General features: G+C 70.4%; 44 protein-coding genes, 10 tRNA genes, 1 other RNA gene and 1 pseudogene (2 of these 56 running past the window's edge). 24 read left to right on the top strand and 32 right to left on the bottom strand.

Annotated features, from left to right (window positions below; all coding sequences use genetic code 11):
* Positions 1-1,037 carry the 5' portion of a PP2C family protein-serine/threonine phosphatase gene (locus tag ACFC79_RS08025; RefSeq protein WP_376236629.1) on the bottom strand. 133 nt of this gene lie to the left of the window's left edge, so 1,037 of the gene's 1,170 nt are visible here — the first part of the coding sequence; its start codon is at positions 1,035-1,037; its stop codon lies off the left edge, out of view.
* Positions 1,038-1,246: 209 nt separating this feature from the next.
* A tRNA-Met gene (locus tag ACFC79_RS08020) sits at positions 1,247-1,320 on the bottom strand.
* A gap of 372 nt (positions 1,321-1,692) precedes the next feature.
* On the opposite strand from ACFC79_RS08020, the gene ACFC79_RS08015 reads away from it, so the two are divergent.
* Positions 1,693-2,100, top strand: a complete 408-nt coding sequence (locus ACFC79_RS08015) for an SHOCT domain-containing protein (protein WP_376236627.1) — start codon at positions 1,693-1,695, stop codon at positions 2,098-2,100.
* An 86-nt stretch (positions 2,101-2,186) separates the two neighbouring features.
* Here ACFC79_RS08015 and ACFC79_RS08010 read toward each other — a convergent pair whose 3' ends face one another.
* From ACFC79_RS08010 to ACFC79_RS07975, 8 genes are all read right to left on the bottom strand, one after another.
* A complete protein-coding gene (locus ACFC79_RS08010; RefSeq protein WP_376236625.1) occupies positions 2,187-2,447 on the bottom strand; it encodes a hypothetical protein in 261 nt (86 codons plus the stop codon).
* Positions 2,444-2,653 (bottom strand): hypothetical protein, encoded by a 210-nt coding sequence (locus tag ACFC79_RS08005; protein ID WP_376236622.1) that lies wholly within the window; start codon positions 2,651-2,653, stop codon positions 2,444-2,446. Before ACFC79_RS08005 ends, ACFC79_RS08010 begins: the two co-directional genes overlap by 4 nt.
* Before the next feature lie 163 nt (positions 2,654-2,816).
* The gene (locus ACFC79_RS08000; protein WP_376236620.1) at positions 2,817-3,206 is read right to left on the bottom strand and encodes an N-6 DNA methylase; all 390 of its coding nucleotides are present in this window, start codon (positions 3,204-3,206) and stop codon (positions 2,817-2,819) included.
* Positions 3,207-3,574: 368 nt separating this feature from the next.
* Positions 3,575-3,647: transfer RNA gene (locus ACFC79_RS07995), tRNA-Lys, on the bottom strand.
* Positions 3,648-3,727: 80 nt separating this feature from the next.
* On the bottom strand, positions 3,728-5,257 hold the full coding sequence (locus tag ACFC79_RS07990) for an amino acid permease (RefSeq protein WP_376236618.1): 1,530 nt from the start codon (positions 5,255-5,257) through the stop codon (positions 3,728-3,730).
* Between the two features lie 187 nt (positions 5,258-5,444).
* A complete protein-coding gene (locus tag ACFC79_RS07985; protein WP_376236616.1) occupies positions 5,445-7,499 on the bottom strand; it encodes a DEAD/DEAH box helicase in 2,055 nt (684 codons plus the stop codon).
* A gap of 247 nt (positions 7,500-7,746) precedes the next feature.
* Entirely contained in the window at positions 7,747-8,352 is a 606-nt protein-coding gene (locus ACFC79_RS07980; RefSeq protein ID WP_376236614.1) for a hypothetical protein, read from the bottom strand.
* A gap of 314 nt (positions 8,353-8,666) precedes the next feature.
* Positions 8,667-9,017, bottom strand: a complete 351-nt coding sequence (locus ACFC79_RS07975; RefSeq protein ID WP_376236611.1) for a metallopeptidase family protein — start codon at positions 9,015-9,017, stop codon at positions 8,667-8,669.
* Between the two features lie 158 nt (positions 9,018-9,175).
* Here ACFC79_RS07975 and ACFC79_RS07970 point away from each other — a divergent pair.
* The 3 genes from ACFC79_RS07970 to ACFC79_RS07960 all read left to right on the top strand — a co-directional run bounded on the left by ACFC79_RS07970 (position 9,176) and on the right by ACFC79_RS07960 (position 9,460).
* A tRNA-Glu gene (locus tag ACFC79_RS07970) sits at positions 9,176-9,248 on the top strand.
* Between the two features lie 38 nt (positions 9,249-9,286).
* Positions 9,287-9,361: transfer RNA gene (locus ACFC79_RS07965), tRNA-Asp, on the top strand.
* A 22-nt stretch (positions 9,362-9,383) separates the two neighbouring features.
* Positions 9,384-9,460: transfer RNA gene (locus ACFC79_RS07960), tRNA-Phe, on the top strand.
* Positions 9,461-9,499: 39 nt separating this feature from the next.
* Here the strand turns inward: ACFC79_RS07960 and ACFC79_RS07955 are convergent.
* The 3 genes from ACFC79_RS07955 to ACFC79_RS07945 all read right to left on the bottom strand — a co-directional run bounded on the left by ACFC79_RS07955 (position 9,500) and on the right by ACFC79_RS07945 (position 11,921).
* Positions 9,500-10,396: a cytochrome c biogenesis CcdA family protein gene (locus tag ACFC79_RS07955; protein ID WP_376236608.1), complete on the bottom strand. Its 897-nt coding sequence runs from the start codon at positions 10,394-10,396 to the stop codon at positions 9,500-9,502.
* Positions 10,386-11,261 carry a DsbA family protein gene (locus tag ACFC79_RS07950; RefSeq protein ID WP_376236605.1) on the bottom strand — a complete coding sequence of 292 codons (876 nt, stop codon included), beginning with the start codon at positions 11,259-11,261 and terminating at the stop codon, positions 10,386-10,388. The genes ACFC79_RS07955 and ACFC79_RS07950 overlap by 11 nt, the downstream gene beginning before the upstream one ends.
* Positions 11,262-11,327: 66 nt before the next feature.
* The gene (locus ACFC79_RS07945) at positions 11,328-11,921 is read right to left on the bottom strand and encodes a hypothetical protein (protein ID WP_376236602.1); all 594 of its coding nucleotides are present in this window, start codon (positions 11,919-11,921) and stop codon (positions 11,328-11,330) included.
* Between the two features lie 263 nt (positions 11,922-12,184).
* Between ACFC79_RS07945 and hrpA the strand changes: the two genes are divergently transcribed.
* Complete coding sequence (gene hrpA / locus ACFC79_RS07940; protein ID WP_376236599.1) at positions 12,185-16,252, top strand: ATP-dependent RNA helicase HrpA; 4,068 nt, start codon at positions 12,185-12,187, stop codon at positions 16,250-16,252.
* A gap of 126 nt (positions 16,253-16,378) precedes the next feature.
* Positions 16,379-16,453: transfer RNA gene (locus ACFC79_RS07935), tRNA-Asp, on the top strand.
* A 1,106-nt stretch (positions 16,454-17,559) separates the two neighbouring features.
* Here ACFC79_RS07935 and bldC read toward each other — a convergent pair.
* Together bldC and ACFC79_RS07925 are read right to left on the bottom strand one after the other, a co-directional pair.
* Positions 17,560-17,766, bottom strand: a complete 207-nt coding sequence (gene bldC, locus ACFC79_RS07930; RefSeq protein ID WP_003949541.1) for a developmental transcriptional regulator BldC — start codon at positions 17,764-17,766, stop codon at positions 17,560-17,562.
* A 525-nt stretch (positions 17,767-18,291) separates the two neighbouring features.
* Positions 18,292-19,137 carry a hypothetical protein gene (locus ACFC79_RS07925; protein WP_376236596.1) on the bottom strand — a complete coding sequence of 282 codons (846 nt, stop codon included), beginning with the start codon at positions 19,135-19,137 and terminating at the stop codon, positions 18,292-18,294.
* Between the two features lie 173 nt (positions 19,138-19,310).
* On the opposite strand from ACFC79_RS07925, the gene ACFC79_RS07920 reads away from it, so the two are divergent.
* Positions 19,311-20,393, top strand: coding sequence for a Leu/Phe/Val dehydrogenase (locus ACFC79_RS07920; RefSeq protein ID WP_376236594.1), 1,083 nt, complete (start codon positions 19,311-19,313; stop codon positions 20,391-20,393).
* A 312-nt stretch (positions 20,394-20,705) separates the two neighbouring features.
* A complete protein-coding gene (locus tag ACFC79_RS07915; protein ID WP_376236592.1) occupies positions 20,706-20,960 on the top strand; it encodes a DUF3073 domain-containing protein in 255 nt (84 codons plus the stop codon).
* A gap of 185 nt (positions 20,961-21,145) precedes the next feature.
* Here ACFC79_RS07915 and purM read toward each other — a convergent pair whose 3' ends face one another.
* The 7 genes from purM to purS form a co-directional block, all read right to left on the bottom strand.
* Positions 21,146-22,219 carry a phosphoribosylformylglycinamidine cyclo-ligase gene (purM, locus tag ACFC79_RS07910; protein ID WP_376236590.1) on the bottom strand — a complete coding sequence of 358 codons (1,074 nt, stop codon included), beginning with the start codon at positions 22,217-22,219 and terminating at the stop codon, positions 21,146-21,148.
* A gap of 48 nt (positions 22,220-22,267) precedes the next feature.
* Positions 22,268-23,794, bottom strand: coding sequence for an amidophosphoribosyltransferase (gene purF / locus ACFC79_RS07905; protein ID WP_376236587.1), 1,527 nt, complete (start codon positions 23,792-23,794; stop codon positions 22,268-22,270).
* Between the two features lie 623 nt (positions 23,795-24,417).
* The gene (locus tag ACFC79_RS07900) at positions 24,418-25,218 is read right to left on the bottom strand and encodes a sterol carrier family protein (protein WP_376236585.1); all 801 of its coding nucleotides are present in this window, start codon (positions 25,216-25,218) and stop codon (positions 24,418-24,420) included.
* 170 nt (positions 25,219-25,388) lie between these two features.
* The gene (locus tag ACFC79_RS07895) at positions 25,389-26,027 is read right to left on the bottom strand and encodes a TetR/AcrR family transcriptional regulator (RefSeq protein ID WP_376236582.1); all 639 of its coding nucleotides are present in this window, start codon (positions 26,025-26,027) and stop codon (positions 25,389-25,391) included.
* A gap of 233 nt (positions 26,028-26,260) precedes the next feature.
* Positions 26,261-28,510, bottom strand: a complete 2,250-nt coding sequence (gene purL / locus ACFC79_RS07890; RefSeq protein WP_376236580.1) for a phosphoribosylformylglycinamidine synthase subunit PurL — start codon at positions 28,508-28,510, stop codon at positions 26,261-26,263.
* Positions 28,507-29,187 carry a phosphoribosylformylglycinamidine synthase subunit PurQ gene (gene purQ / locus ACFC79_RS07885; RefSeq protein ID WP_376236577.1) on the bottom strand — a complete coding sequence of 227 codons (681 nt, stop codon included), beginning with the start codon at positions 29,185-29,187 and terminating at the stop codon, positions 28,507-28,509. Before purQ ends, purL begins: the two co-directional genes overlap by 4 nt.
* Positions 29,184-29,444, bottom strand: a complete 261-nt coding sequence (purS, locus tag ACFC79_RS07880; RefSeq protein WP_311311191.1) for a phosphoribosylformylglycinamidine synthase subunit PurS — start codon at positions 29,442-29,444, stop codon at positions 29,184-29,186. Before purS ends, purQ begins: the two co-directional genes overlap by 4 nt.
* Before the next feature lie 381 nt (positions 29,445-29,825).
* Between purS and ACFC79_RS07875 the strand changes: the two genes are divergently transcribed.
* From ACFC79_RS07875 to ACFC79_RS07840, 8 genes are all read left to right on the top strand, one after another.
* Positions 29,826-30,161, top strand: coding sequence for an Lsr2 family protein (locus tag ACFC79_RS07875; protein ID WP_376236575.1), 336 nt, complete (start codon positions 29,826-29,828; stop codon positions 30,159-30,161).
* Positions 30,162-30,488: 327 nt separating this feature from the next.
* Positions 30,489-30,560, top strand: a tRNA-Gly gene (locus ACFC79_RS07870).
* A gap of 97 nt (positions 30,561-30,657) precedes the next feature.
* Positions 30,658-30,730: transfer RNA gene (locus ACFC79_RS07865), tRNA-Gly, on the top strand.
* 333 nt (positions 30,731-31,063) lie between these two features.
* A complete protein-coding gene (locus tag ACFC79_RS07860; RefSeq protein WP_376236572.1) occupies positions 31,064-32,200 on the top strand; it encodes an ABC transporter ATP-binding protein in 1,137 nt (378 codons plus the stop codon).
* 20 nt (positions 32,201-32,220) lie between these two features.
* Positions 32,221-33,081 (top strand): ABC transporter permease, encoded by an 861-nt coding sequence (locus tag ACFC79_RS07855; protein ID WP_376236708.1) that lies wholly within the window; start codon positions 32,221-32,223, stop codon positions 33,079-33,081.
* Between the two features lie 59 nt (positions 33,082-33,140).
* On the top strand, positions 33,141-34,619 hold the full coding sequence (locus ACFC79_RS07850) for a sensor histidine kinase (RefSeq protein ID WP_376236569.1): 1,479 nt from the start codon (positions 33,141-33,143) through the stop codon (positions 34,617-34,619).
* Positions 34,616-35,227 carry a DNA-binding response regulator gene (locus ACFC79_RS07845; protein WP_376236566.1) on the top strand — a complete coding sequence of 204 codons (612 nt, stop codon included), beginning with the start codon at positions 34,616-34,618 and terminating at the stop codon, positions 35,225-35,227. Before ACFC79_RS07850 ends, ACFC79_RS07845 begins: the two co-directional genes overlap by 4 nt.
* 22 nt (positions 35,228-35,249) lie before the next feature.
* Positions 35,250-35,322, top strand: a tRNA-Gly gene (locus tag ACFC79_RS07840).
* A 64-nt stretch (positions 35,323-35,386) separates the two neighbouring features.
* Here ACFC79_RS07840 and ACFC79_RS07835 read toward each other — a convergent pair.
* From ACFC79_RS07835 to ffs, 6 genes are all read right to left on the bottom strand, one after another.
* On the bottom strand, positions 35,387-36,301 hold the full coding sequence (locus ACFC79_RS07835) for a phosphoribosylaminoimidazolesuccinocarboxamide synthase (RefSeq protein ID WP_376236564.1): 915 nt from the start codon (positions 36,299-36,301) through the stop codon (positions 35,387-35,389).
* 323 nt (positions 36,302-36,624) lie between these two features.
* The gene (locus tag ACFC79_RS07830) at positions 36,625-38,085 is read right to left on the bottom strand and encodes a N,N-dimethylformamidase beta subunit family domain-containing protein (RefSeq protein ID WP_376236562.1); all 1,461 of its coding nucleotides are present in this window, start codon (positions 38,083-38,085) and stop codon (positions 36,625-36,627) included.
* A 570-nt stretch (positions 38,086-38,655) separates the two neighbouring features.
* On the bottom strand, positions 38,656-40,620 hold the full coding sequence (locus ACFC79_RS07825) for a hypothetical protein (RefSeq protein WP_376236559.1): 1,965 nt from the start codon (positions 40,618-40,620) through the stop codon (positions 38,656-38,658).
* A 337-nt stretch (positions 40,621-40,957) separates the two neighbouring features.
* Positions 40,958-42,208, bottom strand: a complete 1,251-nt coding sequence (gene purD / locus ACFC79_RS07820) for a phosphoribosylamine--glycine ligase (protein ID WP_376236557.1) — start codon at positions 42,206-42,208, stop codon at positions 40,958-40,960.
* Between the two features lie 260 nt (positions 42,209-42,468).
* Entirely contained in the window at positions 42,469-44,691 is a 2,223-nt protein-coding gene (locus ACFC79_RS07815) for a DNA polymerase III subunit gamma and tau (protein ID WP_376236554.1), read from the bottom strand.
* Positions 44,692-44,800: 109 nt separating this feature from the next.
* Positions 44,801-44,897: signal recognition particle sRNA small type (gene ffs, locus ACFC79_RS07810), an RNA gene on the bottom strand.
* 131 nt (positions 44,898-45,028) lie between these two features.
* Between ffs and ACFC79_RS07805 the strand changes: the two genes are divergently transcribed.
* Positions 45,029-45,116: transfer RNA gene (locus ACFC79_RS07805), tRNA-Ser, on the top strand.
* Between the two features lie 90 nt (positions 45,117-45,206).
* Here ACFC79_RS07805 and ACFC79_RS07800 read toward each other — a convergent pair.
* A complete protein-coding gene (locus ACFC79_RS07800) occupies positions 45,207-45,521 on the bottom strand; it encodes a hypothetical protein (protein ID WP_376236552.1) in 315 nt (104 codons plus the stop codon).
* Between the two features lie 1,193 nt (positions 45,522-46,714).
* On the opposite strand from ACFC79_RS07800, the gene ACFC79_RS07795 reads away from it, so the two are divergent.
* The 4 genes and pseudogenes from ACFC79_RS07795 (at position 46,715) to ACFC79_RS07780 (ending at position 50,399) form a co-directional block, all read left to right on the top strand.
* Positions 46,715-48,211, top strand: a complete 1,497-nt coding sequence (locus tag ACFC79_RS07795; RefSeq protein ID WP_376236551.1) for a hypothetical protein — start codon at positions 46,715-46,717, stop codon at positions 48,209-48,211.
* Between the two features lie 145 nt (positions 48,212-48,356).
* Positions 48,357-48,994: pseudogene (locus ACFC79_RS07790) on the top strand (LysR family substrate-binding domain-containing protein); the annotation flags it as partial.
* Positions 48,995-49,159: 165 nt separating this feature from the next.
* Entirely contained in the window at positions 49,160-50,137 is a 978-nt protein-coding gene (locus tag ACFC79_RS07785) for a phosphorothioated DNA-binding restriction endonuclease (protein WP_376236549.1), read from the top strand.
* A 43-nt stretch (positions 50,138-50,180) separates the two neighbouring features.
* The gene (locus tag ACFC79_RS07780; RefSeq protein WP_376236546.1) at positions 50,181-50,399 is read left to right on the top strand and encodes an antitoxin; all 219 of its coding nucleotides are present in this window, start codon (positions 50,181-50,183) and stop codon (positions 50,397-50,399) included.
* A 273-nt stretch (positions 50,400-50,672) separates the two neighbouring features.
* Here ACFC79_RS07780 and ACFC79_RS07775 read toward each other — a convergent pair whose 3' ends face one another.
* A complete protein-coding gene (locus tag ACFC79_RS07775; protein WP_376236544.1) occupies positions 50,673-52,493 on the bottom strand; it encodes a carboxylesterase/lipase family protein in 1,821 nt (606 codons plus the stop codon).
* Positions 52,494-52,589: 96 nt separating this feature from the next.
* Here ACFC79_RS07775 and ACFC79_RS07770 point away from each other — a divergent pair, with 96 nt between their 5' ends.
* Positions 52,590-53,162, top strand: coding sequence for a TetR/AcrR family transcriptional regulator (locus ACFC79_RS07770; RefSeq protein WP_376236541.1), 573 nt, complete (start codon positions 52,590-52,592; stop codon positions 53,160-53,162).
* A 25-nt stretch (positions 53,163-53,187) separates the two neighbouring features.
* Here ACFC79_RS07770 and ACFC79_RS07765 read toward each other — a convergent pair whose 3' ends face one another.
* Together ACFC79_RS07765 and ACFC79_RS07760 are read right to left on the bottom strand one after the other, a co-directional pair.
* On the bottom strand, positions 53,188-54,885 hold the full coding sequence (locus ACFC79_RS07765) for a hypothetical protein (protein WP_376236540.1): 1,698 nt from the start codon (positions 54,883-54,885) through the stop codon (positions 53,188-53,190).
* 221 nt (positions 54,886-55,106) lie between these two features.
* Entirely contained in the window at positions 55,107-55,925 is an 819-nt protein-coding gene (locus ACFC79_RS07760; RefSeq protein WP_376236538.1) for a toll/interleukin-1 receptor domain-containing protein, read from the bottom strand.
* 955 nt (positions 55,926-56,880) lie between these two features.
* Here ACFC79_RS07760 and ACFC79_RS07755 point away from each other — a divergent pair.
* Complete coding sequence (locus tag ACFC79_RS07755) at positions 56,881-57,111, top strand: ferredoxin (RefSeq protein WP_376236536.1); 231 nt, start codon at positions 56,881-56,883, stop codon at positions 57,109-57,111.
* Positions 57,108-57,671: the 5' end (the start) of an NAD(P)/FAD-dependent oxidoreductase gene (locus tag ACFC79_RS07750; RefSeq protein ID WP_376236534.1), read on the top strand. It continues 831 nt past the right edge of the window; 564 of the gene's 1,395 nt are visible here — the first part of the coding sequence; it begins with the start codon at positions 57,108-57,110; the stop codon falls past the right edge of the window. The genes ACFC79_RS07755 and ACFC79_RS07750 overlap by 4 nt, the downstream gene beginning before the upstream one ends.

Raw genomic sequence — 57,671 nt, 5'->3', positions numbered from 1 at the left:
AGCGCGGACAGCAGTTCCTCGGGACCAGGGAAGATCCGCCCGCGCAACCGGGCCGCCGGATCGTAGAAGACCCCCTCGGCGTTCCGCGCCTCGGAGAGACCGTCCGTGTAGAGGAGGAGGGTCGTCCCCGGCGGCAGATCCCATTCGTCCGCCCGGTCGGGCCATGCGCCCAGGTCCATGCCGAGCGGCAGCGCGGGCACCGACGGCACCAGAACGTCCAGCCCCCCGTCGGGATGCAGCAGGATCGGTTCCGGGTGCCCCCGGTTCACGATCCGGACCCGGGACGCCCCCGACGGGATCTCGGCAAGAACCGCGGTGGTGAAACCCTCGACGGCGTCGAGCCCCCTCCGCATCTCCCCCTCCCGCGCCAGCGCCCGCTCCAGCCGCCGCGCCACGCTCTCCAGCGAACGCTCCTGCTCGGCCGCCTCCCGGAACGCCCCGATGACCACCGCCACCGTCTCCACGGCGTCGAGGCCCTTCCCCCGCACGTCCCCGACCACCAACCGCACCCCGTACGGGGTGTCCATCACGGCGAACAGGTCGCCGCCGACGAACTCGTCCGCCTGGGCCGCCTCGTACCGGGCCGCCACATGCAGCCCGCCGATCCGGTCGGACGGCTTCGGCAGCACGGCTTGCATCGCCCTCTCCGCGATGACCCGCGCGGACGCCAATTGTTCGTTGCTCCGCCGCACGACCCCGTTGATCACCACCGCCAGGACCGAGACGGTGGCCAGCGTGAGCAGTTCGATCAGCGGCACGATCTCGGGCAACGTGTTGCTGGACAGCCGCAGCGCGATGACGGCCAGCATCGAGGCGACGCCGATGCGGACGGTGCTGGCCAGCGAGAAGAACGGAGCGGCGATGAGCGGCGCCGCGACGAACAGCGGGATGGCGGTGAAGGTCGGCGGCGTCAGAAGGTCGAACACCAGTCCGCCGATGATCATCAGCATCGGCAGCATGCGCACGAACTGCCGGGTACCGGCACCCCCGGCCCCTTCTCCGGCAGGTCTGCCGCGCAGCTTCAGCCGCTTCCACACCTGTGGTCTCCTGCCCGGTACGCACGGCTGCGGACGGTACCGCGCCCCACCCCCAGACTCGCCGGAGCGGAGCCGTGCGGCGAATCCTCGTCACCCAATGGGGGTACCCGCATGACGCAGCTCACACCTCACCCCCGGCGCATCCGGCATCGCACGCGGGAACGACCTGGGCCCGGCACGCTGTATGCGTGCCGGGCCCAGGTTTTCAGTAGCGGGGACAGGATTTGAACCTGCGACCTCTGGGTTATGAGCCCAGCGAGCTACCGAGCTGCTCCACCCCGCGTCGGTGAACACAACTCTACGGCATGTTCGAGGCACTCATGACCACTCGGCGTCCGGGCCGTGTACGCGGCATGGCACGGGCACGGAACGAAGGCGCACACGAAACGGCGTCGCCGACGTACCGAAGCCCTGAACAAGCCCTGAACAAGCCCTGGACGAAGCCCTGAACAAGCCCTGGACCGAGACACCCGAGGCCCGGAAGCCCCGAAGCCGCAGGGCCCTCCCCGATCCGCCTCACCCCGGCCCGCCCGGCCCGAAGAGCGGTCGCGCACCCCTTCGCTCGACGACGAGCGAGCATAAATATGAGGTGATATGACTGTTTTCATCAGGTGGCTGGCCGACGCGACGACATCGCGGTGACCGGGGAGCGAACGTGAACAACTACCCCTTGCTCAACCTCTTCTGGACGATGCTCTGGTTCTTCCTCTGGATCGTGTGGCTGTTCCTGCTCTTCAAGGTCATCACAGACATCTTCCGCAGTGACGACCTCGGCGGCTGGGGCAAGGGCGGCTGGTTGATCGTGACGCTGCTGCTGCCCTATCTCGGCGTCCTGCTGTACGTGATCGTGCGCGGCGCATCCATGGGCAAACGTTCCGCCCAGGAGGCGCAGGAGCGCGAGGCCGCCTTCAAGGCGTACGTACGGAACGCCGCCGGCACGGCGTCCCCCGAACCGAAGCGGGGCAGCCACGTGGACGACCTGACCAAGCTCGCGGAGCTGAAGGACCGTGGCGCCCTCACCGAGGAGGAGTACCAGCGGGCGAAGACGAAGCTCCTGGTCTGAGAGCCGCCCGTGTCCCAGCCCGTCGGACCTCTCGCGCCCGCCGAAACCTCCCCCGCCCGGGTCGGCCGACCCGGGCGGACACATCCTCAGCTGCGTCGGCGCAGCTGCTGGACCGCGGGGACGACTGCCAGGCAGAGCAGTGCGGTCCCCCCGAACGCCGTCCCCGCCGAGAGGAGGCACCCGGTCGCCGGAGTGCCGTCGAGGGCCTTGAGAAATCCGACGCACGCTCCGACAAGTGCCGAGAACAGCACCATGACGAGCAGCCAGGGGATCCAGGCGCTGTTGACGGGCTCGGCGGAGGGGGGCGGTGCGGGCGCCGGACCGGACGGCGCGGTCGGCGCGTTCACAGCAGTCCTCCGTTCTCGAACGAGTGACGGAACGAGGCGCCGGGGGCGGGCCCCGCGGACGAGCCCAGCAGCATGTCGGCAAGGGCCGTGCGGGTGTGCCGCAACGACGCCGCGACGTCCCGATGCGCCCTGTCCAACTCGTCGAGGCTCGTGAGCGCCGTGACGACCGCCCGATGCTCCGCCGGATCCGGCAGCGGAATCTGCAAAGCCCCGAGGATTCGGACCGGAGGGACGGGGCAGCGGTGGCGGCGGCACGGTCCCGCATCCACTCGACCGTCTCGTCCAGGCACAAGTAGTGGAACAGATACTCCGGCAGCGCCCGACCCCGTTGCTCCTCACGTACCCGCAGCCGTATGACGTTGGGGCTCATCAGCCAGCCGACCTGCTCCTCACGCACCAGCGCGATTCGGCGTCCCGGGGACCGAGAACCCGCCGCGCGCCATTCTTCGCCCCCATGTGCCGCGCGTCGAGGAACAGGGTGCTGTCGCACGGGTCGCCGGGATGACGCAGCATCCACACGGACACCGGTACGGCGGTACCGGTGAACAAGTGGGCCGGCAGGGCCACGACACAGTCGACGACGCCTCTCTCCACCAGGTTCCGGCGAATGACCTGCTCGGCCGCGTGGCCCGAATTGCCCGCCTTGTTGGGCATGATGATCCCGGCCCGACCTCCCTCGCCCAGCCTTGCCGGGCAGTGCTGGACGTAGGCGAAGTTGTCGTTGTCGACGGGCGGCGCGCCGTACGCCCAAGTGCGCACTCGCAGTGCGCACTTCCTCATCGGGCCCAGAACGGCCCCTTCGGCCCGTGCCGAACCCTCACTCTGCCGTATCGCATCGAAGCAACGGCGGGACCACCCCACCCTCCCCCACCGAAGAGGGTTGTCGGACGCGGCTCCCCCTGACACGGTGGTCCGTCGTCGGCACCGCCTCCGATCACCGGGGTCCACGCACCCGGCCGGACACACGAGCCACAGCCCCACCCCACCCCGTCCTGCCCGCCCCGCCCCGCCTCGCCCGTTTGTCCACCCGGACGCACACACCCCCACGTCCGCCCGTCCGTCCGTCCGTCCGTCCGGGCAAGGAAACAGCCCCTCCCGGAGATCCCAGGAGGGGCTGTTCTCGCACGTAGGCCGTGTGGGACTCGAACCCACAACCAACGGATTAAAAGTCCGCTGCTCTGCCAATTGAGCTAACGGCCCTCGGCGAATCACCCCTGAGCATAGCCCGCCGCGGCCCGGCCGCCGATCGGGTATCGGCCACCGGGCCCGTCGCGGCGGAATCACGGGGTGCGGACGGGGGCCGCGGGAGTGGCCGTGCGCTCGTGATCCGGATTGAGGAACCAGTGCCGGGCGGAGACCAGCCACCACGTCGCGGCGAAGCCGAGGACCACCAGGACCGCGACGGGCGCGTAGTTGAACGTCTCCCAGGTGACCGGCGAGACCTGCGGCAGCATGAACAGCACCGTGATGATCAGGACCCAGACCACGGCGACGACACCGATCGGCCGCGACCAGCGTCCCAGGTGCCAGGGCCCCGGGGTGAAGTCGTCGCCCCGGAGCAGTCGCAGCAGGGTGGGGATCACATAGGCGATGTACAGGCCGATCACGGCGATCGAGGTCACCGCCGCGTAGGCGGTCTCATTGATCAGGTACGGCAGCCCCAGCACCAGGGCGCCGAGGGCGGCGAGCCAGACCGCGGCGACGGGGGTGCGGGTACGGGGGCTGACGGTGTGCCAGAGATGGGAGAACGGCAGTGCCCCGTCCCGCGAGAAGGCGTAGATCATGCGGCTGTTGGCGGTGACGGACGCCATGCCGCAGAACAGCTGCGCGCCGATCACGACGAGCAGCAGGAACGTGCCGGTGGTGGCGCCGAGGGCGTCCAGCAGGATCTGGGCGGGCGGGGCGCCGGTCGGGGAGTTCAGCGCGCCGTCGTACGACTGGATGGCGAAGGTGAAGCCGAGCAGGAGGGCGAAACCGGCGATCCAGGAGGTCCAGATCGAGCGGACGATGCCGCGCGGTCCGGCCGTCGCCGCGTCGTGGGTCTCCTCCGTCATGTGCGCGGAGGCGTCGTAGCCGGTGAAGGTGTACTGGGCCATCAGCAGGCCGATCATCACGACGTAGAAGCCGCTGCCCCAGCCCGTCCCGTTCACGAACTCGGTGAAGACGAACGACGCCGAGCGATGCGAGTCGGGGACGAAGGTCAGGGCACCGACGATGACCGCGACACCGACGACGTGCCACCACACGCTCACACTGTTCAGCATCGCGACGATCCGGACGCCGAAGGTATTGAGCAGGCCGTGCAGCACCAGGATCGCGGCGAAGAGCAGGATCGTACGGACGGGCGTGACCTCGAAGCCGAACTGGAGGTTCAGGTAGGCGCCCAGGAAGGACGCGGCCCCGAAGTCGATCCCGGCGGTGACGGCGACCTGGCCCAGGACGTTGAACCAGCCCGTGAACCACGCCCAGGCCGCCGCCGTGCGCGGCGGGGCCAGCCGGTGGGCCCAGAAGTAGAGGCCGGCCGAGGTCGGGTACGCCGAACAGATCTCGGCCATCGCCAGGCCGACGAACAGCGTCATCAGCCCGACACCGACCCACCCCCAGGTGATGACGGCGGGACCGCCGGTCCGCATGCCGAAGAGGTAGAGCGTGAGACAGCCGGAGAGCACCGAAATGATCGTGAACGAGACGGCATAGTTCGAGAACGCCGACATACGCCGGGCCAGCGTCTGCGTGTAGCCGAGCTGCGCGAGACGCTCCTCGTCGGAGACGTCCGGGGATGGCCTGTTCTCACCCGTATCGTTTGTCATGCCCCCAGCAATTCCCTCGCTCCGGCGTCCACATGCCGTCGCCGTGGTCACGACTGGGAAAACTCGCGGCACGGCCACAGGTCACGCCAGAGGCGCCCGTCCCGTGGTGCGGAAAGCCGGAAGCGGGCCCGCTCCCGAGGAGCAGGCCCGCTTCCGGACGACGTATTCAGCGGGACCGGGTCACCGCTCAGCCGTTGCGCTTCCAGCGCGGCTTGTCGTCGCGACGGCCGAAGGAACCGGTGCCGCGGTCGTCACGACGGCCGTACGGGCGGTCGCCGCCGCCGGAGCGGAAGCCGCCGGAGGGACGGTCGTCACGCCGGTCGCGGTTGTACGGACGGTCGCTGCCGCCGGAGCGGAAACCGCCGGACGGGCGGTCGTCACGACGGTCGCGGTTGAACGACGGACGGTCGTTGTCCCGACGGAAACCACCCGACGAACGATCGTCACGACGCTGGAAACCACGGTCACCACCGCGGTCGTCACGCCGGTCGTCACGACGGTCGCGGTTGAACGACGGACGGTCGTTGTCCCGACGGAAACCACCCGACGAACGGTCATCACGACGCTGGAAACCACGGTCACCACCGCGGTCGTCACGCCGGTCGTGGCCGCCGCGGTAACCGCCCCGGTCGCCGCCACGGCTGTCCCGGCGCTCGAAGTTGCCGCGGTCGTCACGCCGGTCGTCCCGCGCCGTGGGCTGCTCGGGCACGGAGACGGCGGCCTCGACCGCGGCCTCCGCCTCGGCGACGACCTCGGCGACGGCGGTCTCGGGGTCCTCGCCCCGCTCGCGCGCGGCGCGGGCCACGAGGCGGTCCGCCTCCTCGCGCAGCTCACCGGCGCGGCGCTGGACGCGCTCCAACTGCTTGGTCAGCTCGGCGACCTCGCGCTCGGCCTGCTTGGCGGCGTTGGCGGCGGAGTCGGCCTGGACCTCGGTCAGCGAACGGGCGCCGGTGATCTCGGCGACCTCCGGGTCGAAGGCGCCCGCGCCGCCCACGATGTGACGCGAGGCGTCGACGCCCGCGTCCTCCATGAGGCGGAAGATCTGACGGCGCTGGTGCGGCAGCGCCAGCGAGACCACGACGCCGGACTTGCCGGCGCGGGCGGTACGGCCCGAGCGGTGCAGGTAGTCCTTGTGGTCGCCGGCCGGGTCGACGTTCAGCACCAGGTCGATGCCGTCGACGTGGATGCCGCGGGCGGCGACGTCGGTCGCGACCAGCGCGTTGACGTAGCCGTCCTTGAAGTCGGCGAGCACCCGGGTGCGGGCGCCCTGCGTCATGCCGCCGTGCAGCGCGTCCGCCTTGACGCCCGCCTCGACGAGCTGCTCGGCGATGCGGTCGGCCCCCAGCTGGGTGCGGACGAAGATGATGGTGCGGCCCTTGCGGGCGGCGATGGCGGAGGTGACCGGCGCCTTGTCCTTCGGCTTCACGACGAGGACGTGGTGCGTCATGGTCGTGACGTTGCCCTGGGCGCTGTCGACCTCGTGGCTCACCGGGTTGTCCAGGTAGCGCTTGACCAGCGTGCCGATCTCGTTCTCCATCGTCGCGGAGAAGAGCATGCGCTGACCGCCGACCGGAACCTGGTCGAGCAGCTCGGTGACCTCGGGCAGGAAGCCCAGGTCGGACATCTGGTCGGCCTCGTCGAGGACGGCGACCTGGACGTTCTCCAGGGAGCAGGCGCCCCGGTTGATGATGTCGCGCAGCCGGCCCGGGGTGGCGACGAGGATGTCGACACCGCGCTCCAGCGCGTAGATCTGGTTGCCCATCGACGTACCGCCGCAGACGACCTTCATCCGCAGGCCGAGCACGTCGCCGTACGGCTGGAGGGCGTCCGCCACCTGCATGGCGAGCTCACGGGTCGGGGTGAGGATGACCGCGCGGGGCTTCTTCTTCTCGGTGTGGCCGTCGGCCAGCGCGGCCAGGGTCGGCAGACCGAAGGAGAGCGTCTTGCCGGAGCCGGTGCGGCCGCGGCCCAGGATGTCCTTGCCGGCCAGGGCGTCCGGGATGGTCGCGGCCTGGATCGGGAAGGGCTCGGTCACACCGTTCTGCGCGAGCTTGCGGACGATGCCCTCGGGCAGGCCCAGGTCGGCGAAGGTGACCTTCGGCTCGGCCTCCTCTGTGTCGGCCTGCTCCCCGCGAGAAGCGCCCTCCTCCACGGAGTCGACGGCGTCGCTGGAGTCGACGGACTGCGTCGGCTCCACCGCGGCGGTCGCCACGACCTCGACCAGCTCGTCGTTCTCGGACATGACGGTGCGGTCAGAACTGGAAATTGACATGCGAAATGCGAAACCTTCCGGAGTCTCGGCACGCGCCCGTAACTCCGTGATTCGCAATTTCGACCGCCTCAATGCGGTCCAGCCACGGCAAGGGAGAGTACGCGCCACACGGCGCGCTTCTGTTTCGGCGCCGGGCAATGGGATCAAACGATCTACCACCATACGCACTCACCCCCACCTTGCGCAAACCGGGCCCCGCCGCCCGACCATTTCCCGGCTACGCGGGCTCCACCTGCGGCGACGCCTCCGGCGTCCGCATCGACGCGGAACCGCCCGGCAGGCTCATCGCGTAGGCGCGGTACTCGGCCGCCGGCGAGGCGGACGGCTGCGGCGGCGATTCCGCGGGCCCCTCGGGGTCCGGGGAGGCCGGGGGCTCGGGGGTGGACGGCTCGGAGGGCGGTGGCGACTCGGGCCGCTGCGGAATCTCCGGGTCCGGCTCCGCGGCCGAGGGCTCCGGCCCGCTGCCGCCGCGTCCCGGCTCCGGAACACCGGGCTCCGCCGGCGCGCCCGCCCCGCCGGGTTCCGCCCCCGGGTGCGCCTCGGGCGGATCCGGGGACGTTTTCGGCCCGCCCGGATCGGGGGACTCGACCACCTCCCGTTCGGAGTGCGCCTCGGCACGACCGCCGCCGCCGGGCCGGACGGTGCCGGTGCCGGTGCCGGACACGGTGCCGCCGTCCGGCACCGGCGCGCTCCCTCTCGGATCGGCCGTCGGCCTGCGCGACGGTTTGTCGCCGTCGTCGCCGACGCTCATGCAGCCTGTGGACGCGGCGGCCGTCACTGCGACGGCGGCCACCCATCGGACGGGAACGGACAACTGGCGCACGGGCGGCACCTCCGGGGGCACGGGGAGAGGCGGAGCTGGGGAGGGAGACAGGGAAGCGACCTGACGACGTGCCCAACTCCCGTTGCCCCGCCGGGGACACGCTCGTACCGGACCGCACGCCCCCGGCACGGCACCCGCGCACGCCGGAGCGCCCGGCCCGTCACCCCCGCCGGCACGGCCCGCGACCCCGGCGCCCGTACTCCTGATTCCCCCGCGCCCCGCCGGGCACCGGAACACCGAAGTGCCGGTCAGGACCGACGGACCGGCGGACCGAAGGACCGGCGGACCGAATAGACCTGCGGACCGGCGCGGGCTCATCCGTAGCCGAGCGCGTGCAGCCTCTCGTCGTCGATGCCGAAGTGATGGGCGATCTCGTGGACGACGGTGATCTCGGTCTCCACGACGACGGCCTCGCGCGACTCGCACATCCGCAGCGTCGGCCCGCGGTAGATGGTGATCCGGTCCGGCAGCACCCCCGCGTACCACTCACCGCGCTCGGTCAGCGGCGTCCCCTCGTACAGACCGAGCAGTTCCGGATCGGCTGGATCCGGTTCGTCCTCGACGAACACCGCGACGTTGTCCATCAGCCGTGTCAGTTCCGGCGGAATCCGGTCCAACGCCTCGGCGACCAGTTCCTCGAACTCCTCGCGCGTCATCTCCAGCACCCCGCCATTGTCCCGTACGCCTGCCCTGGACGCCCCGATGCGGACGGCCCGGAATCCCCTCCGCCGACCCCGTCGTCAATCGTTTTGGCGATACCCGCCGCCATCCCATATGCTTCTCACGTCCCCGACGCGCTGGAAAGCGCGCAGGTGGGCCCTTAGCCCTCATCGTCTAGTGGCCCAGGACGCCGCCCTTTCAAGGCGGTAGCACGGGTTCGAATCCCGTTGGGGGCACGCTTTACCGTGTGCGAGACTTGTCTCGCACATAGCTTGGTCCTGTGGAGCAGTTTGGAGTGCTCGCCACCCTGTCAAGGTGGAGGCCGCGGGTTCAAATCCCGTCAGGACCGCTGCAGCCCTTATGAGCTGCGTGGCTGGGTAGCTCAGTTGGTACGAGCGATCGCCTGAAAAGCGATAGGTCGCCGGTTCGATCCCGGCCCCAGCCACCACCCGAAGGCCCCGTCCACCGGACGGGGCCTTCGTCGTGGTCAATTCTCCTGCCGGTCCACCGCGTTCGCGTCGGCGCCGACGGCGTCCGCCTCGTTCGTACCGTTGCCGCCGGATGCGCCCCGGCCGCGCCGCATCCGTACCGCCAGGACCAACAGCGCCACCGCGACCACGGCCACCAGGGCCATCGTGTCCGGCACGTGTTCCCCGACGCGCTGGGCCCACTGTTCGACGGCGAACGACTCGTTCACGCCCAGCAGCCCGGGCAGGGCGGTCGTCCCGTCGTACACCAGGAACAGGACGCCGAGGCCGATGAAGAAGAGCCCGGACAGCAAGGTCGTGGTGTGCAGTTCGAAACGGCCGAGCCGGAAGGCCCGGCCGCGCAGCCAGGCGCGGCGGCCCAGGTCGAAGCGTTCCCAGAGCAGCGCGAGAAGGAAGAGCGGGACCGCCATGCCCAGGGCGTAGACGGCGAGCAGCAGTCCGCCGTAGACCGGGCTGCCGCTGACCGCCGCCACGGTGAGGACGCTGCCGAGGATCGGCCCCGCGCAGAAACCGGCAAGTCCGTATACCGCGCCCAGCGCGTACACCGACATGGCGGTGGTCGGGCGGATCCGGCCGCTGAGGGCGGCGATCCGGCGCGAGGCGAAGCCCAGGCCCACGATCTGCGCGATGCCGAGCCCGATGATCAGCCACCCCGCGCCGAGAACGAGCGCGTCGCGGTGGCTGTAGAAGAGCCGTCCGGCGTACGAGCCCGCGGCACCGAGCGGGACCAGCGTGGTGGCGAGGCCCGCGTAGAAGATGCCGGTGCGGGCCAGCAGCCGCGACGTGGAGTCGATGGAGTACGCGAAGAAGGCCGGCAGCAACAGGGCACTGCACGGGCTGACCAGGGCGAGCAGTCCGCCGAGGAAGGCGGCGAAGTAGCCGATGTCAGCCGTCATTTCGGGCCGCCCCGGTGCCGCCGGACGTCTTGTCGGACGGGGTGGCGTCGGAACCGGTGCCGGTGCCTGCCGTTTCGGGGTCGCTCTTGGCGTCCTCGGTGCTCCGGGCCTTCTCGGCCGCCGCCTCGATGGCCCGGGTGAAGGTCTCCATCGGCTGGGCCCCCGCGATCGGACGGCCGTTGATCAGGAACGACGGGGTGGACGTGGCACCGATGCCGTACCCCTGTTCCTGGTCCTTGCCCACCGCGTCGGAGGCGGCCGAACTGTCCACGTCACGGGCGAACCGGTCGAGGTCCGCGACGCCCGCCTGCTGGGCGAGCTCCTTCAGCCGGGCCTTGCCGAACCCCTTCTCCTTTGCCCCCTCCGCGTACGCGGCGCGGTGGAACTGCCAGAAGCGGCCCTGCTGACCGGCTGCCCACGCGGCCCGGGCGGCAGCCTCCGACTCGGCGCCGAAGATCGGGAAGTTGCGCCATTCGATGCGCAGGGTGCCGTTGTCGACGTACTTCTTCACCAGGGCGGGTTCGGTGTCGCGGGCGAACTTGCCGCAGTAGCCGCACTTGAAGTCGGCGTATTCGATGAGGACGACGGGTGCGTCCGCCCGGCCCTGGGCGAGCTTGTCGTCGGCGTCGCGGCGGGCGAGCTTCTCCAGCTCGGGGTAGACACCGGCGTCCGGCTCCGCCGTGACGTCGGCGACCGACGAGGAGGAACCCGAGTGGTCGGGAGCGGTGGCCCGGTAGGAGACGAAGCCGAGCACCGCGGCGGCGAGCACGACTCCGGCCCCGTACAGCAGCGGCTTCCTGGACGACGGCGTGCGCGACGCCCCGGACGCGGGCTTGGGCTTGGGCTTGGACGTGGACTTGGACATGCGGAACTCCGTACTGGTGGTGCGGAAGAGGAGGGAAGAGAGGGGACGGCCCGGCGGGCTCGGCCTCTATACCCTCAGTACGGAGAGCTCCGTCAGACTGCGCGCGGCGGCTGCCTGCCCGCGCGGTTCCATCCGGACGGGCGGGTGGAACGGGGCCGGTCCGGTGACGGCGGGCGGACCCCACCCGGCGAGACCGGGGGCCTGGTCCTGGGCGGTACGGGACCGTCCCGGCAGGGCGGGCTCCCCGTCCTCGTGCTTCCTGCTCTTGCCGCACCCCGGTACCGAGTGCGGGTCCGAGGCCGTGGCCAGGACGGGGGCCAGGACGGGATACGGGGCCGTCGTCCGGTCCGCGGCCGAGACGTCCGGCCGCGCGGTGCCGGCCTCGGCGAACCCGTCGGCCGCACTGATCCCGCCAGTCCCGTCGGTCCCGTCGGTCCCGTTAGTCCCGTCGGCCACACCGAACTTTTCGGTCCCGTCAGTCCCGTTGACCACACCGAACTTTTCGGTCCCGTCGGTCCCCTCGCTCGCGACAGCCACCGCCGTCGCGCGGGCGCCGCCGTCCCGGGCTGCCATTCCCGGTCCGCAGAACAGTCCCAGCACCACCCCGAGCACCGCCAGCAGGCAGCAGCACCACTGCGTACGGGACACGGGCATGGACACGGCGACCGGCCTTCCGGGAAGGAGCGACGGACGGGAGCAGCGGACTGGACGGCGAACAGGACAACGGGCGGGCGACGAACCTGACGACAAACGGGGCGGCGAACCGGCCGGCGGAGCGGTAGACGAACCGGGCGGCGGTTGACCGGCTGCCCGAAATGGTACGTGCTGTGATCTCGCACCTCCGTGCGGTGCCGCCGAGGTGACCCGAACCGCACGAAATGCGTTCGCCGTTCCTCGGGCCCGGGTGAGATCCTGGGGTCCGTATGTCTACTTCCTTCGCCGATCTCCAGTCCCGGCTCGAAGAGCTCTCGCTCCGCGATGCGCACCGGCTCGGCCGCCGTCTCGAAGGGGCGCGCCGCATCCGCAAGCCCGAGGCCCGGCAGGCCGTGCTGGACGAGATCGCCACCGAGGCCGGCCGGGCGGCCGAGCGGCTCGCGCTGCGCGCCGAGCGGGTGCCCGCCGTGTCGTATCCGGAACAGCTCCCGGTCAGTCAGAAGAAGGACGAGATCCTGGAGGCGATACGCGACCACCAGGTCGTGATCGTCGCCGGGGAGACGGGCTCGGGCAAGACCACGCAGATCCCGAAGATCTGCATGGAGCTGGGCCGCGGCGTCCGAGGCATGATCGGGCACACCCAGCCGCGCCGGATCGCAGCCCGCACGGTCGCCGAACGCGTCGCCGAGGAACTGAACACGCCACTGGGCGAGACGGTCGGCTGGAAGGTCCGCTTCACCGACCAGGTGAACCCCGACGCGACGTTCGTGAAGCTGATGACGGACGGCATCCTGCTCGCCGAGATCCAGACGGACCGCGAGCTGCGCGCCTACGACACGATCATCATCGACGAGGCCCACGAGCGGTCGCTCAACATCGACTTCCTGCTCGGCTACCTGGCCCGGCTGCTGCCCCGGCGGCCGGACCTGAAGGTCGTCATCACCTCGGCGACGATCGACCCCGAGCGGTTCGCGCGCCACTTCGGCGAGGCCCCGATCGTCGAGGTCAGCGGACGTACGTACCCGGTGGAGGTGCGGTACCGCCCGCTGCTGGAGGAAGCCACCGAGGACTCTGCGGACGCCGACCGGGACCAGATCACCGCGATCTGCGACGCCGTCGACGAGCTCCAGTCCGAGGGGCCGGGCGACATCCTGGTCTTCCTTTCCGGCGAGCGCGAGATCCGCGACACCGCGGACGCCCTGAACAAGAAAAATCTCCGCCACACCGAGGTGCTCCCCCTCTACGCCCGCCTCTCGCACGCCGAGCAGCACCGCGTCTTCCAGCGCCACACCGGCCGGCGGATCGTGCTGGCGACGAACGTCGCCGAAACCTCGCTGACCGTCCCCGGCATCAAGTACGTGATCGACCCGGGCACCGCCCGGATCTCCCGCTACAGCCACCGCACCAAGGTCCAGCGACTGCCGATCGAGCCGGTCTCGCAGGCCAGCGCCAACCAGCGCAAGGGCCGCTGCGGCCGTACGTCGGACGGCATCTGCATCCGGCTGTACTCCGAGGACGACTTCCTGACCCGTCCGGAGTTCACCGACCCCGAGATCCTGCGCACCAACCTCGCCTCCGTCATCCTCCAGATGACCGCGGCCGGCCTGGGCGACATCGACAGGTTCCCGTTCATCGACCCGCCGGACCACCGCAACATCCGCGACGGCATCCAGCTGCTCCAGGAGCTCGGCGCGCTGGAACAGGGCGAGCAGCCCCCCTCCGAGGAGAAGCCGGGAGAGAGGTCCGGGGCGAGGTCCGCGGGAAGGGCCTCAGGGAAGAAGGGGCAGCGGCTCACCCCGCTCGGACGGAAGCTCTCGCAGCTGCCCGTCGACCCGCGCCTGGCCCGCATGGTCATCGAGGCCGAGCGCAACGGCTGTGTCCGCGAGGTCATGGTGATCGCCGCCGCGCTCTCCATCCAGGACCCGCGCGAGCGGCCCTCCGACAAACAGACCCAGGCCGACCAGCAGCACGCCCGGTTCAAGGACGAGACCTCCGACTTTCTTGCCTTCCTGAACCTGTGGCGGTACATCCGCGAGCAGCAGAAGGAACGCGGTTCCTCCAGCTTCCGCCGGATGTGCAAGCAGGAGTACCTGAACTTCCTGCGCATCCGCGAATGGCAGGACATCTACGCGCAGCTGCGCACGGTCGCCAAGCAGATGGGCATCGAGATCACGGAGTCCTCGACGGGGACCGACGCGCCCGAGCAGTCGGTGCATGTCTCGCTGCTGTCCGGACTGCTCTCGCACATCGGTCTCAAGGACACGGACAAGAACGAGTACCTGGGCGCCCGCAGCGCCAAGTTCGCGATCTTCCCCGGGTCGGCGCTGTTCAAGAAGCAGCCGCGGTTCGTGATGTCGGCCGAGCTGGTCGAGACGTCCCGGCTGTGGGCCCGGGTCAACGCCAAGGTCGAACCGGAGTGGATCGAGCCGCTGGCCCAGCACCTGGTGAAGCGCACCTACAGCGAGCCGCACTGGGAGAAGGACCAGGCGGCGGTGATGGCGTTCGAACGCGTCACCCTGTACGGCGTTCCGATCGTCGCCCAGCGCAAGATCAATTTCGGCCGTATCGATGCCGAGACGTCCCGCGACCTGTTCATCCGCCACGCCCTGGTCGAGGGCGACTGGCGCACGCACCACCAGTTCTTCCACGACAACCGCAAGCTGCTCAGCGAGGTCGAGGAGCTGGAGCACCGTGCCCGGCGCCGCGACATCCTGGTGGACGACGAGACCCTTTTCGACTTCTACGACCAGCGCATCCCCGCGCACGTGGTCTCCGGGGCGCACTTCGACTCCTGGTGGAAGCACAAGCGCCGGGACGAGCCGGACGCGCTGGACTTCGAGCGCTCGATGCTCATCAACGAGAAGGCCGGGGCCGTCACCAAGGACGACTACCCGGACTCCTGGCGGCAGGGGAAGCTCAAGTTCCGGGTGACGTACCAGTTCGAGCCCGGCGCGGACGCCGACGGCGTGACCGTCCACATCCCGCTCCAGGTGCTCAACCAGGTCACCGACGAGGGCTTCGACTGGCAGATCCCGGGCCTGCGCGAGGACGTGGTCACCGAGCTGATCCGCTCGCTCCCCAAGCCGATACGCAGGCACTACGTCCCCGCGCCGAACTACGCGGAGAAGTTCCTGGACCGGGTGGTTCCGTCCGCCTCCGGCGGCCCGATGACACAGCAGGAACCCCTGACGGTCACGCTGGCGCGCGAGCTCCAGCGGATGGTCGGCGTGCCGGTCACCGCGGACGACTTCGACCTGAGCCGCCTCCCGGACCACCTGAAGATCACTTTCCGGATCGTCGACGAGCGGCGCCGCAAGATGGCCGAGGACAAGGACCTGGAGGCGCTGCGGCTCCGGCTGCGCCCCAAGGCCCGTCAGGCCCTGTCCAAGGCCGCCGCGGCCGACGCGGGCCCCTCGGGCGAGTCCATCGAGCGTTCGGGCCTCACGGACTGGACGATCGGGACACTGAACCGGGTCTTCGAGACCGATGGGGTCTCCCCTGGTCGAGCGAAGTCGAGAGCTCGGGGAAGGGCCGGTCAGCCGGTGAAGGCGTATCCGGCCCTGGTGGACCAGGGCGAGAGCGTGGCCGTCCGCCTCTTCGACACCGAGGCCGAGCAGCAGCGGGCGATGTGGCTCGGCACCCGGAAGCTGATCATGCTGAACGTGCCGGTGAACCCGGCGAAGTTCGCCTCCGACAAGCTGACGAACCAGCAGAAGCTCGCCCTCTCCGGCAATCCGCACGGCTCCGTCCAGGCGCTCTTCGAGGACTGCGCGACGGCCGCCGCCGACCGGCTGATCGGCGCGCACGGCGGCCCGGCCTGGGACGAGGAGTCGTTCCGGAAGCTCTACGACAAGGTGCGCGCCGACCTGGTGGCGCTGACCGAGCACACGGTCAAGCAGGTGCAGCAGGTGCTGGCCGCCTGGCAGTCCTGCGAACGGCGGTTGAAGACGACCAACAGCCTGGTGCTGGTCGCCAACGTCGCCGATGTGCGCGCCCAGCTCGCGGCCCTGATGCCGCCGGGCTTCGTCACGGCCACCGGGCTGCGCAGACTGCCCGACCTGATGCGCTATCTGGTCGCCGTGGACCGCAGGCTCCAGCAGATGCCGACGGCCGCCCAGCGGGACACCACGCGCATGGAGAAGATCCACGAGATGCAGGACGAGTACGCCTGGCTGCTGGAACAGCTGCCGCAGGGCAGGCCCGTTCCGCAGGAGGTCCTGGACATCCGCTGGATGATCGAGGAGCTCCGGGTCAGCTACTTCGCCCACGCCCTGGGAACGGCCCACCCGGTCTCCGACAAGCGCATCGTGAAGGCGATCGACGCCGCGGCGCCCTGAACCGGAGGGCACGGGAGGGCTCCGGGAGTGTGACGGAGCTGCCACCCTCGGTGAAGTCGACCGGACCCTCCGACCTGCTGTACAGTCTGTTTTCGCAGCCAGCCGCAAGGCAAGCAGCGAAAACCTGGTCCTGTGGAGCAGTTTGGAGTGCTCGCCACCCTGTCAAGGTGGAGGCCGCGGGTTCAAATCCCGTCAGGACCGCAGTAAGGAAGCCCGGATCCCCTGGATCCGGGCTTTCGTGCGTCTCGGCTCCGGCACCTGCCGACGCACAGTCAGAAGACGGCGGGCTGCCCCGCATCCGGAACGGTCGACCGGCGCCGGACGCACGCCCCGGAGAACCCGCACCGGCGACACTCGTCCACGACGAGGGCGACATGCCCCTCCTCCGGCGCCCCGGCCGGGCAACCGGGCCACCCACCCGGCCATCACCGCGCATTCGGTCACCGCCGCCCGCCCGGCCACCGCCGCGCCTCCGGCCACCGCCGACAGCCGCCACCGCACCCGCCGACCACCATGCCCGACCACCGCGCCCGCACCTCTCCACCCGGACCGGCCCACCATCGACGCGCCGACACCCCCAGGAACCCGCTCCAGGGCCGCCGGCGGGCCCCGGAGCACTCCGACACCCCCGAAACCGTCCGGCGCGCGCCCGAGGCGCCAGAGGGGCGTCCAGGACCTCCGGGGGTGACCACCCGGGAACCGGGGTCAGGACGAAAGTCCCCCGCCGGAGTGACCAACGGCGCACCATTCCGCACTCCGCGAGTGGCAATGTCGTACTTGGCAAGACTCGCACCGTGTGACGGGTGTCACTGAATGAGTTTTGCGAAGTGGTGACTTTACACCCTTCCTACAACTGGCGAATTTAATATGTGCAATTGCACCACCCGGACAGGAGTGCCCGAAGAGGACCGCGAACGCGGTACGGAATCCACTCGGGAGAGCAGTGCACGACGCCACGAACCCTCGGGGCTTCCTCCCCATACGGTGCGGAATGATTTCATCCGGTTCTTCCCGGGTCACCCCTGAAGCCCCCGTCGGAGCCAACCGGACGCCCGGTTTCCCGCGCCTCGTCGGCACCCCGGGAACAGCGCGCACAAAAGCGCGCTCCCGCCCCGGTGGAGGACCTCGGGGCGGGAGCGCGAAAACAAGATCATGCCGAACCCGGCGGAGTACGGCACGATCGCACGACGTACCCGTATTCACGGATGCGGCGCCCGTTGGGGCGGGCGCCCGTCATGTGGAGCTATGGGTGGGCATATGCGGGTTGGGGGACCCGGGAGCCCAGTTGTTGCGCGAGAGCAGGGGTGTCAGGCCTCGCTGCGCTGCTGCGGAATACCCGCAAGCAGTGCGCGGACCTCTGCCTCGCGGTACCGGCGGTGTCCACCGAGCGTGCGGATGGACGTGAGCTTGCCCGCCTTCGCCCAGCGGGTAACCGTCTTCGGGTCCACGCGGAACATCGTGGCAACCTCAGCCGGGGTCAGCAGCGGCTCGGCATCAGGGGTGCGAGCGGTCATGAGCGGCCTCCTCGGGAGAACCGAACCATCTCGGTTCTTTCCTCTAAATTCTGCACCTTGACCCGCGTTGCCCGAAATGGCGGACGCGGGCCGAGTCGGTTATAGGACGAACGGCTTGTCCTCGGCACTACAACTACACCATCCGTCCAGCCACGTCGGCCAAACCGATGGAATTGCCCTCCCAGGTGTTCATCAGCGACGGAAGCCGATGGACCATGCCATAGCGGACAGTCACACCTCCGTGACGATCAGTCACAGAGCGATCAGGAGTCACCAGACCCCCCATAGCGTGCAATACTGAGCAATCCGCCCTTAGTTGGACGGATGGAGCCCTCTCGGGGCTCCTTGTCCTATTTTGGCACGAGGGGTGGGGAACGGCGCAAGGGCCCCGTTAGTGCTATCCATCACGCTTGAGGCAAAGGCCCGGTTCGGGACGTAGGTCCTTCCACCCTCCGGGGTATGTTTCCGCCTCCTCGTTCCCACGTGTCGCACAGCACACGGGTTCAGACGCGAACAAGATCCCGTTCAGTTCGCGAATTGACGATCTTTTACCGCTCGCCAGCGCTCCCCCAGCCGCCCGTACGCCTCGCTCGCCCTCTCGGTGTCCCCGGCCCGCAGCGCCTCCAGCCCCTCCGCCGCGTCGGCGGCCGAGCGGTCGGCGGCGAGCCGCTCCGTCGGCAGCGCGTGCACGAGTCCGGCGTAGTCCAGTTCCACCAGCGCCCGCGGGTGGAACTCCTCCAGCCACCGCCCCACCTCCACGAGCCCCTCGGTCAGCGGCCCCTCGTCCACCGACTCGCGCAGTGTCCGCAGCGCCCGTGCCAGTCGGCGCCGGGCCTGGACCATCGGCGTCCGGTAGCGCAGTACCGGCGGTTCGCCCGCCCCGCCCGGCTCCGAGAACTCCCGCTCCTCGTCGGAGAAGAGCACGAACCAGCGCACCGGGACCTGCCACAGCGAGGTGAGGATCCAGGGCCTCGCGTCCGGATTGCGCTCCGCCCACCGCTCGTGATCGGCGACCGCCTGCCCACGCACCACCGGGGGCAGCACCGCGTCGAGCACCGGGCCGGGGAACAACTCCGTCAGCCCGTCCAGGGCCAGCCAGCCACGCAGCCTCGTCCGCCACGGACAGACACAGGTCACACCGTCCGCCTCGGCAACGAACGCGTCCCCGCTCTCGTGCGCCGGCACCGCAACCGGTGGCACGGCGACCAAGTCCGCGAGCGAACGGCGCAGTTCGTCCTGGGCCGTGGGGAGCCGCGAACGCCCGGCGTAACGGGCCCAATGCCTCCGCTCCGGCTCGGGGAAGGCGGCGAGCGGTTCGTACACCCGAAGGTAGGACGCGTAGGGGACGAGCACCGAGGACACCACCGACATGCCTCGAATCGTGTCATGCCCGTACTCCTCCGGGGGGTGATCCTCGGCACTGGGCCGGATCTACCTCCGCGTAGGACATACGCTCATGCCGTCGGACCCGCCTGCCGGCCGGTCCACGGCCCTCCCCACCTTCAGGAGGGTCCTCCGCCGCTTCGTACTTGGGAGTCACCACAGTGACCGATGTGACAGACGGCGTCCTGCACACCCTGTTCCGTTCGGATCAGGGGGGCCACGAGCAAGTCGTGCTCTGCCAGGACCGTGCCAGCGGCCTCAAGGCCGTGATCGCCATCCACTCCACCGCCCTGGGCCCGGCCCTCGGCGGCACCCGCTTCTATCCGTACGCCTCCGAGGAGGAGGCCGTCGCGGACGCGCTGAACCTGTCGCGCGGCATGTCCTACAAGAACGCCATGGCCGGGCTCGACCACGGCGGCGGCAAGGCCGTGATCATCGGCGACCCCGAGCGCATCAAGACCGAGGAACTGCTGCTGGCCTACGGCCGGTTCGTGGCCTCGCTCGGCGGCCGCTACGTGACGGCCTGCGATGTCGGCACGTACGTCACCGACATGGACGTCGTCGCCCGCGAATGCCGCTGGACCACCGGCCGCTCCCCCGAGAACGGCGGCGCCGGCGACTCCTCCGTGCTCACTTCGTTCGGTGTCTTCCAGGGCATGCGGGCCTCCGCGCAGCACCTGTGGGGCGACCCGACGCTCCGTGGCCGAAAAGTAGCGGTCGCCGGAGTCGGCAAGGTCGGCCACCACCTGGTCGAGCACCTGCTCTCGGACGGCGCCGAGGTCGTGATCACGGACGTCCGCGAGGAGTCGGTCCGCCGGGTCACCGAGAAGCACCCCGAGGTCGCCGTCGCCGCGGACACGGAGGCGCTGATCCGGACCGAGGGCCTGGACATCTACGCACCGTGCGCACTCGGCGGCGCGCTGAACGACGAGTCGGTGGCCGCGCTCACCGCCGAGGTGGTCTGTGGAGCTGCCAACAACCAGCTCGCGCACCCCGGGGTGGAGAAGGACCTCTCGGACCGGTCGATCCTGTACGCACCCGACTACGTGGTGAACGCGGGCGGTGTCATCCAGGTGGCGGACGAGCTGCACGGATTCGACTTCGAGCGGTGCAGGGCCAAGGCGTCGAAGATCTTCGACACCACACTGGCCATATTCGCACGTGCGAAGGCAGACGGCATTCCGCCCGCGGCCGCGGCCGACCGGATCGCCGAGCAGCGGATGGCGGAGGCGCGCCGGAGCTGACCGTGGCGGGGGCGTCACCCGGCGCCCTCACCGCGCACGGGCATACGACCCGCCGACCGGCGAGAGAAGACTCACGCCGGTCGGCGGGTCGTATGCCGAGAAGAGGTTAAAATCGCAGTTGACCAGCGAGGACAGGGCGCCTCGCGGGTTCTCTTCCGGGGCGTGTGATGTGGGCGGCGTACCGTATGGCCGCGGAAGCAGGTACCGTTAAAGCCCTACGGGCACGGTCTCTCCGATGAGAGTCCGTCCTGAAACATGAACGCGTGTCAAGACTCTGGGGCCGTCGAGCCCCGTCACCGAGGGGGTCGAGCCATGGGGCGCGGCCGGGCAAAGGCCAAGCAGACAAAGGTCGCCCGCCAGCTGAAGTACAGCACCGGCGGGACTGACCTGTCGCGTCTGGCCAATGAGCTGGGCGCATCGTCTTCAAGTCAGCCACCGAACGCTGAGCCGTTCGATGACGAGGAAGACGACCCGTACGCACGGTACGCGGATCTGTACAACAACGACGACGAGGACGAGGACGAGGACGGCAAGTCCGGTCCTGCGTCAAAGCGCCGCGGCGCTTGACCTCGCGCTGACACATCAACCCGGTCCGGGCCCGTCCCGGACCGGGTTCTGTGCTGTCCCGATCCGGGCTGTTCCGATCCGTTCGATCCGTTCGGCGTTCCGGTGGGAACGCGTCTCTTCGCCCCGCCCCGCGGACGGGGCGAAGAGACGATCCGGGCAGCCCCGATCGCTCGTCCGCTCCCGCACTACCGTGCGTAGTCACCCACCAGCTCCGCACCCGAGGCCTGCTCCCCGCGCTCGGTGATCTCGCCCGCGACCCAGGACTCGACGCCCCGGTCGGCCAGCGTCGTCAGGGCCGCGTCGACGGACTCGGCGGGGACGACCGCGATCATGCCGACGCCCATGTTCAGCGTCTTCTCCAGCTCCAGCCGCTCGACCCCGCCGGTCCTCCCGACCAGGTCGAAGACCGCGCCGGGGGTCCAGGTGGAGCGGTCGACCCGGGCGTGCAGTCCCTCGGGGATGACCCGGGCCAGGTTGTTGGCGAGGCCGCCGCCGGTGACATGGCTGAAGCCGTGCACCTCGGTCGTGCGGGTGAGGGCCAGACAGTCCAGCGAGTAGATCCTGGTGGGCTCCAGGAGCTCCTCGCCCAGCGTGCGGCCGAACTCCTCGATCTGGCGGTCGAGCGACCAGCCGGCCCGGTCGAAGACCACGTGCCGGACGAGCGAGTACCCGTTCGAGTGAAGACCGGAGGACGCCATGGCGATCACCACGTCACCCTTGCGGATGCGTTCCGGGCCGAGCAGGCGGTCGGCCTCGACCACGCCCGTACCGGCGCCCGCGACGTCGAAGTCGTCCGGGGCCAGCAGGCCCGGGTGCTCGGCGGTCTCGCCGCCGACCAGGGCGCAGCCCGCGAGGACGCAGCCCTCGGCGATGCCCTTGACGATGGCCGCGACGCGCTCGGGGTGCACCTTGCCGACGCAGATGTAGTCCGTCATGAAGAGCGGCTCGGCGCCGCAGACGACCAGGTCGTCGACGACCATGCCGACGAGGTCGTGGCCGATGGTGTCGTACACGCCCATCTTGCGGGCGAGGTCGACCTTGGTGCCGACGCCGTCGGTGGCGGAGGCGAGCAGCGGCCGCTCGTAGCGCTTGAGCGCCGAGGCGTCGAAGAGGCCGGCGAAGCCGCCGAGACCGCCGAGGCCCTCGACCTCGGGGCGGCGGGTCTTCTTCACCCACTCCTTCATCAGCTCGACGGCGCGGTCGCCGGCCTCGATGTCGACGCCCGCTGCCGCGTAGGAAGCACCTGTTGTCTCAGACATGGCCTGGGATCTTTCGTGTGGAGATACGGGGCTGGTGGGGCCGGACCGTCACGGCCGACGCAGGGCGTCGGACGCGGCGGTCGCCGCAGGGCCTGCCGCCAGCTCGGTCTCCAGCAGTTGCTTGCCGAGCAGCTCCGGGTCCGGAAGCTCCATCGGGTATTCGCCGTCGAAGCAGGCACGGCACAGGTTCGGCTTGGCGATCGTCGTCGCCTCCACCATCGCGTCGAGCGAGATGTAGGCGAGCGAGTCCGCGCCCATCGAGGTGCCGATCTCGTCGACCGACATGCCGTTGGCGATCAGCTCGGCGCGGGTGGCGAAGTCGATGCCGAAGAAGCAGGGCCACTTCACCGGCGGCGACGAGATCCGGATGTGGATCTCGGCGGCGCCCGCCTCGCGGAGCATCCGGACCAGCGCGCGCTGGGTGTTGCCGCGGACGATCGAGTCGTCGACGACCACCAGGCGCTTGCCCTTGATGACTTCCTTGAGGGGGTTCAGCTTGAGGCGGATGCCGAGCTGGCGGATGGTCTGCGACGGCTGGATGAAGGTCCGTCCGACGTAGGCGTTCTTGACGAGTCCGGCGCCGAACGGAATGCCGCTGGCCTCCGCGTAGCCGATGGCGGCGGGGGTGCCGGACTCCGGCGTCGCTATCACCAGGTCGGCCTCGACGGGCGCCTCGGCGGCCAGCCTGCGGCCCATCTCCACCCGGGAGAGGTAGACGTTGCGCCCGGCGATGTCGGTGTCGGGGCGGGCCAGGTAGACGTACTCGAAGACGCAGCCCTTGGGCTTCGCTTCCGCGAACCGCGAGGTGCGCAGTCCGTTCTCGTCGATGGCGACCATCTCGCCCGGCTCGATCTCCCGGACGAAGCTGGCACCGCAGATGTCGAGGGCGGCGGACTCCGAGGCCACCACCCAGCCGCGCTCCAGGCGGCCGAGCACCAGCGGGCGGATGCCCTGCGGGTCACGGGCGGCGTAGAGGGTGTGCTCGTCCATGAAGACGAGGGAGAAGGCCCCCTTCACGTCGGGGAGCACCTTCGCGGCGGCCTGCTCGATGGTGAGCGGTTCGCCGTCGTCGTCGGTCTGGCCGGCGAGCAGCGCGGTCACCAGATCGGTGTCGTTCGTCGCGGCGACCTGGGTGGCCCGGCCGTCCTTGCGGGGCAGGTCGGCGACCATCTCGGCGAGCTGGGCCGTATTGACCAGGTTGCCGTTGTGACCCAGGGCGATCGAGCCGTGCGCGGTGGCACGGAATGTCGGCTGCGCGTTCTCCCACACCGAGGCACCGGTGGTCGAGTAGCGGGCATGACCGACCGCGATATGGCCCTGGAGGGATCCCAGAGACGTTTCGTCGAAGACCTGCGAGACCAGTCCCATGTCCTTGAAGACCAGGATCTGGGACCCGTTGCTCACTGCGATGCCCGCGGACTCCTGTCCACGGTGCTGCAGGGCATACAGTCCGAAATAGGTGAGCTTGGCGACCTCTTCACCCGGAGCCCAGACGCCGAAGACGCCGCAAGCGTCCTGGGGGCCTTTCTCTCCGGGGAGCAGGTCGTGGTTGAGTCGTCCATCACCACGGGGCACGCAACCGAGTGTAGGCGAGGTCGACCACTGGTCCGAATTCGGGATCGCGCGCCGGGACACCGTGGAAGCGCTCCCGGAGGCAACTCGGGGGCCACTTTCGGCAGTTGCATGGAGTGATGAATTCCGCTTATCGGCCCGACTCCGCCGCCCCGCGAAACAGCAACGGAACGGTTACGGCGCGATCACGGAACGGTCGCGGAACGGGGAACGGGACGGGCGCGAGGCGGCGGCGGCCCGGATCGGCAGGCCGAGGATCGAACGATTCCGGCCATTCGTCTCACCGGGACGGACGGGCCGGACGGTGGCGCTCGGTAAACCGTTCACCGTCCCGGCCCAGGCCCGTGCCGAACAGCCGTTTCGTGGCGAGCCTCACACCGGGGAGGCCCGGTATGAGGCTTCTCGGGACCTGCGACAGCGCGCCCGGCGGACTGCCGCGGGTGATCGACAGGTTCCGGCGGAGGGCCCGCGGTCGGCGGGGGCGCGTGGTCGGCGGGGGCGCGTGGTCGGCGGGGGCGTGGGACGGCAAGGGACGTGCGGCAGCCGGGTGGTCCTGCGGACCACGGGGGGTGCGGACCACGGGAGGTGCGGACGGTGGGTGCCGTGTGGTCGGCGGGGGCGTGCGCTCAGCGCATCAGGGGCAGCAGGGGGGCCAGGTCGGCGCGCTCGCCACTGGCGGCGACCTTCGCCTCGTCGAGCGCCCGCGCCCACTCCGTGCGCCCGGTGGCGAGCCGGATCCAGGTGAGCGGGTCGGTCTCCACGACATTGGGCGGTGTACCGCGGGTGTGCTTGGGCCCCTGGACGCACTGGACGACCGCGAACGGCGGGACGCGCACCTCGACCGATCCGCCGGGGGCCTTCTCCGCGAGGGCGTCGGCGAGCAGCCGGGTGCAGGCGGCGAGCGCCTGACGGTCGTACGGAACGGCGGCTCCGGTCGCCTCGTTCAGGTCGTCGGTGTGCACGACGAGTTCGACGGCCCGGGTGACCAGGACGTCCGCCAGTCGCATGGCACCGACGCGGATGGGCAGCAACCGGTCCCCGGGGACGTCCGGGACCGACTCCCGGAACCGTGCGGCGACCTCCTCGTACAGCGCGTCGAGGTCCGTGTGGTCGGCGGCCGACGCCCTGGTGTCGGCATCGATGCCGGACGCCCGGTCCGCGGTGGAGAACGGCCATTGAAGGAGGGGCGGCCCGAGCTCGGCCGGGGACGGTTCGGGCAGCTCCAGGCCACGGTTGACGTGGGACATCGCCATGGCGAGATGGACGGCCAGCTCGCGCACGGTCCAGTCCCCGAGACGGGTCGGCAGCGCGAGTTGCTCCGGCGTCAGGGCGCGGACGGCTGCGTGGACGTGGGCGAACTGGGCCAGGACGGCGGTGCAGGTCCGGGCCGGGTCGTAGTGGCGGGCGCGTTTGCGGGACGGCGGCATGCCCGGGAGCCTACGACCTCGGCCACGAGGGTCGGCGACGCCCACGGGGTGCCCATGAGGGCCGGCGGCGCGGCGACCGTACACACGCGTGGCCGTGTCCCGCTCCCTCGGGGACGGCGGGTGGGTCCGGGGGCGCCCGGGAGGGCGAGTGCGCGGGGCGCGCTCGCGGCTCAGGACCGGATGGCGAAGGCGCCGAGCCCCTGGTCGAGCAGGCCGAAACCGCGTTCGGCGAGCGCGGCGGCGTCCGGCGCCACCGCCTCCGCCGACTCGCCCGCCAGCAATCGGTCCTGGTTCGCGGCGATCAGGCTGTTGCGGGTGGCGATCAGCTGGGCTGCCGCGATCCGGGCGACCGGCGGCTCCTCCCCCTCCTCGATCAGGACTTGGGCGAGCAGCCCGAGGGAACGCAGGGCGAGCGCCTGAGCCCGGATGAGCAGCGACGGGGTTTCCTGGATCAGCCTGCGCAGCGCCAGCACCATGGGCGCGTCGCTCAGTCCCACGGAAGGGTCGTGCGCCTCGACGGCGGCCAGGAACTGGCGGCGCACGGCGGCGGAGGCGGACTCGCCGGGGGCCCGCTCCCGCACCACCCGGGCGGCATCGCCGATGTGCTCCTCCATGGGGGCGAGGACCAGGTCCTCTTTGCTCGCGAAGTAGTTGAAGACCGTCATCTTCGAGACCTCGGCCGCCTCGGCGATCTCGGCGACCGAGACCTTGTCGAAGCCGCGCTCGGAAAAGAGCTCGGTGGCCGCGGCCACCAGGCGCCTCCGCGTCTGTGCCTTCTTCCGTTCGCGCAGGCTCATCCCCTCGGTCATGGCGACACTGTACCAGGATGAACATTAATCCTGGATGTAATTTTTACCCAGTAAATGTTCCTCTGTGTCGCCTTGCCGCGCCCCCGCAGTCGACCGCGGCACCGGCCCCCGTGCGCCCGCCCGATGGGAACGCGAGCGCGGTCCCGTCGGGCGGGAACGCGAGCGCGGTCCCGCCCGGCGTACCGGTCGGGACCGCACCACACGGAACCGGTGCCCGTTCCGGCACCGGCGCGTCAGCCGAGCAGGCCCGGAATGGTCTCCTCGTGCGCGGCCCGCAGTTCGCTCAGCGGGACGCCGAACTCGCCCTGGACCTCGATCTCCTCGCCGTCCACGACACCGATCCGGGCGACGGGCAGACCCCGCGCCCCGCACATGTCGTTGAAGCGGAGCTCCTCGCTGCGCGGAACGGAGACGACCGCGCGCCCCGCCGACTCGGAGAAGAGGAAGGTGAACGCGTCCAGCCCGTCCGGCACGACCAGCCGGGCGCCCTTCCCGCCGCGCAGGCAGGACTCGGTGACCGCCTGGATCAGACCGCCGTCGGAGAGGTCGTGCGCGGCGTCGATCATGCCGTCGCGGGAGGCCGAGATCAAGATCTCGCCGAGCAGCTTCTCGCGCCCCAGGTCGACCTGGGGCGGCAACCCGCCGAGGTGGCCGTGGACGACCTCGGACCACGCCGAACCGCCGAACTCCTCGCGCGTCTCGCCCAGCAGGTAGAGAAGCTGGCCCTCCTGCGCGAAGGCGACCGGCGTGCGCCGGGTGACGTCGTCGATCACACCGAGCACCGCCACGACCGGGGTCGGGTGGATCGCCGTCTCGCCGGTCTGGTTGTACAGCGACACATTGCCGCCGGTGACCGGGGTGCCCAGCTCCAGGCAGCCGTCCGCCAGACCACGGGTCGCCTCGGCGAACTGCCACATGACGTCCGGGTCCTCGGGCGAGCCGAAGTTCAGACAGTCCGAGATCGCGAGCGGCTTGGCGCCGGTGGCGGCGACGTTGCGGTACGCCTCCGCCAGCGCGAGCTGCGCGCCGGTGTACGGGTCGAGCTTCGCGTACCGGCCGTTGCCGTCGGTCGCCATGGCCACGCCCAGGTTCGACTCCTCGTCGATCCGGACCATGCCGGCGTCCTCGGGCATCGCCAGGACGGTGTTGCCCTGCACGAACCGGTCGTACTGGTCCGTGATCCAGGACTTCGACGCCTGGTTCGGGGAGGAGACCAGCTTGAGGACCTGCTCGCGCAGCTCGGCACCGTTCGCCGGGCGGGCCAGCTTCCCGGCGTCGTCGGCCTGGAGCGCGTCCTGCCACGACGGGCGGGCGAACGGGCGGTGGTACGTCGGACCCTCGTGGGCGACGGACCGCGGCGGCACGTCCACGATCTGCTCGCCGTGCCAGAAGATCTCCAGCTGGGACCCCTCGGTCACCTCACCGATGACGGTGGCGATGACGTCCCACTTCTCGCAGATCTCCAGGAAGCGGTCGACGTGCTGCGGCTCGACGATGGCGCACATGCGCTCCTGCGACTCGCTCATGAGGATTTCCTCGGGCGAGAGGGAGGAGTCGCGCAGCGGCACGGTGTCCAGTTCGACGCGCATGCCGCCGGAACCGGCGGAGGCCAGCTCGGAGGTGGCGCAGGAGAGCCCGGCACCGCCGAGGTCCTGGATGCCCGCGACGAGCTTCTCCTTGAAGATCTCCAGGGTGCACTCGATGAGGAGCTTCTCCTGGAACGGGTCGCCGACCTGGACGGCGGGGCGCTTGGCCGGCCCCGTCGACTCGAAGGTCTCCGAGGCCAGCACCGAGACGCCGCCGATGCCGTCGCCGCCGGTGCGGGCGCCGTAGAGGATCACCTTGTTGCCGGGGCCGGATGCCTTGGCGAGGTGGATGTCCTCGTGCTTCATCACGCCGATGCAGCCGGCGTTGACCAGCGGGTTGCCCTGGTAGCAGGCGTCGAAGACGACCTCGCCGCCGATGTTCGGCAGGCCCAGGCAGTTGCCGTAGCCGCCGATACCCGCGACGACGCCCGGCAGGACACGCTTGGTGTCGGGGTGGTCAACCGCACCGAACCGCAGCGGGTCGACGACGGCGACCGGGCGGGCACCCATGGCGAGGATGTCGCGGACGATGCCGCCGACGCCGGTGGCCGCGCCCTGGTAGGGCTCGATGTACGAGGGGTGGTTGTGCGACTCGACCTTGAAGGTGACCGCGTAGCCCTGGCCGACGTCGACCACACCGGCGTTCTCGCCGATGCCGACGAGCATCGCGTCGTTGGCGGGGACCTTCTCGCCGAACTGCTTGAGGTGGACCTTGCTGCTCTTGTAGGAGCAGTGCTCGGACCACATCACGGAGTACATGGCGAGCTCGGCGCCGGTGGGACGGCGGCCCAGGATCTCGCGGATCCGGGCGTACTCGTCCTCCTTCAGGCCGAGCTCCTTCCAGGGCTGCTCGACGTCCGGGGTCTCGGCCGCGTGCTTGACCGTATCCAGGCTCATGCGTTGACCAGCTTCTTGATGATCGAGGTGAAGAAACCGAGACCGTCGGTGCGCCCGGTTCCGATCAGCGGCTCGACGGCGTGCTCCGGGTGCGGCATCAGACCGACGACGTTGCCCGCGGCGTTGGTGATGCCGGCGATGTCGCGGAGCGAGCCGTTCGGGTTCATGTCCAGGTAGCGGAAGGCGACGCGGCCCTCCGCCTCCAGCTCGTCGAGCACGCGCTCGTCGGCGACGTACCGCCCGTCCATGTTCTTGAGCGGTACGGAGATCTCCTGGCCCGCGGAGTAGTCCGAGGTCCAGGCGGTCTCCGCGTTCTCGACCCGGAGCTTCTGGTCGCGGCAGATGAAGTGCAGGTGATTGTTGCGCAGCATCGCGCCGGGTAGCAGATGCGCCTCGGTCAGGATCTGGAAGCCGTTGCAGATGCCGAGGACCGGCATCCCCGCGCGGGCCTGGTCGATGATCGTCTCCATGACCGGCGAGAAGCGGGAGATGGCACCGGCCCGCAGATAGTCGCCGTAGGAGAAGCCGCCCGCCAGAATGACCGCGTCGACCTGGTGCAGGTCCTTGTCGCGGTGCCACAGCGGCACGGGTTCGGCCCCGGCGACGCGTACGGCCCGCAGGCTGTCCTGGTCGTCGAGCGTGCCGGGAAAGGTGACGACTCCGATACGAGCAGTCACTTCGACTCCTCGGCCTTCTCCACCTTCACGGTGAAGTCCTCGATGACGGTGTTGGCGAGGAAAGTCTCGGCCATCTCGTGAATGCGGGCGAGGGCGGCGTCGTCGACCGGCCCCTCGACCTCCAGCTCGAAACGCTTTCCCTGACGTACGTCCGCGATTCCCTCGAAGCCGAGACGGGGCAGTGCGCGCTGCACCGCCTGTCCCTGCGGGTCGAGGATCTCGGGCTTGAGCATGACGTCGACTACGACGCGTGCCACTGGCACTCCCGTGTGGTGTGGTGCGACTGGTTCTCCGGAGGGCTCCCCTGACCTCCGCAGCTTCCCTCAGCGTACCTGGCCCGAAATTCTACGCGAGTAGATATCAATCGCCCGGATCACGGCGAGATATCGGACTCGGCGCACCTCCGGGAAAAATCTGCGAAAAGATTCATCACCGAAGGTGCACATAGAAGGCTGACACGCGGAGACAATTGGCCGGGCTTCACAATGCGGTACCGACCGCTGTACAAATGATTACCAGGGAATGCAGCATTGCCCCTAAACCGTCGACACCGGTCGACTCGCATCCGCGCTCACAGCCGGAAGGCCGGCATCGGAGCATGTCAGACGCGCCGATGCCGTAGGAAAGGATCGATATCCGTGGCTCAGCGCGTAGTGGTCACGCTCTCCGACGACATCGACGGAGGAGCGGCGACGGAAACGGTCGCCTTCGCCCTGGACGGGAAGTCTTACGAGATCGACCTCAATGCGTCCAATGCAAAGAAACTGCGCAAGGCCCTGGCGCCGTACATGTCGGCGGGCCGAAAGCAGGCAAATCACGGCAAGCGCGGCAGGACGCCCACGGCGTACCGGCACACCTCGCTCGAACCCGACCCGGCGGCCGTACGCGCCTGGGCACGGTCGCACCGGATGGAGGTGCCGGCCCGCGGCCGCATCCCGAAGAAGGTCTACGAGGCGTTCCGCGCGGCCCGTTGAGGCGTTCCGCGCAGCCTGTTGAACCGGCCGGCCGAACGGGCAGTTCAACGGCCCGCCGGGGGCTCGCAGGGCGATCCACCGAGCAGTGCCGACGCCGAATGCCCCGCGACCGGGTGCGGGCGGGGACCGACCGGCCTGCGGGGCGCGGGCACGGTACGAGCGCAGCAGGAGTGCAGTACGAGTGCAGTACGGACGGGCACCGACGGCCACGCCCGAGCCCCCGGGACGACACCCGGAGGCCACCGACTTGCGCTGCACCCCCGCAGGTCGGCTAAAGTCTGGAGCACGCCGAAGGGCAAGGCCGCAAAGCCAAACCCCAAGCAGCGTGCGGGTGTAGTTCAGTAGTAGAACATCCCCCTTCCAGGGGGAAGGCGCAGTGTGCAATTCCTGTCACCCGCTCTGCATCACTCTTACCGATCATTGCAACGGTCGGGTAGAGTAGTGCTCGCGTCGTTCGAAAGCACTCCTCAACAGGAGTACAATCGACGGCAGTAATGCGGACGTGGCTCAGTTGGTAGAGCATCACCTTGCCAAGGTGAGGGTCGCGAGTTCGAATCTCGTCGTCCGCTCTTGATGGGAATGAAGGCCCTGACCGATATCGGTCAGGGCCTTCGTCGTACGCATGGGTCTTTTCTCTTGGGCCGGATGTCTTCCGCCAGTCTCTTGGGCCGAATGTCTTTCCGGCCGACTGCCGACTGTTCCGGTCGTCGGTTGTTCGCTTCGGTGGCCGTTCCCTTCGGTCGGCTGTCCTCTTCGTCGGCTGTCCACTTCGAGCGGCTGTCCTCTTCGTCGGCTGTCCTCTTCGAGCGGCTGGTTCGGTCGACTCGCGCCATGACGTTTGTCATGAGCAGTAGTGACAGCGCGCACTGTCCCAGGTGGCAGACCGGCGGAAGTCTGTGGGCATGACCAGCGACGACATTCCCGGCGACCGCACGGGCGGCGCCGTGGCAGACATCACAACCGGATCGGCGGCGGGCCCGGCACCCGCCTGCGCCCCCGCAACCGCAACCGCGTCCACCTCCACCTCCACCTCCGCGTCCGCGTCCGCGTCCACCTCCACCTCCGCGTCCGTGTCCGTGTCCGCCGGGGCGACCGTCGGCGATTCCGCGAGCGATTCCGTCATCGAGGCGAACGGGGTGAGGCGGCGCTATGCAGGCGGGTTCGAGGCCGTCGCCGGCGTCTCGTTCTCGGTCGCACGCGGTGAGCTCTTCGCCCTGCTCGGCACGAACGGTGCCGGAAAGACGTCCACCGTCGAACTCCTGGAGGGGCTGGCCCCGCCCGACGGCGGCACCGTACGGGTGCTCGGTCGTGATCCGTACCGCATGCGTTCCGCCGTCCGGCCGCGGATCGGGGTGATGCTCCAGGAGGGCGGCTTCCCGTCCGAGCTCACGGTCACCGAGACCCTGCGGATGTGGGCGGGCTGCACCAGCGGCGCCCGGCCGACCGGTGAGGCGCTGGAGCTCGTCGGGCTCTCCCACCGGTCGCGTGTGCGGGTCAAACAGCTCTCCGGCGGCGAACGGCGCCGCCTCGACCTGGCACTTGCCCTGCTCGGCCGTCCCGAGGTGCTGTTCCTGGACGAGCCCACCACCGGGCTCGACGCCGAAGGACGGCGCGACACCTGGACGCTGGTGCGGGAGCTGCGGGACAAGGGCACCACCGTCCTGCTCACCACGCACTACCTGGAGGAGGCCGAAGCACTCGCGGACCGGCTGGCGATCATGCACCGCGGACGGATCGTGACGGCAGGCACCCCCGCAGAGGTGACGGCGGCCCGTCCCGCCCGTATCCGCTTCAGGCTGCCCGAGGGGATACCGGCGGCCCGGCTCCCACTGCGGCTGCGGGCCGCGGCCGAGGGGGACGGGGTCGAGATCCGCACCCACCGACTTCAGGAATCGCTGACCGAACTGCTGGCCTGGGCACGGGAGTCGAACGTGGAACTGCACGGGCTCGATGCCCGGTCCGCCTCACTCGAAGAAGCGTTTCTCGACATCGCGCAGAGCGCATCGGAACCGGAGAGTCGAAAGGCGGCCGCCGCATGACCCGCACCACCACGACCCACATGACCGGCACGACGACGGCCGATCCGACGGCCGATCCGACAGCCGGTCCGACGGCCGGTCCGACGGTTGACACGGCAGGGCGGGACGCGGAGAGGCGCACGACGGCCATGGGGCGGCTGCGGGCACTCGGCAGCGCCGAACTCACGATCCTCGCCAGGAACCGGACCGCCGTCTTCGTCGCGCTGCTGGTGCCGGTGGCGATGGTCCTGGCGATGAAGACGACACTGGACCGGATCGATCTGGGCGGAACCGGACTGACCGTGGCCGGGGCGGCGCTCTCCGGCGGGATCGGCATGGTGCTGATGCAGGTCGTGTACATGAACCTGGTCGCCGCGTATGTGGCACGGCGCGAGGACCTGGTCCTGAAGCGGCTGCGCACCGGCGAGGTCACCGACCGGGAGATCCTCGCCGGAACGGCGCTGCCGTCGGCCGCGCTGGCGCTGGTGCAGACCGTGCTGGTGGTCCTGGCCGGTGCGATGTTCTTCGGTCTCGGCGCACCGCAGCGCCCGGAACTGCTCGTCGCCGGACTGTTGCTGGGAGTGGTGCTGCTGTCCGCACTGGCCGCCGTCACCTCCGCGGTGACCCGGACCGTACAGACCTCGCAGATCACCACATTGCCGCTGTTCCTCGTCTCGATGATCGGCTCGGGGCTCTTCGTTCCGCTGGAAATCCTGCCGGACCGGGTGGCGACGGTGTGCGAACTGCTGCCGGTGACCGGCGTGATGACCCTCGTGCGGGCCGGGTGGCTGGGCGGCGCGGACGGGTACGACCTGCTCGAGGCCGGACTCAACGCACTGGCCTGGACCGTGCTCGCCGTGTTTGCTGTGCAGCGGTGGTTCCGGTGGGACCCTCGACGCTGAGGAGGGGCGTGGGTGTGGGTGTGGGTGTGGGTGTGAGTGCGTAGGGGCCGGGGAGAGTCGTGACTGGACGAGGGCTTGGCGCACGGGTGTGGCCGCGGCGGCGCAGGGTGGGCTGGCGCCGACGCAGCGGGTTCGACAAGGTCGACCTGTATACGCGCGGCACCTTGTACGCACTTGTGTGGTTCGCGACGGTGACCCAGATCCTGATGTCCGTGACCCGCCCCGTGCGCGAGGCGGCACCCGCCGCACTGATCGCCGGCACGATCCTGCTGGCGATCGCGCACGGGGTCTGCGGGACGATGCTGATGGCCCAGGGGCTGGCGTCCTACCTGGGCCGGGGAACCGTGGACCGGCGTGTCGTCGCTGTCGGCGGAGCCCTGCTGGTGGCAAACCTGGCAGCGATGCTGGCCCTCGCCCGGTACACGGGCCTGCACGAGTTCCCCGAGCCCGGCTATGCGTTCAGCGCCTGCGTGGCGCCCTTCACCTGTGCGTTCGTGAACCTCGTGCCCGGGTGGGTGTCGGGGCTCCAGCAGGCCGCCGTCGTGGCCGGGACGAGCGCGGCGGTGTGGCTGCTCGGCGGGGGCACTGCGCTGACCATCGGTTTGGCCCTCTCCACGGCGTTCGGAGGCGGGCTGGTGTCGGGCACCACCCGGACGTCCGCCTGGTCCCTGGACGTGATGTGGAAGCTGCACGAGGCACGGGAGCTGGAGGCCCGGCTGGCGGTGGCCGAGGAGCGGCTGAGGTTCGGGCGGGACATGCACGACGTACTGGGCCGCAATCTCGCCGTGATCGCGCTGAAGAGCGAGCTGGCGGTGGAGTTGGCCCAGCGCGGCAGGCCGGCGGCGGTGGACCAGATGGTCGAGGTGCAGCGGATCGCCCGAGCCTCCCAGCAGGAGGTGCGCGATGTCGTACGGGGATACCGGAAGGCCGACCTGAGTACGGAACTCGCGGGTGCCCGAGGAGTGTTGGGAGCGGCCGGGATCGCCTGCGAGGTGGTCGGCGACGGGGGCGGCGAACTGCCCCCCTCCGTGCAGTCGGCACTCGGTTGGGTGGTACGGGAAGCGGCGACCAATGTGCTGCGGCACGGCGACCCCCGGCGCTGCACGATCCGGCTGCGCACCACGGCGGGCGCCGCGGTGCTGGACGTGGAGAACGACGGGGCACCACGGTCCGTCGACGGATCGCGCTCGGCCGACGGGTCAGGCTCGGCCGACGGGTCGGGCTCGGCCAACGGATCGGGCGGTTCCGGGCTGGCCGGGCTGCGGGAGCGGCTTCGCGCCCTCGACGGTTCGCTGGACGCGGGCCCGGTGGACAAGGGTCTGTTCCGGCTCACGGCGACGATCCCGCTGGCCGACACGGACGCGGGCATCGACGCGGACATCGGCACGGGTACGGCGTCCGGCTCCGAGCCCTGCGGGGGTGCGGGTGCGGGACCCGAATCGCGGCCCCGCACTCCCTCGCGCACGCCGTCCGGCGCCGATTCCGAAACGGTGTCGGAAGCGCCATCACGTACGGCCCTTCAGGAGAAACGACCATGACAGCTGTGCGAGTGCTGCTCGCCGATGACGAGCACCTGATCCGGGGTGCGCTGGCCGCGTTGCTCGCGCTGGAGGACGATCTCGTGGTCGTCGCGGAGGCGGCGACCGGTCCGGAGGCACTGGCCATGGCTCGGGCCCATCGCCCCGACGTGGCGGTCCTCGACCTGGAGATGCCGGGCACCGACGGTGTGAGTGTCGCCACATCTCTTCGGGCGGAACTGCCCGACTGCCGCACGATGATCGTGACGAGTCACGGTCGACCGGGACACCTCAAACGGGCACTCACGGCGGGGGTCCGGGCCTTCGTGCCGAAGACCGTCAGCGCGCGTCAGCTCGCCGGGATCATCCGCACCGTACATGCCGGAAACCGTTACGTGGACCCGGAGTTGGCAGCCGACGCGATCTCTGCGGGGGACTCGCCGCTCACCGCGCGCGAGGCCGAAGTACTGGAGTTGGCGGCGGACGGAGCACCCGTCGCGGAGATCGCGGAGCGGGCCTCGTTGTCGCAGGGAACGGTGCGGAACTACCTCTCGGCGGCCGTCTCGAAGCTCGGGGCGGAGAACCGTCATGCCGCGGCGCGTCTCGCACGCGCGCGGGGATGGGTATAGTGGTGCCTGCGCTTCGGCGCTTGCGGACGTAGCTCAGTTGGTAGAGCGCAACCTTGCCAAGGTTGAGGTCGCCAGTTCGAACCTGGTCGTCCGCTCAGTTCAGCAAGAAGCCCCGGCCTCTCGGCCGGGGCTTCTTCGTGTTGTCGGTCTCCCTGCCGCCTACTGCCAGGGGGTTCCGGTGAGGAGCTCGTACGCCTCCAGGTACTTCGCCCGGGTCGCGTCCACGATCTCCTGGGGCAGGGCCGGGGGCGGCTGCTCGCTCCTGCGGTCCCAGCCGGAGGCCGGCGAGGTCAGCCAGTCGCGCACGAACTGCTTGTCGTACGACGGCTGGGCCCTGCCCGGCTCCCAGACGGCCGCGGGCCAGAAACGCGAGGAGTCCGGGGTCAGCACCTCGTCGGCGAGGATCAGTTCCTCACCGCCGTCCGCCGTGGCGGCGAAGCCGAACTCGAACTTCGTGTCGGCCAGGATGATCCCGCGCTCGCGCGCGATGTCCCGGGCCCTGCTGTACACGTCCAGCGTGACGCTGCGCAGCTGCGCGGCGGTCTCCGCGCCGACCTGCCGGGCCACTTCCTCGTAGCTCACGTTCTCGTCGTGGTCGCCGACCGCCGCCTTGGTGGCGGGCGTGAAGATCGGCGCCGGGAGTTCGGAACCGTCGACGAGACCCTCGGGGAGCGGGAGACCGCAGACCGTGCGGGAGACCTTGTACTCGACGAGACCGGAGCCGGTGAGGTAGCCGCGGGCCACGCACTCGACCGGGACCATCCGCAGCGACTTGCAGATCAGCGTGCGGCCAGCCCAGTCGGCGGGGGCCCCGGCGGGGAGTTCCGTGGACAGGACGTGGTTCGGCACGAGATCGGCGAGCTGGTCGAACCACCACAGCGACAGCCGGGTGAGCACGCGGCCCTTGTCCGGGATCTCGGTCGGCAGGACCCAGTCGTACGCGGACATCCGGTCGCTGGCGACCATGACGAGGTCGCCGGCCTCGTTCCGGTACAGGTCCCGCACCTTGCCGGTGTGGAGGTGGGTGAGCCCCGGGACCTGCACTGGTTCGGGCTTTTCTACAAATCCGGACACGCTGCCTCCGCGTAGGTTGATCCAGGAGTTGTTCCGATTCTCCCGTATCGGGGGTGGTGGGGTGGGAGCGGGGGCATTCGGGCGCACGTATGGTTCGGCCCCGCTCCTTTTGGTTCGGCCCCGCTGCTTGCCGCCCTGCTGCTCCAAACCTCCTGCTCCGGACTTGCTGTTTCAGCCCCGCTGTTTCAGTCCGGCTGCTCCAGGTCGGCTATTCAGATCGGCGGCTCCAGGCGGGCTGTTCAGATCGGCTGCTCCAGGTCGGCTGTTTCAGTCCGGCTGGGTCGATCCCGTTGAGTCAGTCCGGCTGTTTCAGTCCGGCTGTTTCAGTCCCGCTTGCAGATGCGGTCCAGGAGGTTGGCCGTGGCGCGCTGGATACGGGGGTCCACGTGGCCGGGACGGTCGAGGGCCGGAGACCAGGCGAAGGTGCCGGAGGCGAAGACGAGAGCGCCCGACGGCGCCCGGTACAGGGAGGTCTCCTGGTGGCGGGTGGCCCCTTCGCTGTCCTGGTACGGGGAGTGGGCGAGCAGGATGCGGTTGTCGTGGTCGGGGAGCGCGGTGCGCGGGAAGTAGCGGTCGGCCTCGCCCGCGACCAGTCCGTCGATCTCGTCGCCCTCACGGGCGCCCGTCGCCTCCCACAGCCAGTGGTCGGCGTTCCGTACGACCAGGGGGTGCGGATCCGGGACCCGGCCCGCGTACTGGATACCGAGCAGTTGCTGCTCGGCCCGGTCGATCTCACGCCAGAGCGCGGGGCGCCCCGGACCGCGACGCTTGCGACAGGTGAGCAGCCGGTCCGGAACGCCGGACGGCGACGGGGCGAGGCTGACCTGCCAGTACATGGTGTTGGCGGAGAGGAAGACGAGCGAGGTGCCGTCGTCGCGTGCGTCCTCCACGGCATTGCGCATGGGGACCGACCAGTACTCGTCGTGGCCGGGGAAGACCAGGCCCCGGTAACGGCTCGGATCGACCCGGCCCGCGTGCAGATCGCGAGTGTCGGCGTACGCGACGTCGTAGCCGTACCGTTCGGCCCAGCGGATGAAGTCGTAGGCGTGACCGACGTGGAGCGGCAGGCCCGCGCCCGCGTACGGGCGGTCGAAGGACACGGTGACGGCGGCGTCCTGCTCTCCCAGGAGGCGGCCCTGCTCGTCCCAGGCGTGGTAGAGACTGGCGCCGGTGTGACCGTCCTCCGGGTAGAGGTTGTACGCCTGCCAGGTGATGTCCGGCAGGACCAGCAGCAGATCGGCCGGATGGTCGTCGCGAACCGTGAACGGGACATGGGACCGGTGCCCGTCGGCCGTGGTGAGCACGGCGACGTATGCGCCGATCGACCAGTACGTGGGAATCTGCAGCCGCCACGACTGCCACCAGTGATGGCAGGAAACCGTGCGGTCGGCAGTGAGCGGGGCGGGCTGGACGATGCCGGAGAGCCGCGGGCTCGTGGTGATCTTGGCAGCGCCGTCGCCCCCGTAATGGCCGATGCGGTAGATGTCCACGGAGAACTGCTGGGGCGGATCCACGGTGATGTGGAAGTCGATCGCCTCGCCGGGGGCGGCGGCGCCCGTGGAGATGAAGCCCTTGATCTGGCGGTGCACGTCGTCGGCCGTGCGGGTTCCGCCGTCGGAGGATCGGGCCAGGGTGGGATCCGCGTACCAGGGAACGACATGGCCGGTGTCGTCGAAGTAGTTCTCACTGCCGCGCAGCCAGGGCAGGGGGCCCTGACCGAAGGGATCGGAGACGGCGTGTGCCAGGGCCCCCGACTCCCATCGACGAATCTGCTCCGCCCCCATACCGCTCCCCTCCCTCGGTCCCCCGCGACAGCAGTGAGGCAGTCGTCGACCGGCGATCGCCGATGCCGGTCGCCGGGGTGATCACCGGCGTCGGCCGCTTTCGGCCGCGTGTCATCAATGCACCAACAGCGACGCGCCGACTGTCAGCGTCGATCCACAGCACATCACATAACGCATGCAGTCCGTCACCGTTCGTCGCGAATTGACGTGAACGGAACGTACCCTTCCGGGCATTGGGGTGTCGAGGGGAACAGCCGTATTGTCTCCTTCGTCCGCGCGTCGGCCCCCGTGCGCCGATGTCCCCCGCACCGCTAGGCCGACGTACGTCGATGTCCCCGCGCCGCTCGGCCGACGTGCGTCGAGTTCTCTGCCGCGTCAGCCGCCCTGTGTCATACGGCCTCCGCATGGCACGTCAGCCGGGTGTCATGGAGGCAGTCCCTGCGCCGCGACTGGCCGTGCGTCGACGCTTCTGTTCCGGTGTCCCAGTCTCCCGGTGTTTCGGTGTCGCGGCGTCCCGCTGTCCCGCTGTCCCGCTGTCCCGCTGTCCCGATCTCGCGGTATTCCGAGTGGTCAGACGAGTCGGACGGGCTTGTCGGTCCGCACGCCGACCGATGCCAGCCAGGAGCGCAGTGGCCCCGCGTCCCCGTCCTCGATCAGGGTGAGGACGGGGCCGCCCAGATCGGCCCGCCGCTCGCCGTCGACCAACAGAGCCGGGCCGTCGAGCCAGTCCAGGCCGGGGGCCGCGCCCGCCGTGTCGACAGCGGCACAACAGACCATCGCCGCGACGTGGTCGGCGAGCAGTTCCGTGCCCGTGCGGGGCGGCAGGAGCGGGAAAATCGGAAGGGGAACGGGCCCCCAGAAGCCCAGCACATCCCCGCCCACGTTGACGGCGCCCGGGGCACCGGGTGAGCTCGGCGCACCGCTGTGCGGGGCCCTGCGCCGCTCCGCCGCCTCCCGGGCCACTGCGGCGCTGATTCCGGCCGCGAGTTCCTCGCCGCTCCCGATCCGGCCCGCCAGATGCTCGACGACGCGGGCCAGTGTGGGCACCTCGGCGTCCGTGGGAAACACGGCGCCGCCGGAGCCGGAACTCGAACCGGAACCGGGGCCCGAGCCAGAGCCCGAGCCCGAGCCGGAACCGGAACCGGAACCGGAGAAGTCGGCGCTGTCGGCGCTGTCGGCGCTGTCGGCGAAGCGCATGGGTGCCGTCCGCATCGAGTCGAGGACGCGATGCAGACGAGCCGCCTCGGTACGCCACTTCCGGTCGACGACTTCCTCCGGGTACTGCTGCCAGTCGACCGGTGACCAGTCGGGTCCGGGCGCCGCCGGGCCACCGTGAAAGAGCCGGGCCGCCAGCAGTGATGTCGCCTCGTCGGCCGCCCCAGGCTCTTCCAGGAGGTCGCAGGCGGGGCGCTCACCGAGCCGTGCGGCGAAGCCGTCGGCGAGCCGGTCGCGCCGTGAAAGCTCGGTGAGGGCGGACACGACACCCGCGTCCAGCCCGGACGGCCAGCGGCCCATCTGCCAGGCCGGCAGTGCGACCCGCGTGAGCAGCCTGTCCCACCCGGCGTATGCGAGGCCGACCTGCTCCTGGGCGACGATCCGGAGGCCGTAGTCCACACCCTGTGCGCGGACGGACGCGGCAGCGGCGACGCCCCGCTCCATCTCCGCGGCGTGGTTCCGGCAACTGCGCAGCAGCAGCCGGGCGATCCAGCCGACGAAGGCGCGGGGCGCCGCGCGCACCCCGGCCAGCGGTCCGGGAAGCGGTGCGGCCGCGTCGGCGACCACGCCGTCGAGACCTCTGACGAAGCGGCGTGCCGCAGCTATGTCGGGGTGCGCGGAGGGCCCGGTGCCGGCGACGACCGGGGCGAGCACCGCCCGCAGCTCCGCCACCCGCATCCACCACAGGAAGGGTGAACCGATGACCAGCACGGGCGAGGCCTGAGCCCGACGGCTTCCCCGAGCCCCGGAACGCGACGCGGGATCCGCTCGGCCCACTCGACCCGCTCGGACCACTCGACCCGCTCGGTCCGCTTGCCCCGCTCGGTCCGCTTGGCCCGCTTCGTCGGCCCCACCAGTCCCACCAGTCCCACCAGTCCCACCGGCCCCGGGAACGGACTGCGTCGAAGGATGCGTACGGTCCTCCAGCCAGCTGTCGCAGTCGGGGGTGAGGGCTATCGCCGAGGGCGCGGGAACCCCGAGCCGGTCGGCGAGGTCCCTGACCAGGCGGTAGAGATCGGGGGCGGCCTCCTCGGCGAGCGGGACGGTCGGACTGACCGCCGGTCTGGTCCGCACAATCGCGACGGCGACGGCGGCGGCAATCAGCAGCACGACGATCGCGCAGGCAGTCACGGTCCAACGCGCAACGTCCCAACCGCTGCCGACGGCATGGCCCTGTGCACCCGCGACGAGCAGCACGACGGCCACCGCTGTCGGCAGGATGGCGACCGCGGTCGCTCTGTTGCGGATGCGCAGCAGAACGAGGGCTTGGGCGCGCGCACTCCGCGCACCCGGCTCCTCACTTGTACCGATACCGGACACGGCCGGATGTCACCCCCTCTGCCCCCGCGGCGGTGTTGTTCACTCCCCCACTGTGGCACCCGTCACTGACATCGCAATGTCAGTGGGCCAAGTGCCGGAATGCTTGCGCCGCACCCTAGTTGGGAGCTCGGCAAGCGTCATCCGGATGGCCCAGTCGCCACTCGATGGAATGGCTTTGGGTAAAGGTGCTGACGCACCACCCCTTTTAGGGCAGTGGTGCGCCGGCGCATGCAGGTGGCGGGGCAGAACCGGGAGCGAGTACGGGTCGGAGCCGCGAAGGAGCCGGATCAAGCCAAGAACGAAACCGCCCGGCCCCGGGCCTCCGCGGCCCTCCGGCTCAGGCTTCCGCGGCCTTCCGAGCGATGTCCGTGCGGAACTGCGAGCCGTCGAGCCTGATCCGGGCTGCCGCCGTATAGGCGCGTTCCCGGGCGGCCGCGAGGTTCTCACCGGTTGCCGTCACGGACAGCACCCGACCGCCCGCGCTGACGACCGTGTCGCCCTCCTTCCGGGTGCCGGCATGCAGGACGTACGCATGCGGGGCATCCTGCGCTGCCACGTCGTCGAGCCCCTCGATCGGGTCGCCGGTCCGCGGCGTGCCCGGGTAGTTGTGCGAGGCGATGACCACGGTGACGGCGGCCTCGTCGCTCCAGTTGAGCGGCGGCAGCTCGTCGAGCGTGCCATTGGCGGAAGCCAGCAGCACCCCGGCCAGCGGAGTCCTCAGGCGGGCCAGGACCACCTGGGTCTCGGGGTCGCCGAATCGGGCGTTGAACTCGATCACCCGGACGCCGCGCGAGGTGATCGCGAGGCCCGCGTACAGCAGGCCGGAGAACGGGGTGCCGCGGCGGCGGAGCTCGTCGACGGTCGGCTGGAGCACCGACTCCAAGACCTCGTCGACCAGCTTGGGGTCGGCCCACGGGAGCGGGGAGTACGCGCCCATGCCGCCGGTGTTCGGTCCCTCGTCGTCGTCCAGTGCGCGCTTGAAGTCCTGCGCGGGCCTCAGGGGCAGCACGGTGGTGCCGTCCGTGATCGCGAACAGGCTGACCTCGGGGCCGTCGAGGAACTCCTCGATGACCACGCGGTCGCAGGCCAGGGCATGGGCACGGGCCGTCTCGACGTCCTCGGTGACGACGACACCCTTTCCGGCCGCGAGACCGTCGTCCTTGACGACGTACGGGGCGCCGAAGGCGTCGAGGGCCTCGTCGATCTCGGCAGGGGTGGTGCAGATGTAGCTGCGGGCGGTCGGGACGCCCGCGCCCGCCATCACGTCCTTGGCGAACGCCTTGGAACCCTCCAGCAGGGCCGCCTCGCCGGAGGGGCCGAAGCAGGGGATGCCCGCGGCGCGCACGGCGTCGGCGACACCGGCGACGAGCGGCGCCTCCGGACCGACGACCACCAGTTCGGCGCCCAGGTCGGTGGCGAGGCGCGCCACGGCGTCGCCGTCGAGGATGTCGACCGGGTGGAGTTCCGCCACCTCCGCGATGCCGGCGTTGCCGGGAGCGCAGTACAGAGCGGTGACGTCGGGATCGAGGGAGAGAGAGCGGCACAGGGCATGTTCGCGGGCGCCGCCGCCGATGACGAGGACCTTCACACCGTGCAGCCTAGCCGCCGGGGCATGGCGGCCTTGACGGACGCCGGTCCGTGGACACCACCCCACGATCGCCATCCCGTGAACACCGTCCCGTGAGCTCCGACCCGTGAGCACCGCCTCATGGACGTCGGTCCGTGGAAGCAGGTCCTGAACACCGCTCCGTGAACGCAGACCCGTTAACACCGGTCGGTGAACACCGCTCCGTGATCGCAGGTCGGTGAACATGCCGGAGTCCGCGGCGCGGGCGGCCGCCCACCCGTCTACTCGTTCGTGAACTCCTCCAGCACCGTGGCACCCAGCTCACGGACGATCAGGTCGTGTCCGGAAAGGGCGGAGTCGACGAGGTCCGGGTCGTCCGCCTCGGGGATGTCGTCCTCGGGCGCGACCGGCTGCGGCGGCTCGGGCGCGGTGGAGCCGGGCTGCGACGCGGCGTAGGAGGGCGGGGCCGACGGGGCTGCGGGCGCCGCGCTCGCCTGCTGGGCCGACGGGGCCGGGGCGGGGGGCCGGGGCTCGTACTGCTGCTGAGGCGCGGACGCGGCGGCCGGGCGCTGCGCCGTGGGCGGTGCGACGGCGGGCCGACCACCGCCGCCCTGTGGCGGCGCACCCGCTCCGCCCGACGGGTCGACGATCGCCTCGATCTTCCACTGCGCGTTGAACCGCTCGGCAAGAGCCTGCTTCAGCACGTCCTCGCTGCCACTGCTCGCGAAGTTGTCGCGCGCGCCCGCGTTCAGGAAGCCGAGTTGCAGCGTGGTGCCGTCGAAGCCCGTGACCTGGGCGTTCTGGCTGAGCAGGATCCAGGTGAAGCGGCGGCGGTTCTTCACCGCCTCCAGGATGTCCGGCCACATGTTCCGCACCTGACCGGCGCCCTGCGCCAGGCCCGCGCCCTGCGCCGCTGCCGGGCCGGGATCGGCGGGCGCCGGTGCCGCGGGAGCGGTCCGGGCCGGTGCGTTCTGCGGCGCGGGCGACTCGCCGGGGGTGGAAGCGGTCGGCCAGCCACCGGGACGGCGGCCGGATTCCGGCGCGGCGGCGGTGGGCCAGGCACCGGGCCGCTGACCGCCCGCGGGAGCCCCACCGGTCGGCGCGGCCGACGGCGGCGCGGCGGCGGGTGCCATCGGCTGCACGGGAGGTACGGACGGTGCGGGAGGTGCAGGCGGTGCGGAAGGTGCCTCGGCGGGCGCGGGTGTCTCCCCACGCGCCGCGGCTCGCGCGGCAGCCGGGCCGCCCCCCGGTTGCACGGCCGGTGCGACCGGGGCGGGGGCGTGCGCCAGGGCCTCCGGCCCCGGCACGTACCCCATGGCGGGGCCGGGCCCGGCGGTCGCGAAGGATGCGCCGCGCTCCAGCCGGTCCAGCCGGGCCTGGAGGGAACGTTCGTCGTCGAAGGCCGCAGGCAGCAGCACCCGGGCGCAGATCAGCTCGACCTGGAGGCGTGGCGATGTCGCCCCACGCATCTCCGTCAGCCCCTCGTTGACCAGGTCGGCGGCGCGGCTCAGTTCGGCAGCGCCGAAGACGGACGCCTGCGCCTGCATCCGCTCGACGACATCGGCGGGCGCGTCGATCAGTCCCTTCTCCCCGGCGTCCGGCACGGCGGCCAGGATCACCAGGTCGCGCAGCCGCTCCAGCAGGTCGGCGACGAACCGGCGCGGATCGTTCCCGCCCTCGACCACCCGGTCCACGACCTCGAACGCCGCGGCCCCGTCACCGGCCGCGAAGGCGTCCACGACGGAGTCGAGCAGAGAGCCGTCCGTGTATCCGAGCAACGCGGTCGCCATGGCATATGTCACACCGTCGTCGGCAGCGCCTGCCAGCAGCTGGTCCATCACCGACATCGAGTCACGCACGGAACCGGCACCGGCCCGCACGACGAGCGGCAGCACGCCGTCCTCGACGGGGATGCCCTCCTTCCCGCAGACCTCCGCGAGATAGTCGCGCAGCGTGCCCGGCGGAACCAGACGGAAGGGGTAGTGGTGCGTGCGCGACCGAATGGTGCCGATGACCTTTTCGGGCTCGGTGGTCGCGAAGATGAACTTGAGGTGCTCCGGCGGCTCCTCGACCACCTTCAGCAGGGCGTTGAACCCCGCCGAGGTGACCATGTGCGCCTCGTCGATGATGTAGATCTTGTAACGACTCGACGCGGGCCCGAAGAACGCCTTCTCCCGCAGGTCACGGGCATCGTCCACACCACCGTGCGATGCGGCGTCGATCTCGATCACGTCGATCGAACCGGGTCCGTTGCGCGCGAGGTCCCGACAGGACTGGCACTCCCCGCACGGCGTGGGCGTCGGCCCCTGCTCGCAGTTCAGGCAGCGGGCGAGGATGCGCGCGCTGGTCGTCTTGCCGCAGCCGCGCGGTCCGCTGAACAGGTACGCGTGATTGACCCGGTTGTTCCGCAGGGCCTGCTGCAGCGGGTCAGTGACATGCTCCTGCCCGATGACCTCGGCGAACGACTCGGGGCGATAGCGGCGGTACAGCGCAAGGGACGACACACATACGAGGTTATCCGGGCGCACCGACAACCGGCCCCGCCCCAGCCGAACCCGAGACCTCGTCGCCCTCCCCTGCCAGGAGACGCCCGCGGAGACCGCGCCCCGCACACACAAGGGCCCCCCACGCACCCGCCAGAGCCAACCTACCCTTGCTGCCTTCCGGCCCTGGGGGAGTTCAGTCAGATAGCGCCACGTGAGGGGCTGACGCCCACCTTAGCCGATCCCCACCCCATCCGGTCCACTCCTCTCCCCTCCTGGATCGCCCGACAGCCCCCGATGCGGATCTTGAACGGAACAGGTTCGCGAGCACTCCCCAACGTCTTGTATTGTTTGCGGCGGAGGATTCGCCTAGTGGCCTAGGGCGCACGCTTGGAAAGCGTGTTGGGGGCAACCCCTCACGAGTTCGAATCTCGTATCCTCCGCCAGTGCCTCACCGGGCACGTTGTCGAAGGGCCCCACCGTTCGCGGTGGGGCCCTTCGACGTGCACGATTGCAGTTTTGGTTGCAGTTCCCGGCTATCGCCCGTTGAGGACGGCCCGGCACACATTGCAGTACATGGCGGCGTTCCGCCCGTAGCGCCGCATCAGCTGGCCGCATCCGGCGCACAGCCCGAGCTCCCACGGGGGGCATCCCAACGCGGCGGACGCGGCGGCGCGTTCGACGGTGGTGATCCGCATCGGGCCGCAGGACCGCTGCACCGGCATCCGGGGAAGTGTGAAGCCGCCGGTCGGCCGGTCGAGATCGCGGGCAGGGCGGCCGTCGCTGACGAACCAGCCCTCCTCCCCCGCTCGGCAGCTGCGGTCGATCTCCTGCTCGGCGAAGGTGATCATGTCGTCCTCCTCTTCGGCCTGGGCCGTGGGGAGGGGGGGTCTTCTCGCCGATGAGCTCATGCCACAGCGCGCGGTCGTCGGCCGAGACCCACATGTGCCGACCGGCGCGGCCGTTCCCTCGGCTGGGCACGTAGACCGGGACGCTCTCCCCCGTAGCGCTCTGCAGGACCAGGTCCTCGATGAAGACCGGCTTCTTCTCCGGAAGGCACAGGGCGGGCACGAACCAATCCGCGTGAATCGCGCCACAGTGGCCGGCCCCCTCGCTGACAAGGCAGTGACGCTCGCTGCTCGGTACGCACTTCCAGACTTCGAGGTGCCGGTACCCACCGCGGATCACCATCTCCTTGCCGTCGGCGATGTCCTTCCACGGCATGTCGTCCACGCGCGCCCATGGCGCCCGGTCGATCGGGGAAGCCGTCCGATCCTTCGCCACCCAGAGCGGGGTGATGCCGTGCTCCACGGCGTTGACCGAGCGCCGGTGAACGCTGCTCGGACTGAGGTGGTGGTACTGGATCTCCCAGCCGATTCGTATGCTGCCGGGTCCGACAACGACGGCGTCCGAGATGCTGCTCCGGTTGCCGATGGAAACCTCGGCCTCGGCCTCCAGACCGTACCGCCCGGCGGTCTCCACGATCCGCTCCTTGGTGGCCTTGTGCTGGGCGCTCTCCGACGGCGTCGCCTTGTGCGTGATCGGCAGGTGCGAGGCGACGAGCGGTCGCCGGCCGCCCACGCGCCCTCGACGAATGAACATCCAGGGCGACTTGCCGCCCGACTCCGAGTGGCACTCGCGCTTGTCGTGGTGCGCGAGGCATTCGAGGAGCTGCGGGTCGCGCTCGGACACGCTGGTGGTGATCTCTTGGAGTAGATCAGGACGGTCTGGGTGACCGAGGTCGGGCAGGGACAGATTGACCTCTATGCCATATCCGGTGTGCCACACCCCATTTGCCATCTCTCAACCGTAGGGACAACAGCTGATGTTCAACAGGGCGCCGCCGAGTCCACCGGGCCACGCAGCCATCGACCAAACCGCTGGCCTGCGGACTCATCCAGGCAAGTGGCGCCGGTTCCGCACCTGCCCGAGCTGGGGAGCTTCTTCGGTCGGGTCCGCTCCGGAAGGCATCGCGCTTGGCAGAAACCCGCCCTGTCGACACCCGAGGTACGCCACTGTCCACACATGGACCAGGAACAGACACGTGGGTAAGCGAGAACGCCGCCGCAAGCGGGAACGGGCCAAGAAGCACCAGGCGCAACGGCGACCAGCTGCTCCGCAGCCGATCATCTGGGAGTTTCCGCCAGATGCTCCCCGCATCCGCGTCGTGATCAAGCGCGATGCTCCCGAAGATGCCCAAAAGATCAGTGCCCTCTACTGGGAGGTCAAGGACGACGGCACCTGGGCCCGGACCGTCAGCAGCATCGGCGTAACCAGCGGCATCGGTGCGGTGGCCACGGCGCACTCTCACGCCGTCCTGCTCAACTGCCCGTGCGCGAACTGCTCCGAACCGATCAACGTCACCAACCGGTCCTGGGCCAACAAAGTGGGCGGCAAGTACCTCGATGCCGAGGCCCCCTCGTACCTCTGCGGGGACTGCTCGGCGATCCAGAGGCGCGAGGAGACCGAGCGGCAACAACGCGCCGCTGAACAGAGGCGCGTCGAGCAGGAGCGTGAGCAGCAGGAGGGCGAACGAATCAAGCGCCTGATTGCCGAGGCGATCAAGGATGAGGAAGGGAAGAGCGAACCAGCCGACCCCCTCACGGTGGAAAATCCTCTGGCCCCAGCCCTCTATGTGGCGTTGGTCAGCTACGCCACGAGCAGTCCTGGCAAGGCACTCCCCAGCCTTACGAGTATCGGTCCTATGGGGTGGACCGGCGATGGCGAGCAGGACCGGGAACTCCTCCTGGCCCTCTACTACGGCCCTCTGCTCGCCATCGCACCGGAGAACCCGTCGCAAGCGTTCGCTCCCTCTCAGGATGGCGACGGCATCGCCTTCATTTCCACAGAGGTCGCCTGGCGGGTCATCGGCGACCTAGCCACCGCGCAGGAACGCGCCAAGGAAATCAAGTACGTCCTCCAGACCCAACCGGGTCCCCAGGGAGCTGCGGCGCGTGATGCCTTCACCGCTCTGATGGACCGGATGGAAATCGCGGACATCGCGGCGTACCTCAACAACCTGCTCGCCAAGAAGTACGGCTGTCCCGAGGTACCCGAAGCGCGGCGCGAGGAGCTCACGGACGTCATCCGAAAGGGCTTCAAGCACGGATACACCCCTGGCCAGATGATCTGCTTCGCATGGCGCGCTGCCGACTCCGCTGCGGCCTGGAAGGAGCGCAATCCTCGTATGGGGCCGCCGGAGGCAGCATCTGCCTCGGTGACGAGCCTCAACGGAAAGATCGACAAGGCGATCGAACTCCACCACTCCATCCCCGAGTACGAGACCCCCCGCTGGCACAAAGCACCCCTCGCGCTCGGCAGCTTCCGGCGGCTGCACGCCGACATCCGCTGGGTGTACAACCGTGAAGTCATCGGCGCGTGTACCCAATGCGACCACCAGGGCCTCAAGGAAACCGTTCGCACAGAGGCCGGGACGAGGGCCTTGTGGCGCTGCACCCATACCGTCGAGATCCCAGCCCAACAACAGGAGCCGGAGCAGATGAGCCCCCAGGACGACGCGCCCGACCCTGCCGACGCCTGATCTCGAAACCCTCTGCCTTCCTGCTGGACGGACAAGGAATATCCGGGCGCAGGCGGAACCGTCCCGCGTGCCCTTCCGTGGTCGATGGGACCAACTCTCCACAGGTCAGAGTGCGACGGCACGACGTTCCTCTCTCCGGAGGGCAAGGGCGCGCCGTGCCGGCCTGGAACTGGAGCTGCACGAGCTGACCACCGCCCAGCAGCTCGCCCGGTTCGCGTCGCACGGCTTGGACGTCGGAGTCGTCCATCACCCCTGCGACGTCTCCGGCCTCGAACTGGGCCCGGTGCTCCGCCGCGAGCTGGGCGTGCTGTTGCCCGGCGCCGCCCCGGCGGCCGGGCTCGACGAGGTGCCGCTCGCCTCGCTCGCCGGGTACGACCTGATCCTCTTCCCCCGCACCGGGGCCCCGGCGCTGTACGACGACCTGCTGACCGCCTGCGCCCGCAACGGCTACACCCCGGGCACCGTCCGGCACGGCCAGGGCGCCGACTTCGTGCGCGGCCTGGTCCTGTCCGCCGGGACCGTCGCCCTCGGGCCGCGCGACACCCGTCCCGCGAACGTGCTCGACCGGCCCCGGGCTCCGGGCCAGGGGTCGTGTGGCGTCCGCTCGTCGGCGCCCCGTTGGCCCTGCGGCACTCCGTCGCCTGGCCCAAGGGCCGCGGTGACGCCGCCGTCGGCGCGTTCGCGGAGGCGGCCACGCACGTGCTGCGCAGCATGGCCGGCGCGACCGCCGACGTGCCCTCGCGGCCGATGCACCTTCGTCCGGCATCGGAGTACTGGCTGTGAGCGACGTCCCCGTCCGCATCCGCTCACGTGGTCCGGGGAGCCCACGTGGTCCGGGGAGCTTGTCCGGTCCGGGGAGTTGAGACGGATCGGGGAGTTGGGACGGATCGGGGAGTTGGGACGGATCGGGGAGTTGGGACGGATCGGGGGTGGGTACGATCGCCGGCCATGGACTGGCTCGAACGCGCTGCGGAGCTGCGGCAGTGGACCCGGAGCGGGGCACGCGCCCCGCACAAGCCCCTGCTGTTCCTCTACGCGCTCGGCCGCTTCCAGCGGGACGCCGAGGGCGAACTGCGGTACTCCGCGGTGGAGGAGGACCTGAAGGGGCTGCTCGCCGAGTACGGCCCGTCCAACCGGACGACGCCCTCCTACCCCTTCCACCATCTGGTCGCCGACGGGGTCTGGGAGGTCCGCACCGATCGGGGGACGGACAGTCCCGGCAGCGGGGTCCGGGAGTTGAGGGAGGCGGGGGCCGCAGGACGGCTGGTGCCGGAACTGCGGTCGGCACTGCGGCGGGACCCCTCGCTGGTCGGCCGGATCGCACGCGTACTGCTGGACAGGAACTTCCCTCCCTCGCTCCATGGTGATCTGTGCGAGGCCGTCGGGCTGGAGCCGGAGTGGGAGCCGCTGCGGGACGACGGTCGGCGATCGGAGGCGCGACGTCATCGGGACCGGCGGATGCGGGAGATGGTGCTGACCGCCTACGAGTACCGGTGTGCCTTCTGCGGCTACGACGGCAGGATCGGTTCGTCACCGGTCGGCCTGGAGGCCGCCCACGTACGGTGGTGGGCGTTCGGCGGTCCGGACGATGTCGACAACGGTCTGTGCCTGTGCTCGCTGCACCACAAGCTCTTCGACAAGGGAGTTCTCGGGATCGCCGACGCGCCCCGGTCGCCGTCCCCGGGCGAGTGCAGCCTCCGCGTCATGGTTTCGCAGCGCTTCGTCGGACACAGTGCCGCTGCCCGCGAGCACGTCATAGCACTCGCGGGCCGCCCGCTCGTCGGCCCGCAACCTGGCCTCCCCACCGTCGCGTCCGCCCACCGTGCCTGGCACACCGATCAGGTCTTCCACGGCGACCCTCGCCCCGGCGCCGCCGCCCGAGGCTGTAACCCACTCGCCGACTCCGCCGTGGAATCATGTACCTGACGTTCCTGACCAGGCACTTCACCAAAGGAAGCCGGGATTCCGCATGTTTGACGCTCTGAAGAACCTCAAGGACAAGGCCGAGGAGATCGCCGAGACTCACGGGGACAAGATCTCCGGTGGACTTGAAAAGGCCGGTGACTTCATCGACGACAAGACCGGCGGCAAGCACGGCGACAAGATCGACACCGCTGTGGACAAGGCGCAGGAATTCGTCGAGAAGCTGGGTGAGAAGGGCGAGCACCACCGCGCGCAGAAGGACTGACGCGAGGCAGGACGCCGACTCTCGCCCGGCAGGCGGTCGCCTGTCGGCCGGCGACCGCCTGCCATCCGGCTCCTGCCGCCTTTCGTCCGGCTTGTCCTGCCGGACGGAAGGCGGCAGGACAAGCCGGACGGCAAGACAGCAGGACGACAGGACAGCAGGACGGCAGGACGGCAGGACGGCAGGCGACCGCGCTGGGTATGCGGGCGAGTCCGAGCCGCTGTCGGCAAGGTACGGGCGACAACGCCGTGGTCCCCGTGGCGCGGTGGCGAGCGGTCAGCCCTGGTGCTTCCAGAACCGGTAGTGGTGGTCGGCGGCGAAGTCCGCGCGCCGCCACGCGTCCGAGGCGAGCGTCTGCACGTACCCGCCGCCGGACCCGAAGGCGGGCCACTCCGTCCGGCCGGTGGCGGCGAAGTCCGCCCAGGCGCCGATCAGGCGGTTCCGGAACGCCGTCTGCTCGTCCTTCACGTCCTGGAACAGCGAGAGGTCGAACAGGTAGGCCAGCTCGGACATGTGCTGGGCGCGCTGAGCGAAGCTGGGTGTCGGATAGCCGTCGAACCACGGAGTGTCACGCTCGGCGAACTCGTACATCCGGGTCGGCACCCACCGGGAGAAGAGCCGTGCGGTGTCCAGGGTCGGGGCCGACCAGCCCGCATCCGTACGGACCGTCGCCAGTGCCTCCCCGGCCGAAGGGAAGCCGACGAGCGGGTAGCGCCTCAGCACGTCGTCGGCCCGGTCGCCGAACTCCGCACGGATCGCGGGCTCGTACTCCTCCGGCCTCATGGGCGATCCACCCGGTGCCAGTTCCTGGCCGAGGACGGCGCCGCGTTCCTCGTCGTGGGTGACACCGACGAGCACCGGCACCCGGTTGAACCGTCCGGTGCGCAACGCCTCCCCGGGGGACAGCGGCAGCAGATCCGTACCGGCCACGGGACGGGGCTCGTTGAACGGGCCGTACGCCTTCAGCAGGCCGGCCACCGGGGTCGCGCGCAGACAGGCCGCGGTGTTCTTCCCGCATCCCACTGCCTCGACGACCCGCTCGGCGTCGGCCGCTGCCTCGGCCCGGGTACGGGAACCGCCCGTGGCGCAGGGTGCGCTCTGCACGATCGCGCGGTCGAAGAGCCCGGCCGACAGCGGTGAGGCGAGGTGACCGCAGACGCTGTAGCCGCCGCCGGACTGCCCCATGATCGTGACGTTGCCCGCGTCACCGCCGAACGCGGCGGCGTTCGCGCGGACCCAGCGCAGGGCCGCCTGCTGGTCACGCAGACCGAGACCGTCGGCGTCCTCGAGGGCGGGGGTGCTCAGGAAGCCCATGACGCCCAGCCGGTAGTTCATGGACACGACGACCGCGCCCGCAGCGGCGAGCCGATCGGGTCCGTACATGTCACCGGTGCCGTACATCAGGCTGCCGCCGTGGATCCAGACGATCACCGGGCGCCCGCCCTCGGGAGCGACGGAGGTCGCGGGCGCCGGGGATACGACGGACGCGGCGGACGCGGCAGGTCCGGTGGTCATGGCAGATGCGGCGGGCATGGCAGATCCGACGGATGCGGCGGACGCGGCAGGCTCGGCAGATGCGGCAGGTCCGGCGGACGCGGCAGGTCTGGTGGTCGTGGCAGACGCGGCGGACGCGGCAGGTGCGGTGACGTTCAGGTAGAGGCAGTCCTCGTTCTCGCTCGGCACCCCGACCGGCAGCCCCTTCGGCTGCGCGCAGGCCGCGCCCGGCACCGTCGCATCACGCACCCCGCTCCAGGCCGCCACCGGCGCGGGCGGTGCCCAGCGCCGTTCACCGACCGGCGGGGCCGCGTACGGGATACCCCGGAAACTGCGCAGGCCGTCGTGGGCGACGCCGCGCACCCTTCCCCCGGTGGTGGCGACGACGGTGTCGCGCGTTCCCCGTCCCTCCGCGGCCGTGGTGCCCGTGACGCCCATGCCGCCCGTGACGCCCATGCCGCCCGCTCGTTCCGACGACACGCCCGCCGGTCCCCTGCCCGCCGTCGCCTCTGCGGGCGCGGCGAGTCCGAGCCCGATCCCGCCCAACGCCATGGCGGCGGTGAGCCACGTGAAAACGCTTCTGGTGTGCCCCGTCTGTCTCATGGCCGGAACGCTAGAGAGATTTGGGCGATCGCGCAAGACATGTGTGTTGAGCGATCGCCTCATGCGTTCGCTCAACACACTGGTACGCTGCCGCGCATGGGAAACCGTGAAGCGCTCCTCGCCGGGGCCAAGTCCTGCCTGCGGGAGAAGGGGTACGACCGGACCGGCGTCCGTGACATCGCCACCGCGGCCGGCGTCAGCATGGCCGCCATCGGCTACCACTACGGCTCCCGGGAAACGCTGCTCAACCAGGCGCTGTTCGAGATCCTCGACGAGTGGGGCGACGCCATGGGCCGGGCACTGGTCCCGGACGCCGACGGCTCCACGAAGCGTCATTTCGAGCAGGTGTGGGACGGCCTCATCAAGGACTTCGCCGCCCACCCCGATCTATGGGTGGCCTCGCTGGAGTTGTTCATGCAGGCCAGGCGACGCCCGGAACTGCGCGAGCCGCTGGCGGACGGCCTGGCCCAGGGGCGTCGCGGGCTCGCCGCGATCGTGGCGGGTGTCGCCGAGGACGAGGTGCCGGACACCTCGGTCCGGACACTCGGCAGCGTTCAACTCGCCCTCATGTCCGGCGTGATGATCCAGCACCTCGGCGACCCGGCCAACGCCCCCACGGCCGCCGAGGTCCTGTGCGGATTGCGGGAGTTGGGACGCCTCGCGGAGTAGGCCGCCCGGCGTCCCGCCTACGGGCCTACGCCCCGTCCTGTCCGGGGGCGGATCGTGCCCCGTACGTCGTTGTCGTCGCCGCTTCCACGACGGGCACATCGCCCTCGGCATGCAGCAAATCCCGGCGGGTCCCGTCCGCGGCGTCCCTGCGGCCCGCCACCGACATGCCCACCAGGCGCCGGATGAACGTATTCCGCACGTCCTCCTCCAGCCCCAACTCGTCCACCAGGGCCGCCACGTGGGCAATGGGTACGGACGGTCGGGTCCAGACCGCGACGGGTCCCGCCCTCATGACGGCCCGCCGGGCCAGGGTGTACTCCGACCGGGGCGGGGTGATCCGCAACTCGACGGGATCCAGCAGTTCCAGCAGGATGTCCGGCCCGGGGCCCGGTGACGAGGCGGAATTCACGAGGTGTTCGGACAGGCGGCGGAACAACTCCCGACTTCCCCGGGCCAGGGTCAGCAATGCCGAACGGGCAGCCGCGGCCTCCACACCTTCCTGCCGTCGCACGAGGTGAAGCAGTCCGACCATCGCCTGCTCGGAATGGGTTGCCGCAATCACCCGTACGCAGACGTCCGTCAGCACGGCGGCCAGTGCGGGCCTCAGGGGAGCCCTCACGATCCAGTCGTACACGCGGCCGCGGACGTACGAACCGTGCCGTTCGTGGCAGAGGCCCGCTTCCAGGGCGGTTGTCGCCTCGGCACGGAACGGCCCGCGTGCCGAGGGCACCGTCCACCGCTCCACGAGCTCGCACAGATCACCGGGGCGCCCGGCGGCCAGGGCTCGCTCCGCGAACCTGACGACCAGTCGCGTCCGGTCCTCGGCGCCGAACTCCGGGAGTTCCACGCACTGCCCCACCCAGTCACGGAAGTCCGGCCGTGCCTCGGGGAAGTTCTCCCAGAAGTGCCGCCTCACCGCGCTGCCGTAGGCGAGCCCGGTGAACCCGACCCTGCCGTCGTCCCCGCGCTCGATGTCCAGTGCCCTCAACCGTTCGCCGAGGCCCGCCCTGCCCAGCGTGGGCGTGTGGTCGCGCGGGTGCTCAAGGACGTCCAGCAGGCGGTCGGCGGCGAACTGCACGGCCTCCGCCGACGCGCCCTCGGCCATGGCGGCGGCGAGCAGCAGGGAGCGTTCCGGAACGCTCCGGTGCTTCCTCAGCTGCTCGGCCACCTCGTCGGACCATGTGGTCGCGGCCGACACGGCGCTCTCCCGCCACTCCGCGAAACCCGCGCCATGGAGGCTGGTGTCCCGGGCCCTCGCGACAAGTGCCGCCAGGCGGGCCAGCTCCCGCATGGGTGCGGTGGCGAAGACACGGGTGAGTTCGTCGGTGTTCAGCTCGCTCGGCTCCCAGGTCACGCCGTGCACCCGCAGGTACCGGCTGAAGACATGGCGGGCCGACGGCCGTTCGAGGGAGACCACCCGTGGGACGAGATCCGCGTCGAGCATCCGCCCGAGGCCGGCCGGGAGCACGACGACCATGCGGGCGCCGCACTCCTCGACCCGCCATCTGCGATGCAGGAGGGCGCGCTGCACGGACGGATAGTCCTCGTCGGAGACGTCGGACAGGTCCAGCAGGTAGCGATCGGCGGGGCGGATGTCGAAAGTGTCGTCCCCGGGGTGCGGGGGCAGTTCCTCGATCCGACCGCCATCGACCATCGCGTCCGTCAGAAGCATGATCGCCGATGCTCGTCGGCCGATCCCGGCGGGGCCGTCCAGCAGGATCACCGCTCCTGCCCTCAGCAATGCGTCGGCGGCTCGACCGTAGTGACGCGGGGGAACAAAGCACCGGCCCAGGTGGCGGCAGTACTCCCGAGAAATCCATAACCGCGTGCTGCTTGTTCCGTCCGCCCGCTCATCCGGGCAGTTCGTCCACGTGATGTATTGATCTCCACTACCTCCGTGGACGGGCCCTCGCGGTGCGGTCACGCATATGTGGCCGTGGGCGCTCACCACTCCGCTCCTGCCGATCGCACGTCCCGGATCGGCCGCTGCCGTTCGGTTTCCTGCCGGTCGGTTTGCCGCCGGTCGGACACGTCGCGCGTGTCCTCGCCGCCCTCGGGGCGACGCGGAGCCACACGCTGTTCGGGCACCTGGTAGAGATGGCCGCTCCCGGTGTGGACGGGGCCCCGGGGCTCGCTGACGAACGTGCCCGAGAAGTCACCGCCGATACGGCCTATCCCACCGCGCTGTCGGCACTCGACCACGTGCGCCGGGCGGCTGACCGGCACCTCACCCGCTCGGTCGGGATCCGGCGCCGCCGAAGTCCCGGTGGAGTGGCCGTTCGCCCCGGTTCCGACAGGAAGTTCGGGCAGCAGCCCGATGAGGTCATGGGTCAACCGGGCGAGGTCGACATCGGCGTTGCGGTGATCGAGGCGACGGTACTGACAATCGGCGAGGACGGCGAGCTGCGGAGGAAGGTCTTCGGCCCTGAGGCGTTCCGTCCGGCCGACGAGAACAGGGATGACGACGGCCCCCGTCTCGAATGCTTCCAAGATCTCCCGGCGCGTCCAATCGTCGGGGTTGTCCAACGCACCACGGCCGTCGGCGGACCGGCTCGCCAGCCACCGGGGTCCTATGACCGCCAGCAGGACCCGGCAGCGGCGCACAGCGGTGAGAAGTTCCTGCGGGTACCGGCTGCCGGGGCCGATGGACTTGCCGGCCCGGAAGACGTTCTCGTCCCCGAAGACGCGGGACAGTTCTCTCTCGACGAGCGTGGCAGTGGCCTCCTCGTCCTGCGTGCGGTAGTTCACGAAGATCAGGGACACGGCGGTATCTCCTTCGATGCGCTCATACGGCGTCGCCGGAGCAGCCGGATCGCGCACGCCCCCACCTCGGCCCCTTCGACGACCGTCCGTACGGGGGCGGCGCCCGGACACTCGTCGGCACGCCGTTCGGGCAAGGTGCGACGCCCCTGAACGGGACGCCCATGCGCTGCACACGTTGGCATGGCCTACCAGGAACGGTCCTGCGCATTCAGGCGTCGGCGCCCGTCGCGGCGCAGCCGTACCCGGGGTGGGTCATTCGGTGGGCCGCCCGCCGCATCCGGCAGCGGGGTCGATGGCGCCCGGATGCACGACCGCGTCGGCCGGAGTTTCCCGGAGGTCGGGGCGGGACCCGGAAGAGGGCGGCGCATGCATCGGCGCAGGCGTCCGCGTCCGTCCGCATCACTCAGGAAACCGGGGCTCCGGGGCCCGGACACAAGACAGTCCCCGGTAGTCCCTCCCTGTTCCGTGGGTTTCAACCGTCGTTGAAAACTCCGGAATCGGGTGGATCCGCCGGGGGCCTGGCCAGAGCCACGAAGTGGGTCACTCGGCTCGACGAACGTCTTCGCCGATGGTGCGACTCGCTCTGGTTTTCTGGTGTATTAGAGATTTTCCTCCGCTTTTGGCACGAGTCAAGGGGTTTCTCCATATTTTTCGGTATCGGGGTATCGGGGTTTCGGGTATCCGGGTGTCCGGGAGGGGCGGGTGTCCGGGAGGGGCGGGTGTCCGGGAGGGGCGGGTGTCCGGGAGGGGCGGGTGTCCGGGAGGGGCGGGTGTCCGGGAGGGGCGGGTCCGTCGGCTCCGGTACGGGCCGCCCCGATGTGTCGTGCCTCCGGTGGGGTGAGGGGGCCTCGCGTGCGATGACTCCATTGGGCCGCGCTCGCTCGCGGAACCGCTGCGGCGCTCACAGGCTGAGGCACGGGGGTACTACTCGGAACGCCGGAAGGACGGCCCTTTGATGAGGCTTGTCGTCGATCTCAATCGGTGCCAGGGGTACGCGCAGTGCGCCTTCCTCGCGCCCGACGTCTTCGCCATGCACGGCGACGAGGCGCTGCTGTACAAGCCGCACGCCGACGAGACGCAGCGGGAGCAGGTGATGCGGGCCGCCGCCGCGTGTCCGGTGCAGGCGATCCTGGTGGAGGACGACCACGGCGACGCGGCCGTCGGTGGACGGGGGGCCGACCGGTGAACGCCGACGGGTCCCTGGAACGGTTCAGGCGCGAGGGGCGCATCGTGATCGTCGGCGCCTCGCTGGCAGGTCTGCGGGCCGCGGAGACTCTTCGCGAGGAGGGTTTCACCGGGTCGCTCACGCTGATCGGGGACGAGCCCCACGAGCCGTACGACCGGCCGCCGCTGTCCAAGCAGGTGCTGCTGGGCCGGGCGGAGGCGGACCGCACCGCGCTGCCCCGGCGTACGGCCATCGACGCCCACTGGCGGCTCGGCGTCGCCGCCACCGGGCTGGACATGGCGACCAGGCGGGTGCGCCTCGCCGACGGGGACGAGGTGGAGTACGACCGGCTGCTGATCGCCACCGGTGTGCATGCCCGGCCCTGGCCGCACGAGGCGGAGGCCCGGCTCGACGGGGTCTTCGTCCTGCGCACCCGTGACGACGCGGCCCGGTTGCAACGGCGGCTGGCGGCGTCGCCCCGGCGGGTGCTCGTCATCGGCGCGGGGTTCACCGGTTCGGAGATCGCCTCGGCCTGCCGCGAGCGCGGATTGGCGGTGACCGTCGCCGAACGCGGTGCGGCG

The sequence above is a fragment of the Streptomyces sp. NPDC056061 genome, from assembly GCF_042266885.1.
Classification (GTDB): Bacteria; Actinomycetota; Actinomycetes; order Streptomycetales; family Streptomycetaceae; genus Streptomyces.
Note: the sequence above shows the minus strand (reverse complement) of the source record. Positions and strands in the feature narration are given on the sequence as shown.

What these genes read in the sequence shown, in the direction of transcription:
- ACFC79_RS07990 (WP_376236618.1), bottom strand. Translation starts at nt 5,257, where the DNA reads ATGACAAACGATACGGGTGAGAACAGGCCATCCCCGGACGTCTCCGAC.
- ACFC79_RS07985 (WP_376236616.1), bottom strand. Translation starts at nt 7,499, where the DNA reads ATGTCCGAGAACGACGAGCTGGTCGAGGTCGTGGCGACCGCCGCGGTG.
- ACFC79_RS07955 (WP_376236608.1), bottom strand. Translation starts at nt 10,396, where the DNA reads ATGACGGCTGACATCGGCTACTTCGCCGCCTTCCTCGGCGGACTGCTC.
- ACFC79_RS07950 (WP_376236605.1), bottom strand. Translation starts at nt 11,261, where the DNA reads ATGTCCAAGTCCACGTCCAAGCCCAAGCCCAAGCCCGCGTCCGGGGCG.
- hrpA (WP_376236599.1), top strand. Translation starts at nt 12,185, where the DNA reads ATGTCTACTTCCTTCGCCGATCTCCAGTCCCGGCTCGAAGAGCTCTCG.
- bldC (WP_003949541.1), bottom strand. Translation starts at nt 17,766, where the DNA reads ATGACCGCTCGCACCCCTGATGCCGAGCCGCTGCTGACCCCGGCTGAG.
- ACFC79_RS07925 (WP_376236596.1), bottom strand. Translation starts at nt 19,137, where the DNA reads ATGTCGGTGGTGTCCTCGGTGCTCGTCCCCTACGCGTCCTACCTTCGG.
- ACFC79_RS07915 (WP_376236592.1), top strand. Translation starts at nt 20,706, where the DNA reads ATGGGGCGCGGCCGGGCAAAGGCCAAGCAGACAAAGGTCGCCCGCCAG.
- purM (WP_376236590.1), bottom strand. Translation starts at nt 22,219, where the DNA reads ATGTCTGAGACAACAGGTGCTTCCTACGCGGCAGCGGGCGTCGACATC.
- ACFC79_RS07900 (WP_376236585.1), bottom strand. Translation starts at nt 25,218, where the DNA reads ATGCCGCCGTCCCGCAAACGCGCCCGCCACTACGACCCGGCCCGGACC.
- ACFC79_RS07895 (WP_376236582.1), bottom strand. Translation starts at nt 26,027, where the DNA reads ATGACCGAGGGGATGAGCCTGCGCGAACGGAAGAAGGCACAGACGCGG.
- purL (WP_376236580.1), bottom strand. Translation starts at nt 28,510, where the DNA reads ATGAGCCTGGATACGGTCAAGCACGCGGCCGAGACCCCGGACGTCGAG.
- ACFC79_RS07860 (WP_376236572.1), top strand. Translation starts at nt 31,064, where the DNA reads ATGACCAGCGACGACATTCCCGGCGACCGCACGGGCGGCGCCGTGGCA.
- ACFC79_RS07855 (WP_376236708.1), top strand. Translation starts at nt 32,221, where the DNA reads ATGACCGGCACGACGACGGCCGATCCGACGGCCGATCCGACAGCCGGT.
- ACFC79_RS07845 (WP_376236566.1), top strand. Translation starts at nt 34,616, where the DNA reads ATGACAGCTGTGCGAGTGCTGCTCGCCGATGACGAGCACCTGATCCGG.
- ACFC79_RS07830 (WP_376236562.1), bottom strand. Translation starts at nt 38,085, where the DNA reads ATGGGGGCGGAGCAGATTCGTCGATGGGAGTCGGGGGCCCTGGCACAC.
- ACFC79_RS07800 (WP_376236552.1), bottom strand. Translation starts at nt 45,521, where the DNA reads ATGATCACCTTCGCCGAGCAGGAGATCGACCGCAGCTGCCGAGCGGGG.
- ACFC79_RS07785 (WP_376236549.1), top strand. Translation starts at nt 49,160, where the DNA reads ATGGACTGGCTCGAACGCGCTGCGGAGCTGCGGCAGTGGACCCGGAGC.
- ACFC79_RS07780 (WP_376236546.1), top strand. Translation starts at nt 50,181, where the DNA reads ATGTTTGACGCTCTGAAGAACCTCAAGGACAAGGCCGAGGAGATCGCC.
- ACFC79_RS07775 (WP_376236544.1), bottom strand. Translation starts at nt 52,493, where the DNA reads ATGAGACAGACGGGGCACACCAGAAGCGTTTTCACGTGGCTCACCGCC.
- ACFC79_RS07770 (WP_376236541.1), top strand. Translation starts at nt 52,590, where the DNA reads ATGGGAAACCGTGAAGCGCTCCTCGCCGGGGCCAAGTCCTGCCTGCGG.
- ACFC79_RS07755 (WP_376236536.1), top strand. Translation starts at nt 56,881, where the DNA reads ATGAGGCTTGTCGTCGATCTCAATCGGTGCCAGGGGTACGCGCAGTGC.